Source organism: Tessaracoccus lapidicaptus (genome assembly GCF_001693815.1).
In the GTDB taxonomy this organism is placed as follows: domain Bacteria; phylum Actinomycetota; class Actinomycetes; order Propionibacteriales; family Propionibacteriaceae; genus Arachnia; species Arachnia lapidicapta.
Genome location: NZ_MBQD01000020.1, coordinates 1 through 54,193, shown reverse-complemented (window position 1 = coordinate 54,193; position 54,193 = coordinate 1). Strand labels below are relative to the sequence as shown.

Below are 54,193 nucleotides of genomic sequence, written 5' to 3'. Positions count from 1 at the left end.
CTGGTGGGAGGGCGAACTGGCACGCCTCGACAACGTCGCCGTCCACCTCGGCCACGAGATCACGGCGGACTCACCCGAGCTGGCCACCGCAGGCGAGATCATCGTCGCCACCGGCTCCACGCCACTGATCCCGCCCATCCCAGGCATCGACAAGCCGCACGTCATGGAGGTCATCGAGGCCCACGCCGGAGGCCGACCCGGTCACCGGGTGGTCGTCTGCGGAGGCGGGCTGTCCGGCGCGGATCTCGCCTTGGAGCTGGCCGAGGACGGGCACGAGGTGACTCTCGTCGAGATGGTCGACGAGATCGCGCGCGACATGTTGTTCCTCAACCGGATCTCCCTGCTGCGCTCCCTCGCCGAGAACCGGGTCCGGGTCCTCACCGGTTACACCGTCCGGGAGGTCACCGACGACGGGGTGCGCGCGGCCGGCCCTGACGGCGACGTCGTCCTCGAATGCGACACCGTCGTGACGGCGTTCGGCGTCCGGCCGGCGACGTCACTGCCCTCCGCTCTCACTGCCGCCCTGGGGGCGAAGGTGCACGCGGTCGGCGACTGCGTGTCGCCGCGGAAGGTCGGCGACGCCATCAACGACGCCTACGTGCTGGCGTACTCGATCTGATCCCGACCGCTGTCGCGGCGCCGGTCACCCCGCTGCCGCGACCAGCGCCAGCAGGGCCTCGGCGTAGGCCTCGGCGGCGTCCGAGGCGATGAAGGCCCGCGGCGGCTGCCCGGGGATCTCCACGACCACGGAGAACTCCCCCGACGCAGCCCGCGACATCGACCGGAAGGTGCCGCCGAGCAGCTCGCGCAGCTGATCCTCACGGGGCAGCCACAGCGCCTTGCTGGCGGGGAGCGAGTCGAGCGCCCACTCCGTCGTGCCGTTGAAGGCAAGCAGCGTCCCCGACGGGTATTCGCGGGCCTCGACGACCATGTTGGCCAGCGTGAACACCTCATCGGCCAGGTCGGCGGCACGCACCACGAACCGGTCCCCCTCTCCCGGGTGCCAGGCGACACCCGCCCGGTCGAGGCGTTCGGCGGTCGCAACCGAGATCATCTGGCTCCTCGTCGATGTCAGTGGGTGGTGCTGCCATTGTGCCCAGCGGCGGCAAACGCCGGGGCGGACAGCGAGGGCGCCGGCCCTGAGGCCGACGCCCTCGCGTCACGGTGTCCCGGTGGACCCGGCTACCGGATCAGCTGCAGCCGCTGGTGGAGCCACAGCCCTCGCAGACGTAGCACGAGCCGCTGGGGCGCATCTTCGTGCCGCACGTCATGCACAGCGGGGCGTCGACCTCACGCCCGGTCAACGACTCCATCAGCTCCGCCGTCGTGCGGGCGGTGCCGAACTCGGCCGGGGCTGGGGCGTCGATGAGTGAGGGCTGGCGGGCGCCGTCGACCTTGAAGTCGTCTCCGGCGTCGTTGCGCAGGGACACGGCCTCCGGCATCGCGGCCTCGTCCTCCTCCGACAGGTAGGAGCCGGTCTCCACGTACCGGGCGCGCTCCGAGGCGGTGTAGATGCCCAGTTCGGCGCGGTCGTCGAAGCTGAGGTAGTCCAGCGCCAGGCGGCGGAAGATGTAGTCCATGAAGGACTGCGCGATCCGGATGTCCGGGTCGTCGGTCATGCCGGCCGGCTCGAACTTCAGGTTGGTGAACTTCTGGACGAAGCTCTCCAGCGGCACGCCGTACTGCAGGCCGATCGACACCGCGATGGAGAACGCGTCCATGACGCCGGCGAGGGTCGAGCCCTGCTTGCCGAGCTTGAGGAACACCTCACCGATCCGGCCGTCCTCGTAGGCGCTGGAGGTCATGTAGCCCTCGGCGCCGCTGACGGAGAAGCTCGTAGTGCGCGAGGCGCGCGACTTGGGCAGCCGCGCCCGCTTCGGGCGGTACTCGATGCGCACCTCGGGCTCGGCCTTCTTCTCCTCCTTGGTCTCCTTCTTCCCGTCGGAGAGCGGCTGGCCGACCTTGCAGTTGTCGCGGTAGACGGCCAACGCCTTGAGGCCCAGCTTCCAGCCCTGCAGGTAGACGTCCTCGATCTCCTCAACCGTCGCCGTCTCCGGCAGGTTGACGGTCTTGGAGATGGCGCCCGACAGGAACGGCTGCACCGCGGCCATCATCCGGACGTGCCCCATCGGCTTGATGGCGCGGGCGCCCATGGCGGTGTCGAACACCTCGTAGTGCTCCGCGGCCAGGCCGGGAGCCCCGATGACGTGTCCGTTGGCGGAGATGAACTCGACGATGCCGTCGATCTCCTCCGAGCTGTAGCCGAGCCGCTTCAGGGCGCGCGGGATGGTCTGGTTGACGATCTGCATGGAGCCGCCGCCGACGAGCTTCTTGAACTTCACCAGCGAGAAGTCCGGCTCCACGCCGGTGGTGTCGCAGTCCATCATGAAGCCGATGGTGCCGGTGGGCGCCAGGACCGACGCCTGGGCGTTGCGGAAGCCGTTGCGGGCGCCGAGCTGCACCACGTGATCCCATTCGCGGGAGGCCACGGCATGCATCTGCCGGTCGTCGGGCAGCACACGCAGGTCGTCGTTGGCGGCCTGGTGCTTGCGCATGACCCGCTGGTGCGCCTCCGCGTTCTCCGCGTACCCGTTGTAGGTACCGACGATGCCCGCCAGCTCGGCGGAACGACGGTAGGAGGTGCCGGTCATGATGGACGTGATCGCCGCGGCGGTCGAGCGGCCGCCGTCGGTGTCGTAGCCCTTGCCCATGGCCATGAGCAGCGCGCCGAGGTTGGCGTAGCCGATGCCCAGCTGGCGGAAGTTGCGCGTGGTCTCGCCGATCGACTCGGTCGGGAAGTCCGCGAAGCAGATCGAGATGTCCATCGCGGTGATGATGAGCTCGACGGCCTTGACGAAGAGCTCGGCGTCGAAGGTGCCGTCGGCGCTCAGGAACTTCAGCAGGTTGAGCGAGGCCAGGTTGCACGACGAGTTGTCCAGGCTCATGTACTCCGAGCACGGGTTGGAGGCCGTGATGGGGCCGGTGACCGGGTTGGTGTGCCAGTCGTTGATGGTGTCGTGGTACTGGATGCCGGGATCGGCGCACTCCCAGGCCGCCTGCGCGATCTTGCGGAACAGGCCCTTGGCGTCGACCTCCTCGATCACCCGGCCGTCCATGCGGGCGCGCAGCCCGAACTTGTCGCCCGCCTCCACGGCGTTCATGAACTCGTCGCTGACGCGCACAGAGTTGTTGGCGTTCTGGTACTGGACGCTCGTGATGTCCTTGCCGCCGAGGTCCATGTCGAAGCCGGCGTCGCGGAGCGCGCGGATCTTGTCCTCCTCGCGGGCCTTGGTCTCGACGAACTCCTCGATGTCCGGGTGGTCGACGTCCAGCACGACCATCTTCGCCGCGCGGCGGGTGGCGCCGCCCGACTTGATGGTGCCCGCGGACGCGTCGGCGCCGCGCATGAACGACACCGGCCCGGAGGCGGTGCCGCCCGAGCTCAGGAGCTCCTTCGACGAGCGGATCCGCGACAGGTTCAGCCCGGCGCCGGAGCCGCCCTTGAAGATGAAGCCCTCCTCCTTGTACCAGTTGAGGATCGAGTCCATCGAGTCGTCGACGCTGAGGATGAAGCACGCGCTGACCTGCTGGGGCGAGGGGGTGCCCACGTTGAACCAGACCGGCGAGTTGAAGGAGAAGTACTGGTTGAGCAGCATCCAGGTGATCTCGTGCTCGAAGATCTCGGCGTCATCCTCCGAAGCGAAGTAGCCGTACTCCTGGCCCGCCTTGCGGTAGGTGCGCACAACACGGTCGATGAGGGTCTTGAGGCTGTCCTCGCGCTGCGCGGTGCCGAGCGCGCCCCGGAAGTACTTCGTGGTGACGATGGTGGAGGCGTTGACGCTCCACGACGACGGGAACTCGACGCCCCGCTGCTCGAAGACGGTCTCGCCCGTCTTCCAGTTGGTCTGGACGACGTCGCGCCGGTCCCACTCCACCTCGTCGTACGGGTGGACGCCGGGCTTGGTGAAGACGCGCTCGATGACAAGGCCCTTCCCCTCGCCCGTGGCCTTGCGGCGGGTGGCGCGTGCAGCTGTCGCGGTCATGATCTTCCCCTCGTTGTTACCTGGATGTGGTGATGAATGGCGAACCGAGCCGTGCGGCTCAGCTGATGAGTGGCTCCTGGGCCGACGCGACCTCGATGGCGGCGACCTCACGTCTGAGTTCCTTCTCCGCCGCGCTGATCTTCAGCGCGTCGATCTCCCGCTGGAAGTCGTCGACGGAGTCGTAGTTCTTGTAGACGCTGGCGAAACGCAGGTAGGCCACCTCGTCGAGCTCCTCGAGCGGACCGAGGATGGCGACCCCGATCTGCTCGGCCGGGATCTCGGCCTGGCCGGAGGACCGCAGCGACTCCTCCACGCGCTGGGCCAGCGCGGCCAGTTGCGCGGCCGTCACCGGCCGGCCCTTGCATGCCTTCGACACGCCCCGGATGACCTTGTCCCGGTTGAACGACTCGACGACGCCCGAGCGCTTCACGACCGTGAGCACGATCTGCTCGACGGTGGTGAACTTCCGCTCGCACGCGGGGCACACCCGCCGCCGGCGGATGGCCGAGCCATCCTCGGTGGCCCGCGAATCCGACACCTTGGTGTCGAGATGGCGGCAGAACGGGCAGTGCATTGGCGAGCGGACCTTCCCTGTGTGCGACGGGGGCCCTACCTTGCCACTGTGTGGCCTTAACCACAACTTGTAGGGGAATCCCACCGCTGGAACTACTAGATATAGGGAAGCCTAGGACGCGGCGCCACCACATACAAGCGCGAAACGCCCACGACTTTCGGCCAGATCGTCGTGGGCGCGGCGTGCTGCAGGGGCCGTCAGGGCTGGGACACGTGCGCCCAGGCGGGGTCTCCCGCCACGTAGCCCGTGGGGGCCTCCGCCGACGCCATCTCGGCGAACTGCAGACCCGCCACGGCCATCCCCACCGCCGTGAGAATGCCGACGCCGGCGACCTTGAGCGCCATCCATCCGGACACCGGACGAGTCACGCGACAGGAGGAGGCGGTGCGGACCCGGCCCGGCAGCGCGGGGCGGGCGGCTCGTGCGACGGGGCCACCCAGCTCTGGGCGCCCGGCGGGCGACACGGTGACCAGCCGACGGTGGCCGGCGTCGATCACCTGGTAACGGACTGCGGCGGACGCGGTCATGTCAACCTCCTAGAACGTCTGTTCGATTGAACTGTAGCGAATCCGACGCGCCGATTCAAACACCTGTGCGAACCCGTCCGATCCGGTGCCCGCGATCGGGCACGGGATGAGTCCACCGGGGACCACTGACATTTTTCGCGCATGTGCTCGACACGGGGTGTCTTATCGAACACATGTACCGGCACTGGGTAGGCTGGGGTCATGGCTGATGAGACGAAACGTCCCCGTCGCGGGCGCCCCACCAACGCCGCCATCGAGGCTGAGCTCGGATCGATGGCGCCGTTCCCGGACGGGCCGGTCGACGCCCATGGACTGACGCGGCGGCAAATGGCCATCCTGCGTGTCGTCAAGCAGTCGATCGACGAGGTCGGCTATCCGCCCAGCATCCGGGAGGTCGCCACGCGGGCCGGCCTCGCGTCCACGTCGAGCGTGACCTACCAGCTCAACGTCCTCGAGGAGAAGGGCTTCATCCGCCGGGATCCGAACCGCCCCCGTGCCGTGGTGGTGACGCTGCCGGGCGACGAGGGCATGGACTCGGCGCAGACGTTCGATGCCGCTCCCACCTCGGTCGCGGCCCCGCTCATCGGCCGCATCGCGGCCGGCGGCCCGATCCTGGCTCAGGAACAGGTCGAGGACGTCTTCGCGCTGCCGCGCCAACTGGTCGGCGACGGGCAGGTGTTCCTGCTCGAGGTCCGGGGCGACTCGATGATCGACGCCGCCATCTGCAACGGCGACTGGGTGGTGGTCCGGCAGCAGTCGGACGCGCACAACGGTGACATCGTCGCCGCCCTCCTCGATGACGAGGCGACGGTCAAGACCTTCAAGCGGCAGGACGGGAAGGTCTGGCTGATGCCGCACAACCCGGACTACTCCCCCATCGATGGGACGCACGCCACCATCATGGGCAAGGTCGTCGCCGTCCTCCGCAAGCTCTGAGCCGCCGCTGCGCCGCTACTCCGCTCCGCGGAGGCGGCGCAGCGCCTGGACCGCGATGTCGCCGTCGGTGGTCGTCCAGAAGCCGGGCAGCGAGGACTTGAGGTACTCCCCGTAGCGGGCGGTCACCAGCCGCGGATCGAGCATCGCCACGACCCCGCGGTCCTCGGAGCGCCGGATCAGGCGCCCCGCGCCCTGGGCCAGCAGGAGCGCCGCGTGCGTCGCGGCCACCCGCATGAACCCGTTGCCCCCGGCGTCGTCCACGGCCTTCTTGCGGGCCTGCATGAGCGGGTCGTCCGGGCGCGGGAACGGGATCTTGTCGATGATGACCAGCTGACACGTCTCCCCCGGCACGTCCACGCCCTGCCACAGCGACATGGTGCCGAACAGCGACGCCGACGGGTCCGCGATGAAGGTGCGGGTGAGCTCGGACAACTGTGCGTCACCCTGGCAGAGGATCCGCAGGTCGGGCAGCTCGCGGCGGCAGTACTCGGCCGCCTGCTCCGCCGCCCGGCGCGACGCGAACAACCCCAGGGTCCGCCCCTCCGCCGCCCAGATGAGCTGCGCGATCTCCGCGAGCGTCTGCTCGCTCATCCCGTCGCGGCCGGGTGGTGGCAGGCGTCGGGCCACGTAGAGGATGCCCTGCCTCCGGTAGTCGAACGGGGACCCCACGTCGATCCCCCGCCAGGCGAACTGGTCCTGGGGTTCCTGGCCGTCCTCCAGCCGATCCCCGTAGGACAGCCCCACGGCGCTGGCGGCGGCCTCGAACGACCCGCCGAGCTCCAGGGTGGCCGACGTCAGCACCGTCGGGGTCTCGGCGAAGATCTGGTTGCGCAGCAGGCCGGCGACGTTGAGCGGCGCCACGTAGGCCGACCGGCCGAACACCTCCGACTCCGTCACCCACACCACGTCCGCCTCCGAGAGCTTCGCGATCCGCTCCGCGATGTCGAAGACCTCCTTCACGGCCGACGCGGCCTGGGTCCGCTCAGCGTCGTCGGTGGCCTTGCCCAGCGCGCTCACGACCTTGCGCGCGACGTCGCGCAGCTGGGCCGCGGCGTAGACCAGCGGCGCGGACCCGGCGGTGATGCGCGCCAGCTCCGACTCGGCCAGGGCCTGGCGCAACACGTCCGCCTGGTCGAGGAAGTCGACGCCGAGGTCGTCGTCGACCCAGGTCAGGACCCGCCGGGCGGTCCGCTCGACCAGGCCGGGCGTGAGCTCGTCGGTGGCGGCGGTGGTGATCCGGCTGACCAGTTCGTGGGCCTCGTCGATGATCAGCGCCTCATGCTCGGGCAGCGCCGTGCCGCCGTGCATGGCGTTGATGGCCAGCAGCGCATGGTTGGTTACCACCAGTTGCGCGTTGCGGGCCTCCTCGCGCGACGCCTCGACGAAGCACTCGGCGCCGAAGGGGCAGTTCGCGACGCCCAGGCACTCCCGGGTGGGGATCGACACCTGGGCCCAGGCCCGGGCCGTGTGCGTGGGCGCGTCGTCGCGGTCTGCGAGCCCCTTCCGTTCGGCCTCCTCCTCGACCCACTCACGCAGGGCGAGCACCTCGGCTCCCAGCCGCGACACGTCATCGGCGCTCGGGGACACGGCCTCCGCCAGGGCGGAGCTGCCCACGAGGCTGTCCTGTTCCGCGGGCCCACCGGAGCGAGCACGGTAGAGGCAGGCGTAGTTGGTGCGGCCCTTGAGAATGGCCGCCTTGGGGCGCGTCCCGGTGACCGCCTCGACGGCGTCCAGCGCGGTGGGGATGTCCTTGCTCGCGAGCTGCGCCTGAAGGGCGAGGGTCGCCGTCGCGACGACGATGCGCTCCTCCCGGTCCACGCAGCGGGCCAGCACCGGGGCCAGGTAGCCCAAGGACTTGCCCGTGCCCGTGCCCGCCTGCATGAGTAGGTGCACGCCGTCGTCCAACGCGCGCGCCACGGAGTCCGCCATCACCTGCTGCCCCGGCCTTGCCTGACCGTGGATCTCGCCGACGGCGGCGGCCAGGATGGCGGCGTGGTCAGTCACGGGCGAAGGCCGCCAACTCGTCGGCCAGAGCCGGCATCACGCGGGCGCTCACCAAAGTACCGTCCGCCGTGTGCTCGAGCGAGTCGATCACCGCGGTCTTGTGGATCCGGTCCACGAGGTCCCCCCGCTCGTAGGGGACGAGGGCAGTGATGCGGACCTCCGGCTGCGGGAGGCGCTGTTCGATGATGGCGCGCAGCTCGTCCAGCCCGGCTCCCGTCCGGGCGGAGACCACAACGGCGTCCGGGTGGTTGGCCCGCAGCGCCAGGATGGTGGTCTCGTCGGCCGCGTCGGCCTTGTTGAGCACCAGCAGCTCGGGCACCTGTGCGGCGCCGATCTCGGCGAGCACTGTGCGGACGGCGCCGATCTGTCCCTCCGGGTCCGGGTCCGACGCATCGACCACGTGGACCAGCAGGTCCGCCTGGGACGATTCCTCCAGCGTGGACCGGAACGCCTCCACGAGGTCGTGCGGCAGGTGCCGGACGAAGCCGACGGTGTCGGTGAGGGTGTAGACGCGGCCGTCAGCGGTCTCGCTGCGCCGGGTGGTGGGATCGAGAGTCGCGAACAGCGCGTCCTCCACGAGCACCCCCGCCCCGGTCAGCCGGTTCAGCAGCGACGACTTGCCCGCGTTGGTGTAGCCGACGATGGCGACCGACGGCACCTGGTTGCGCCGCCGCTCGGCGCGCTTACCCTCGCGCGTGGCGTCCATCTCGCGGAGCTTGCGGCGCAGCTGCGCGATCCGGGTGTGGATGCGCCGGCGGTCCGTCTCGATCTTCGTCTCGCCAGGGCCGCGGCCGCCGATGCCGGCGCCGCCCGCCGCGCGGCCACCCGCCTGGCGCGACAGGTTGCCACCCCAGCCGCGGAGCCGCTGCTTGAGGTACTGCAGCTGCGCCAGCTCGACCTGGGCCTTGCCCTCGGCGCTCTTGGCGTGCTGCGCGAAGATGTCGAGGATCAGCGCGGTGCGGTCCACCACCTTGACCTTGACGCGGTCCTCCAGGTTGCGCAGCTGCGCGGGCTCGAGTTCGCCGTCGCAGATGACGGTGTCGGCGCCGGTGGCGCGGACCATGTCCGCGACCTCCTCGACCTTGCCGCGGCCGATGTAGGTGGCCGGGTCCACGTGGCTGCGCCGCTGGACCAGGCCCGCGAGCACCTCGGAGCCGGCCGTCTCGGCCAGCAGCTTCAGCTCGGCCATGGCGTTGTCCGCGTCCTCCTGAGTGCCGCTGGTCCACACGCTGACCAGCACGACCCGCTCGAGGCGCAGCTGGCGGTACTCGACCTCCGTGACGTCCTCGAGCTCGGTGCGCATGCCCGCGACGCGTCGCAGCGAGCGGCGGGCCGCCAGGTCCTCCTGACCGCCGTCGTAGTCGGGTTCGTCGTAGTCGTCCTGGGGGTAGTCACCGGCGTCGCCGTCGAGGTCCGGCATGAGGTCGTCGACGTTCTCGTCGAGGGAATGATCTGTCATCGTGCCGCCCATTGTCCCAGCCCGCGGCCGGTTACCCAAGCGCGGAGGTCGCGCCTGTGGATAACGCTAGATCCAGAACTCGCCCCGGCCGATGACGACGGCGGGTCCGGTCAGCCGCGCCTCGTCGCCGGTGAACTGGACCGACAGCTCTCCACCCGGGACGCGCACCGTCACGGGCCCCTCGTGTCCGCCGCGCGCCCGGTGGGCAGCGGCGACCGCCACGACCCCGGTGCCGCAGCTCAGGGTCTCCCCCACGCCCCGCTCGTGCACGCGCATGGTCAGCGCGTCGGGGGCGTCGACCCGCACGAACTCGACGTTGACGCCCTGCGGGTACGCCTCCGCCGGGGACCAGCGGGGCGCGCGGTGCAGGTCAAGATCCTCCAGGACGTCGGAGTCGGTCAGGAACACGACGGCGTGGGGGTTGCCGACGTCGACCTTCACCACGGGCCAAGACCGGTCCTCCAGGGTCACGGTGACGTCGTCGGGCAGCACCAGAGCGCGGCCGATGTCGGTACTGATGAGGCCGTGGCGGGCGACCTCCACGTGCTTGACGCCCGCGCGGGTGGCGACGTCGAACGCGCCCGCGTCGACCAGCTGCTCGTTGATGAGGTGGCGTGCGAACACCCTCAGGCCGTTGCCGCACATCTCCGCGACGGAGCCGTCGGCGTTGTAGTAATCCATGAACCACAGATGCGGGTCGCCCGTCCAGTCGCGGATGCTGCCCGCGCGCACCACACGGATGACGCCGTCGGCGCCGATCCCGGCGTGCCGGTCACACACCGCCCGGATGAACTCGGGATGCATGTCGTGCATGCCGTAGGAGTCGTCCAGGATGATGAAGTCATTCCGGGTCCCGTGGCCCTTGTGGAAGCTGAAACGCCGCATGCCGACCTCCTTGCGCCTGGTCGTCCGATCGTAGCGCGGCGACGATGCGGCCCACGTTCATCGGGTCACCTGCGGGGAGCCACGTGATGCGGGGGTCTCGCCGGTACCAGCCGAGCTGTTTGCGGAAGAACTGGCGCGTGGCTCGCTTGACGGCCTCCCGGGCTTCGTCCTCGCTGCAGGCGCCGTCGAGGAAGTCGACGACCTGACGGTAGCCGATGGCGCGCACGGCCGTCTGACCGTCGCGGAGTCCGGCGCTCACCAGGCCGCGCACCTCGTCGACCAGCCCCGCGCGCCACATGGCGTCGACGCGCTCCTCGATGCGGCGGTCCAGGTCCGCCCGGTCCATGGTGAGCCCGAACTGGTGCACCCCCGGCAGCTCGTAGGTCCACTGGGGCAGCTCCGCGCGATGACCGCCGGTGAGCTCGGCGATCTCCAGGGCCCGCACGATCCGCCGGCCGTTGCCGGGTTCGATCTGGGTCGCGGACTCCGGGCTCAGCTGAGCGAGCCTCGCATGCAGCGCGTGCGGACCGCCCGCCGCGAGCTCGGCCTCCCAGTGGGCCCGCACCTCCGGGTCCGAGCCGGGGAAGTCGAACCGGTCGACGATGGCCCGGGTGTACAGCGCCGATCCGCCGACCATGACCGGAATGACGCCGGCCCCGCGCAGCCGCGCGATCGTCTCCCGCGCCAGCAGCTGGAACTCGGCCACGGAGGCGCGCACCGTGACGTCCCAGATGTCGATGAGGTGATGCGGCACCCCGCGCCGTTCGGCCCTGGTCGGCTTGGCCGTGCCGATGTCCATGCCGCGGTAGACGAGCATGGAGTCCGCGTTGACGATCTCGGCGGGCCGGCCGGCCGCGGCCAGCTCGAGTGCCAGGTCGACGGCGAGGCCCGACTTGCCGGTGGCGGTGGGGCCCACGAGGACGACGAGGGGGACGTTCACGCCTGCCAGTGTGCCATCGCCCGCCCCAGACCCTTGGCCGCGACCCCCGACCGGGGCATCATGGGGCCATCCGCTACAAGAGAGGAACCGTCATGGGACTGTTCGACAACCTGGGTGACCTGGCCAAGCAGCACGAGGAGCAGGTCGAGGGCGGCATCGAGAAGGCCGGCGATGTCCTCGACGCACGCACCGGCGGCCGGTACGCCGAGCACGTGGACCGGGCGCAGGACCTGGCCAACGAGCACCTGGACCGGATGAACGACGACGCCGACCAGGATCCGCCGCAGCGCTGACTCAGCCGCAGCCGGTGGCGGCGGGCAGCGGGTCGGGCCGACCTACCGTCGGCAGTCCCAGCCCGACGCCCACCGGGCGGGGGCCCAGCGTCGCGGCCTCCCACGCGTCACCGCCCCGCGTGCGGCGCAGGTTGCGCGGCAGCTCATCCGAATTGAGGTGGTGCGGCGCGGCGTGGGTGACCCGCACGGTGGCGATGTCGCCCGGCCGGGGGCGAAGCGCCGGATCTTCCGGCACCGCGACGTGCACCAGGCGGTTGTCCCTGGCCCTGCCGCTCATCCTATTGGTCTCGGCGTCCTTGCGCCCCTCGCCGGTGGCGAACATCACCTCGACGTCCTGCCCGGCGAAGCGCCGGTTCTCTTCCCAGGCCACCTCGTTGACGAGGTCCACCAGCCGCTCATAGCGCTCCTGCGTGACCGCCTTGGGCACCTGATCGGGCATCGTCGCCGCAGGGGTGCCGGGCCGGATCGAGTACTGGAACGTGAACGCCGCCGAGAAGCGTGCGCGGCGGACGACGTCCATGGTGGCCAGGAAGTCCTCTTCCGTCTCGCCGGGGAAGCCGACGATGATGTCGGTGGTGATGGCCGCCTCGGGCATCGCGAGGCGCACCCGGTCGAGGATGCCGAGGAACCGCTCGGACCGATAGGACCGCCGCATCGCCTTGAGGATGCGGTCCGACCCCGACTGCAGCGGCATGTGCAGCTGCGGCATGACGTTGGGGGTGTCGGCCATGGCGTCGATGACGTCGTCGGTGAAGTCCTTGGGATGCGGCGAGGTGAACCGGACGCGCTCCAGCCCGTCGATCGTGCCGCAGGCGCGCAACAGCTTCGCGAACGCCTGCCGGTCCCCGAACTCGACCCCGTACGCGTTGACGTTCTGGCCCAGCAGCGTGATCTCCTGCACGCCCTGGTCCACCAGCATCTCGATCTCGGCGAGGATGTCGCCGGGCCGACGGTCTGCCTCGCGGCCACGCAGCGCCGGGACGATGCAGAACGTGCAGGTGTTGTTGCAGCCCACCGAGATCGACACCCACGCCGAGTACGGCGATTCGCGCCGGCTGGGCAGGTTGCTCGGGAACGTCTCGAGCGCCTCCTTGATCTCGATCTGCGCCTCGCGCTCGACCCGCGCCCGTTCCAGGAGGGTCGGCAGGGAGCCTACGTTGTGGGTGCCGAACACCACGTCGACCCACGGCGCCTTGCGCAGGATGACGTCCCGATCCTTCTGCGCCATGCAGCCGCCGACGGCGATCTGCAGGCCCGGATGCTCGGCCTTGATCCGGGCCATGTGGCCGAGGTTGCCGTAGAGCCGGTTGTCCGCGTTCTCGCGCACCGCACACGTGTTGAACACCACGACGTCGGCGCCGGCGCCCAGCGCCTCGGAGCGTCCCTCGGCCCGCGCGAGGCCGGCCTCCTCCAGGAGCCCGCTGATGCGCTCGGAGTCGTGGACGTTCATCTGACACCCGTAGGTGATGACGTGGTACGTGCGTGGGTCTGCCATGGTCCCACCATGCTAAACGCGGTGGTGGGGGGCGGCCGAATCACGGCTGTCGTAGGCTCTGGCCATGACGTTGAACCCCACCGGCACGCAGTACTCCATCAGCCACGGCCGCTACGGCGCCGTCGTCACCGAGGTCGGCGCCACGCTGCGCTCCCTGACGCTCGACGGCGAGGAGGTGCTGTGGACGTTCGCGGCCGACGAGGCCCCCTCGGGTTCGATGGGCCGCCAGCTGCTCCCCTGGCCCAACCGCATCCGCGACGGCCGCTACACCTTCGACGGCGCGCAGTACCAGCTGCCGATCACGGAGGTTCCCCGCACGACGGCGCTGCACGGTCTCAACGAGGGCGTCGCGTGGCAGCTCGTCTCCCACACCGACGACGAGGTGGTCCTCACGTCGCGCTACTACCCGCAGCGCGGCTGGAACGCGGTCCTGGAGGCGACGATCGGGCACCGCGTGGGCGAGGACGGGCTGACGGTCACGGTCGAGGTCACGAACGTCGGCGCCACCCGCGCCCCGTACGGCTACGGCGCGCATCCGTACCTGAAGGCGGACGTCGCGACCGCCGAACTCAGTCTCCCGTTCGCCAAGGAACTGCTCGTCGACCCCGAGCGCCTGCTGCCGATCGAGGTCGCGGACGTGACCCCGGAGCACGACTTCCGCAGCGCGCGCCCCGTCGGCGACACCGAGTTCGACACCGCGCTCACCGGCGCCGACGGCGCCTGGGAACTCTCGGTGACCACCGGCGGCAGGACCGTGACCCTGTGGGCGGACGAGTCGCTGCCGTGGGGCCAGGTGTTCACGCACCCGGACCGCGTGGCACTGGCGGTGGAGCCGATGACCTGCGGTCCGGACGCCTTCAACGAGGGTCCCACGCACGACGGTCTCATCGTGCTGGAGCCGGGCCAGGGCTCGCGTTCGGTGTGGGGCTTCCGGGTCTCCTGACCCGTCAGTGGGCGGTCTCCGTGGCGCGCGACTCGCGCACCACGGTGATCCGGATCTGCCCGGGGTAGCTGAGGTTGCGCTCGACCTCCGCGGCGATGTCGCGGGCCAGCGCGTGCGCGCCGGCGTCGTCGACCTGGTCGGGCGCCACCATGATCCGCACCTCGCGGCCGGCCTGCATGGCGTAGGCCCGCAGCACGCCCTCGTGGGCCAGGGCGATGCCCTCCAGGTTCTCCATGCGCTCGACGTACGCCTCGAGCGACTCCCGACGGGCTCCCGGCCGTGACCCGGAGATGGCGTCGGCCGCCTGGGTGAGGACGGCCTCGACGGTGCGGGGCTCGACCTCGTTGTGGTGGGCCTCGACGGCGTGGACGATGTCTTCATGCTCGCCGTGCTTGCGCAGCAGTTCGGCTCCGATGAGCGCGTGCGGCCCCTCGACCTCGTGGGTGAGCGCCTTGCCGATGTCGTGCAGGAAGGCGGCCCGCTTGCACGTAGCGACGTCGAGGCCGAGTTCGGCGGCCATGACCCCGGCCAGGTGCGCGCACTCGACCAGGTGCCGCAGCACGTTCTGGCCGTAGGACGTCCGGTAGGCCAGCGACCCCAGGATGGGCACGAGGTCGGGATGGAGGTCGACGATGCCCACCTCGGTGAGCGCGTCCTCGGCCTCGCGTTCGATCCGCTCGTGGATGCGCCGCTCGGCCCGCTCGTAGACCTCCTCGATGCGGGCGGGGTGGATCCGCCCGTCGGCGACGAGGTCGGTGAGCGTGAGGCGGGCGATCTCGCGGCGGACCGGGTCGAAGCTGCTGAGCAGCACCGACTCGGGGGTGTCGTCGATGAGCACGTTGACGCCGGTGATCTGCTCGAAGGCGCGGATGTTGCGGCCCTCGCGGCCGATGATGCGGCCCTTCATGTCGTCGCTGGGGAGATCGACGGTGGAGACGACGGACTCGCTGGTCTGTTCGGAGGCGACGCGCTGGATGGCCGTGACGATGATGGAGCGGGCCAGCTTGTCGGCCTCCCGCTTCGCCGCGCCCTCGATGTCGCGGGCCAGGGCGGTGGCCGTCAGCTTGGCCTGCCGCTCCGCCTCGGCGAGCACCTCGGCCTTCGCCTCGGCGACGGTGAGCCCGGCCACGCGCTCGAGTTCCGCGTGCACCTGGTCGCGCTCGAGGCGCAGGGCCTCGCGCTGCTCCTTCAACTGCGTGCGCTGGGCCTCGAGCCGCTGCGCCCTGGACTCCAGGCCCTCGGCCTCAGCCGACACCCGGTCCTCGCGCTCATGCAGACGCGACTCGCGCCGCTCCTGCGTGGCCCGGACCTCGCGCAGCTCGGCGCGCTGGGCGGTGAGGGAGGCCTCCATCTCGCCGCGCCGCCGCTCCACGTCGTCGAGGGCCTCGCGGGCCCGCTCCTGCGCCTGGGCGAGCAGCCGCTCGGCGTCGGCGCGGATGGTCTCCGCGGCCGCCTGGGCCGACTCGCGGATCGAGGCCATGTCCGCGCGGGACCGGCGTTCCCACGAGTCCCGCTCGAGCCGGTTGCGGACGGTGGCCCGCCACAGCAGCCACGCCAGAACGGCGGCGGCGACCACGACCACGCCTGCGACGATCCATCCGAGCTCGGGCACGGCGCCTCCTGTTGTCTGCGAACCTCCCGGTCCCGCGCACGCCGCACACACCGGTCAGCAGACGACCGACCTTCGGGGTCGGCGAGACGCGGCGGCAGCGCCGCCACGCACGGAGTCAGACAGCGGCCGAGGCCGCTGGTGAGTGTCGTTTCACTGTGCCCGGCGATCCGGGCGGGTTTATGCGGGGTCCGTGGACCTTGGCGTCGAGCCTATTCCTGACCTGTGGAAAACTCAACAGCCGTGGTCGGCGTCGGTCCACCGGCCGAGGACCTCGTCGGTCACCGAGGAGACCATGTTGCCGGGGAATCCGCGGCGCGCCAGGATTCCCATCAACCGCCGGCGGGCCACGTGCGGCTCCAGGCCGGACAGCGACCGGGCGCGACGTTCAGCGAGCGCGAGCGCCGCAGCCCGCTCGTCCTCGGGGGGCAGCGACGCCAGGGCCTCGTCCGCCAGCTCGCGGCTGACGCCCTTGGCCTGGAGCTCCTGCCGGATGCGACGGCGCCCGCGGAGGGAGTACTCGGACCGGGAGGCCGTCAAGGCCGCTGCGAACGCGGCGTCGTTGATGAGGCCCACGTCCTGGAACCGCTCGAGGATCTCCTCGGCGACGTCCTCGGGGACGTTGCGCTTCGCCATGGCCCGCCGCAGCTCCTCCGCGGAGCGTTGGCGGACGGACAGGAGATCAAGCGCGATCTTGCGGGCCACCTCGACCTGGGTGGCCCGTTCGGACTCAGAAGTCAACTTCGCCGGTGGCCGGATCCACGCCCTCCGGGACCGCCTCCTTATCCACGCCCAGGTGGAGCCGGATGCGGCGCTCGATCTCCGCCGCCACGTCCGGGTTGTTCTTGAGGAACGTGCGGGCGTTCTCCTTGCCTTGGCCCAGCTGATCGGACTCGTAGGTGAACCAGGCGCCCGCCTTGCGGATGATGCCGGCGTCCACGCCCATGTCGATGAGGCTGCCCTCGCGGGAGATGCCCTCGCCGTAGATGATGTCGAACTCGGCCTGCTTGAACGGCGGGGCCACCTTGTTCTTGACCACCTTCACGCGGGTGCGGTTGCCCACCATCTCCGTGCCGTCCTTGAGCGTCTCGATGCGACGCACGTCCATGCGGACCGACGAGTAGAACTTCAGCGCCCGGCCACCGGTGGTGGTCTCGGGGCTGCCGAACATGACGCCGATCTTCTCGCGGAGCTGGTTGATGAAGATGGCGGACGTGTTGGTGGACTTCAGGGCTCCGGTCATCTTGCGCAGCGCCTGCGACATGAGCCGCGCCTGCAGGCCCACGTGCGAGTCCCCCATCTCCCCCTCGATCTCGGCACGCGGCGTCAGCGCGGCCACGGAGTCGATGACGATGAGCGACAGGGCGCCCGAACGCACCAGCGTGTCGGCGATCTCGAGCGCCTGCTCGCCGTTGTCCGGCTGGGACACGAGCAGTTCGTCGGTGTTGACGCCGAGCTTCTGGGCGTAGTCCGGGTCCAGCGCGTGCTCCGCGTCGATGAACGCGCAGATGCCGCCGCCGCGCTGCGCGTTGGCGATGGCATGCAGGGCCACCGTCGTCTTACCGCTCGACTCCGGGCCGTAGATCTCCACGATGCGGCCACGCGGCAGCCCGCCGATGCCGAGCGCGACGTCCAGCGCCACGGACCCGGTGGGGATGATGTCGATCGGCTGGCGCGTGTCCTCGCCGAGGCGCATGACGGAGCCCTTGCCGTGGGCCTTCTCGATCTGGGCCAGGGCTGCCTCGAGCGCCTTGGTACGGTCCGCAACGGCCATGGGGTGTCCTCTCTGACTGGACCGGGGTGTTCGGCCAGGTGTAACGATGTCGACCCTCACACTAGGAAGGGCCACCGACAATTTCCCGTCCGCGCCGTCTCCTGTGGAGAACTGAGGCACAGCCTACCCGAACACCCGTTCGATTGGCGCGTCGCCACGGCGGCGTGTCGGCGGGTCAGCGCAGGCGGTCGGGGAGCTTGAGCTGCCGCCACACCGCGCGCCAGATGCGCTTGCACGGCACGGCGGCCGCGAGCGCCTCGCGGACGGTCCGCCCGCCGAGATCGGCCAGCACGACCTGGTCGGCCCACACGGAGGCGTAACCGCCGGGCAGCACCTCGCCCATCCGCTGCCACAGCTCGACCTCACGCACGCCGCCACCGTACCCGCCCCGTCAACCGGTCGCCGACTGTGCTCAATCGTCGCGCGAACGCGCACAATCCGTTGTACGCTCGCGCATGGCAAGTGAGCACGGCGGACACCCGCCCGACGCAGAGGAGCAGTCGCGCATGAACGCACCAGGGGTCCCGTCGCACAAGCGCTCGGACCGCATGGTCGCGCTGTTGGCCATGCTCAACGACCGCGGCCCGCTCCCCCTGTCCCTGCTCGCGCAGGAACTCGGGGCGTCGGCGGCCACCATCCGCCGCGACGTCGCGGTGCTCGCGGCGCAGGGACTCCTCGACCGGACGCATGGGGGGGCCCGGCCGGCCAAGGGCAACCGCGAGTTGCCCGTGCGGCTCCGCGACGGGCGCAACCAGGAGGCCAAACGGCGGATCGCCCGCGCGGTCGCCGAGCTCATCCCCCACGGCAAGCACGCCATCGGGCTGACGGGCGGCACGACGACGGCCGAGGTCCTGCGCGCGCTGCACGACCGCAACGACCTCACGATCATCACCAACTCGATCAGCATCGGCCTGGAGGCCGCCGAGCAGGGCCAGGCGAGAGTCCTCATCGCGGGCGGCGTGCTGCGGTCGAGTTCGTTGGAGCTCGTCGGCTCCCTCGCGGAGCAGACCATGAAGATGGTCAACGTCGGCACGGCCGTCGTCGGGGTCGACGGGCTCACGGCCGCCGAGGGCCTGACGACCCACGACGAGATCGAGGCTCGGACGAACTACGCGATGATCGAGCGCTCGCAGCGGGTGATCGTCGCCGTCGACTCGTCGAAGGTCGGCAGGCCGACGTTGGCGAAGATGGCCGACATCTCGGAGGTCCACGTGGTGGTCACCGACTCGGGGGCCCCGGCCGACGAACTGCAGCGGCTACGCGACGCGGGCGTCGAGGTGCACGTGGTGGACGCGCCGAGCTGACGTCAGGCGGCGACCGCCACGCGCGGCACACGGGCCGCCTCGAGCGCCGCGAGCTTGCCGCTGATCGCGATCATCAGCTCGGACAGGGACACGTCGAGCGCGGACGCGATGGCGAACAGCACCTCGCTCGACGCCTCCTTGTGGCCGCGTTCGATCTCGGAGAGGTAGCCCAGCGAGACCATGCTGGCCATGGAGACCTCTCGCAGGGTCATGCCGGCGCCCATCCGGAGCTCCCGGAGAGTTTCGCCCATCACCTTACGAATCAGAATCGTCTTCACGGCTTCCATATCCCAACCGGCGAGCTGTGTGCCCGCCCTCGACACACTGCAACCGCTGGCCGGGGCCGTTTGTTCCCGACCTCTGGGAGAAATTCCTGGCGAGCGCTCCCGTGCGGTCAGAGGACGCGCAGCAGCATCTCGAACACGTGCTCGGTGGCCGCCGCTCGGACGGTCTCCCGGTCTCCCTCGAAGTGCTTGAGTTCGGTGTACTGCGGGGGCGGCGACATCCCGACCCGCGGACCCACGACGGCGAACCACACCGTGCCGACCTTCACGCCGTCCGCCTCGGTCGGGCCCGCGACACCTGTGGTGGCCACCCCCCAGTCCGCGTCGCACCGCGACTGGGCGCCGACGGCCATCTGCAGGGCCGTGAGTTCGTTGACCACGCCCTCGGCCTGGATCAGTTCAGGGTCAACCCCCGCCAGCCGGCTCTTGAGGTCCCTGGCGTAGGTGATGAGGCCGCCGCGGTAGACGGCCGACGCCCCGGGCACCGAGGTGAGCGCCGCACCGACGCCACCTCCGGTCAGCGACTCGCACGTGGCCAGCGTCACGGAACGATGGGTCATCTTCGCGATCACGTCGGCGGCCAACGTCATGGGAGTCTCCTCGTCGAGTGCGGTCCCGTCAGCCTACCCGCCCCGCCCGGGCGTCAGCGCGGATCTTCCAGGCGTGCCGTAGGTAGTCAAGGCCGGTGACGACGGTGAGGATGAGGGCTGCCCACGCCAGGATCCACGCCACCACCTGGATCCATCCGGGAAGGAACTGCAGCCCCAGGCTGAACAGGATCAGCGCCAGCGACTGCGTCAGCGTCTTGGCCTTACCGCCCTTGTTGGCCGCCATGATGCCGTACTTGGCGATCGCGGCCCGCACCCAGGTGATCCCCCACTCGCGCACGAGGATGATGATGGTGAAGAACCACGGGAGCCCGACCTGGCCGGGGAACGCCTCGAGGATGCTGAGCGACACGAAGGCCGCGCCGGTCAGCGCCTTGTCGGCGATGGGGTCCCACAGCTTGCCGAAGTCGGTGATGAGGTTGCGACTGCGTGCGATGTGACCGTCGGCCAGGTCGGTCAGCATCGCGACGACGAACACCGCCGTGGCGGCGATCCGCCAGCCGAGGTCGTCCGGCGCCGCGAACAGCAGCACGACGTAGACGGGGACGAGGATGATCCTGACCACCGTCAGGGCGTTGGGGACGTTCCAGTTGCTCGGCCGGTCCGTCGCCCGTCGGGGTTCGCTCACGTCGCCTCCGCCATCAGATCGATTCCGATCGAGTCCACCACTGTCGCCGTCACCAGGTCGCCGACGGCCGCCTCACGGTCGAGCGTGACCACACCGTCGGTCTCGGGGCCCTGGTGCATCGCGCGGCCGACGATCTGCTCGTCGACACTCTCGACGAGCACGACGATATCCTCTCCGACCCGGTCCGCGGCGCGCGCCTCGCAGACCTGCAGCGCCAGATCGGCCAGCGACGCGCGCCGGTCCTCGATCTCGTCGTCGCTCAGGTGCCCCGGCAGGGTGACGCCCTCCGTGCCCTCCTCGTCGGAGTACCCGAAGACGCCCATGACGTCGAGCTCGGCTGCGACGATGAAGTCCCGCAGGATCTGCACGTCGGCGTCGGTCTCGCCGGGGAAGCCGGCGATGACGTTGCTGCGGATCCCAGCGGCGGGTGCGGCCGCGCGGATGCGCCCGATGAGGTCGAGGAAGCTGTCCGCGTCGCCGAACCGGCGCATGGCGCGCAGCACCGAGCGGGAGGCGTGCTGGAAGCTGAGGTCGAAGTAGGGCACGACCTTGTCCGTACCGAGCATCGCGTCCAGCATCCCGGGACGGATCTCGGCGGGCTGCAGGTACGACACGCGGATCCAGTCGAGGCCGTCGATGCGCGACAGGCGCGGCAGCAGGGTCTCCAGGCGGTGGTCGGCGCCGAGGTCCTTGCCGTAGGACGAGGTGTTCTCCGACACAAGGAAGACCTCCCGCACGCCCTGCTCCACGAGCCAGCGCGCCTCGGCCTCCACCTCCTCGACGGGCCGCGACAGGTAGGAGCCGCGGAACGCCGGGATGGCGCAGAACGCGCAGCGCCGGTCACAGCCCGAGGCGATCTTCAGCGACGCTGAGGGACCGCCGGCGAGCCGACGGCGCAGCGCGCGCGGCCCGGTGGCGGGGGCGAGCCCGTCGGGCAGCGGGGTGTGGCCCGGCACCGCGACACCGCGGGCGGCGGCGGGCCTGGCCGCGGGGGTCAGCGGCAGCAGGTGCCGGCGGTCCCTGGGGACGTGCGAGATGTGGCGTTCGCCGTCGAGGATGCCGCGCAGGCGGTCGGCGATGTCGACGTAGTCGTCGAACCCGAGCACGGCGTCGGCCTCCGGGAGCGCCTCGGCGAGCTGGACGCCGTAGCGTTCCGCCATGCAGCCGACGGCCACCACCGAGCGGACCTGCCCGCCCGACTTGAGGTCGGCGGCCTCCAGGAGCGTGTTGATGGAGTCCTGCTTGGCCTGCTCGACGAAGCCGCAGGTGTTGACCACCACGGTCTCGGCGCTCTCCGGGTCGTCGACGAGGAGGAAGCCGCCCATCTCGAGACGGGCGGCGAGCTCCTCGGAGTCGACGTCGTTGCGCGCGCAGCCGAGGGAGGCGATGTGGACCGAGTGTGGGGCAGTCATGGTGGACGCCATTATCCCTATCCCGCGGCGAGGTTGGCCAACACCTCGTCCAGGTCCTCGGGCTTGACGAGCACCTCGCGGGCCTTGGAGCCCTCGGAGGGGCCGACGACGCCGCGGCTCTCGAGGATGTCCATGAGCCGGCCGGCCTTCGCGAAACCGACGCGCAGCTTGCGCTGCAGCATCGACGTCGAGCCCAGCTGCAGCTCCACGACGAGGCGGCAGGCGTCCAGCACGAGCTCCATGTCGTCGCCGATGTCGTCGACGACCTTCTTCTCCGTGGCGGCGCCCGTCGTGACGTCGTCGCGGTAGTTGGGCTGCAGCTGCGTGGAGACGAAGGTGACGACGTCGCGGATCTCGGACTCGTTGACCCAGGCGCCCTGCACGCGGATGGGCTTGCCGGCGCCCATGGGCAGGAAGAGCCCGTCGCCCTTGCCGACGAGCTTCTCAGCGCCCGGCTGGTCGAGGATGACGCGCGAGTCCGTCATCGACGACGTCGCGAACGCCAGCCGCGACGGCACGTTGGCCTTGATGAGGCCGGTCACGACGTCGGTGGACGGGCGCTGGGTGGCCAGCACGAGGTGGATGCCGGCGGCGCGCGCCAGCTGCGTGATCCGGACCACGGACTCCTCGACGTCGCGGGGGGCCACCATCATGAGGTCGGCGAGCTCGTCGACGACGATGAGCAGGTACGGATAGGGCGCCAGGACCCGCTCGGAGCCCTCGGGGACCTTGACCTGCCCGGCGCGGACCGCCTTGTTGAAGTCGTCGACGTGCCGGAAGCCGAAGGCGGCCAGGTCGTCGTAGCGCATGTCCATCTCGCGCACGGCCCAGGCCAGCGCCTCCGCGGCCTTCTTAGGCGACGTGATGATGGGGGTCACCAGGTGCGGGATGCCCTCGTAGTGGTTGAGCTCCACCCGCTTCGGGTCGACCAGCAGTAGCCGGACTTCGTCCGGGGTGGCCCGCATCATGATCGACGTGATGAGCGAGTTGATGAAGCTCGACTTGCCCGAGCCGGTCGCGCCGGCGACGAGGAGGTGCGGCATCTTGGCCATGTTGGCCACGACGTAGCCGCCCTCGACGTCCTTGCCCAGGCCGACGGTGAGCGGGTGGTGGTCGTTCTTCGCCTTCGTCGAGCGCAGGACGTCGCCGAGGGAGACGACCTCCTTGTCGACGTTGGGGATCTCGATGCCGATGGCCGACTTGCCCGGGATGGGCGTGAGGATGCGGATCTCGTTGGAGCCGACGGCGTAGGCGATGTTGTCCGCCAGGCCCGTGACCTTGCTCACCTTGATGGCGGAGCCGAGCTCCACCTCGTAGCGCGTGACCGTCGGGCCGCGCGTGTAGCCGGTGACGCGGGCGTCGATCTCGAACTCGCGCAGCACGTCGCCCAGCTGACGGACGACCTTGTCGGAGGCCTCCGTGCGGGCCTTGGGCTTGCTGCCGGGTGCGAGCACGCGGTCCTCGGGCAGGGCGTAGACGATGTCGCCGCTGAGCTGCAGCTGCTCAGCCCGGGCGGGCGGCGGAGTGTGCGGCGGGGGCTCGAGGTCGCGGGGGGCGTCGGCCTTGGGCCGGCCCGGGATCTGCCGCGGCTCGGCGGCCGCGGCAGGCATCAGGTACTCGTCGTCCTGGGCGTCGACGTCGAAGACGTCGTCCGCGGAGTCCTCGGCGGGGTCCTCGATCAACGGCGTGTCGTAGGGCACGTCGACGCCGAGCTTCAGCTTCTCGGGGCGGTCGCGCTGGTCGTCGTGCTCGACGAGGGCGCCGAACGCGTTGCGGGCGCCGGCGGCGAGTTCGTGCAGGGGGCGGCCGATGACGAGCAGGGTGCCGAACAGCGTGACGATGGACAGGAGCGGCACCGCGACCCAGACCGTCAGCAGGTCGACCAGCAGGCTGGAGGCCACGTGGCCCAGCACTCCCCCGGCCTCGCGGAGCGCCGGCATGTCGGCGGGGGCGGGCATGCCGCGGTTGATGTGGATGAGCCCCAGCACGCCCATGGTGATGAGCACCCAGCCGAGGCCGGTGCGGGGGGCGGCGTCCACGTCGCGGGGGTGGCGCAGCACGCGCCAGGAGCCGTACAGCAGCACGGCCGGGATCAGGATCGCGACGGAGCCGAAGACGGTGGAGATGCCGTCGCCGAGCGCCTGGCCGACGGGGCCGGGCAGCGCGAACCAGAAGCGGGCCGCCACGACGATGCCGAGGGCCAGCAGCACGAGGCCCCAGCCGTCGCGGCGGAGCTTGGGGTCGACGTCCTGCGCGGCGCCGCCGAAGCTGCGCGCCACCCAGCCGACGCCGGCCGCCAGCCCGCGGAACATCGCGCCGATGCCGCGCAGCAGCGCGCCCACGGCGCGCGAGAATCCGCCCGGCTGCCGGGCGGCGGGCTTCTTGGCCGGTGGACGGCGCGACGACGCCCCGGACCGGGCGGAGCCGGACCGGCTGGTGCTCGTCGACTTCCGGGGGGCCGGGGTCGTGCGGGAACGCGCAGCACCGGAGGATTTGCTCGCGGTGCCGGCGTTCCGCGTGGGGGAAGAACCGCGGGACGCCATGGGGTCCAACCTAGCCGAGGGCGCGGCGAAGCCCGGTATTTCCCCCGGCGCTGCTGTGGATGGCCCGCTCAGCGCTGGGCGAAGTGGTCCCAGCCGAGGCTGCCGTCGAAGGGGGCGCCGTCGACGACGATCCCGGAGCCGTCCCGGACCGAGCCGACGCGCCGCCAGCCCTCAGGGAGCGCGCCGTCGGCGGGGAAGGTGGCGGCGAGCGCGTGGTCCTCGCCGCCGGCCAGCACGAAGCCCAGCGCTGGCCGGCCGGTGGCGGCCGCGACGCGCTGCACGGCGTCGGGGACCTCCAGGAGCATGGAGTCGACGTCGATGAGGACGTGGCTGCGTTCGGCGATGTGGCCGAGGTCGGCCAGGAGCCCGTCGGACACGTCGAGCATGGCGGTGGCGCCGGCCCGGGCAGCCACGACGCCCTGGCCGTAGGGGACGCTCGGGGTGAGCTGCTCGGCGACGACCTCCTTCGGCGACCCGAACCCGCGCTGCAGTGCCGCGAGCCCGGCGCCGGCCCAGCCGAGGCGGCCGCACACCGCGACGATGTCGCCCACGCGGGCCCCGGCGCGCGTGACGGCGGCCCTGCCGTCGAGGTCGCCGATGGCGGTGACCGTGATCGCGATGTGGGCCGACGACGACAGGTCGCCGCCGACGAGGCTCACCCCCGCCCGGCGGCACTCCTCGACGGCGCCGGCCTCGAACTCAGCCACCCAGTCCTGGTCGAGGTCCTTCGGGAACGCCAGCGCGACCACCACGGCGCTGGGTCGGGCGCCCATGGCCTCGACGTCGGACACGTTGACGGCGACCGCCTTGCGGCCGATGGCGCGGGCCGGCGACCAGGCGCGCCGGAAGTGGACGTTCTCGATCAGCATGTCCGTGGTGACGACGATGTTGCCCGACGGCGCCAGCACGGCCGCGTCGTCGCCCACGCCGAGGACCACGTCGTCGCCGACGGTCAGCCCCTCGGTGATGCGGTCGATGAGCTCGAACTCGCCCGCCACGTCAGCGCAGCCCGAGGGGGCGTTCCATGGCGAGGTCGATGAGGCGGCCGACCAACTCGGGGTACGTCATGCCGGCCTCCTGCCACAGCGTGGGGTACATGGAGATCTGCGTGAAGCCGGGCATGGTGTTGACCTCGTTGATCCAGGCGCCGTCGTCGGTGACGAAGAAGTCCGCCCGGACCAGGCCCTCGGCGCCGACCGCCTCGTAGGAGCGCCGGGCCAGGTCCTGGAGCCGCGCGGTCAGCTCGGGCGTCACGTCGGCGGGGGCGTCGAGGGCGGCGCCGTTCTCGTCGATGTACTTGGCGTGGAAGTCGTAGAAGCCGTCCTCGGCGTGCACGCGGATCTCGCCGACGGCCGACGCCAGGCACCCATCCGGCGATCCGGGCGCCCCCAGCACCGCGACCTCGAGCTCGCGCGCACCGACGAAGCCCTGCTCCACCACGATCTTCGGGTCGAAGCGCTGCGCCTCGTCGATCGCGGCGTCCAGCTGGGCGGGATCGGTGACCCGCACGATGCCCAGCGACGACCCGCCGCGGGCCGGCTTGACGTACAGCGGGTAGGCGAGCCGCTCGTTGATCTCGGCGACGACGGCGGCGCGGTGATGCCGGAGCCGGTGCGCGGAGGCCGCGACGTAGGGCCAGACCGGCAGCCCGGCGGCCTCGAACGCCACCTTCATGAAGTGCTTGTCCATGCCGATCGCGGACGCCGCGACGCCGCTGCCGACGTAGCGGATGCCCATGAGCTCGAACATGCCCTGGATGGTGCCGTCCTCGCCGAACGGCCCGTGCAGCAGGGCGAACGCGACGTCGACGCCGTTGATGTCGACCAGCGTCTCCCCCGCCCGGGTGGCCACCTCGCAGCCGTGCTCGCCGACCATCCACACCGCGTCGTGCCGCGGCTCCGCGACCTCGGGGACCACACCGTCGACGATCCGGTAGTCGCGGATGGTCTCCAGCGGGATCTGGGTCCAGCGCCCGGTGCGCGTGATGCCGACGCCGACGACGTCGTACCGGTCGCGGTCGATCGCCTTGAGCACGCTCGCGGCCGTCAGGCACGAGATGCCGTGTTCCGACGACTGGCCGCCGAAGATCAGCGCGACGCGCGTCCGGTCACTCACGGGTCCTCCTTGGGGTGGGGCGTGCGTGAGTCTACTGGTCGGCGCGGGGCTCCCTCGGCACGCGCATGCCCTTGCGGATGTCGTAGCGCCCCTCCGGCGGCTGCTCGCCGCGCAGCTCCGCGACCATGCCGGTGATGACGTCGAGGAACAGGTCTGTGACCTCGTCGAGGAGCGCAGGGTTGCGTGGGCGGCCCTGGAACGGGGTGAGGTCGATCGGCGGGCCCGCCATGACCGCGACGTCGCGGCGGCGCCCGAACAACTTGCGGAACTCGAGGCTCTTCTGGCCGAGGATGAGGTGCGCGCCGGTCTGGGCGACGGGGATCACCGGCGCCCCGGAGTCGAGGGCCAGCCGGGCCGCACCCCGGCGCCCGCTCATGGGCCACACGTCCGGGTCCCCGGTGATGGTGCCCTCCGGATAGATGGCGACGAGCTTGCCCCTCTTGAGCGCCTCGTGGGCGTGGACGAGGGAGTCGGCGGCGCGCGTCGTGCCGCGGTGCACGGGGATCTGGTCCGCCTGCCGGGCGATCCAGCCCAGCACGGGGACCTTCCAGATGTCGGCCTTGCCGAGGAACCGCGGCCAACGGCCGCTCCAAATGAGGAACTCGCCCATCACGATGGGGTCGAAGTTGGAGATGTGGTTCGCCACGACGATGACCGGCCCCTCCTTGGGCACGTTCTCCATCCCCACCCAGCGGCGCCGGGCCACCATGGGCACCACGGTCTGCGCAAACCGCGCGATGAGGTGGTAGATCCACGGCGCGCGCTCGTGGTTGACCTGGCGCAGAGGTCGTCGCCAGGGCGGGGTCGCTGGGTCAGGGACGGTCATAGGCCAATCATGGCAGGGTGCGCGCGGTCAACCGTCCTGATGCAGCACGAAACCCCGCAGCCAGTAGCCGGCGATGAGGTCGTCCCAGCCCAGCTCCGGGGTGCGGACGATGCGCGGGCGGCGGCGCAGCAGCCGCAGGAGGAGGACGTCGGACTCGAGAATCGCGAGCGGCTGACCCGGGCACTTGTGGGCGCCGTCGCCGAACGCCAATCCGGTCTCGTTGACGCCGGAGGCGGTGTCGCGGCCGGGGCACAGGTGCAGCGGATCCTCGCCCACGGCGTCGGGGTCCGCGTTGGCGGGGCGGACGAACACGTCGACGAGGTCGCCGGGTTCGAGCGTGTGGCTCTCGCCGCGGTCGGTGACCTCGATGGCCTCCTGCACGCGGCGATAGAGGTGGCCGACGACGGGCTCGAGCCGGATGATCTCGGCCAGGATCGCGTGTCGCTCCCGCTGGCCGGCGACGAGGTAGCGCTCGCGCAGCGCGTCGTCGCCGAGGAGGTGGAGGGCGGCCATGCAGATGAACTCGCGCGTGGTGACCATGCCGGCGGTGCCGTAGGTGACGCACTCGACGAGGATGTCGAGGTCGGTGTAGCCCTCGGCGATGAGGTGGCTGATGATGTCGTCCTGCGGCGCCTTGCGGCGGGTGCGGATGGCCGGGCGGGCGTCGAGGACGTGGAACTTCAGGATGGGGGCCAGGCCGTTGAACGCGGCCTGCATCCACTGCCGGTTGGTGCGGCCGAGGCCGGGCTTGGTGATGTCGAACGGCGGCTGGTTGAAGAAGGTCACGAGCCGGGCCGCCATCTTCTTCGGCGGCGACGCGGTGAGGCCCACCACCTCGGCCGTGACCTCGACGGTGTAGTGGAGGGCCAGTTCGTCGAGCGTGATCTCGGGGCCCGCCTCGTCGAGGAGGCGTTCGGCGCACTCCTCCATGCGGGTCTCGTAGCGCTTGGCCACGACGGCGGGGGCGAAGAACCGCGCGACCTTCCTGCGCTGCTCGTCATGCAGGGGACCGTCCGACATGAGGATGGGGTGGTGCTTGAGGTACCCCTTGGGGATGGCCTCGGCGGTGAAGCCGGCCTGCGTCGTGGCGTGCCGGGCGCGGAGGACCTGCTGCGCGGCGGCCAGGGAACGGATCCGCCAGACGCGATCGGTGCGCTCGACGCGGGGGCCGTCGGGCTCGCCGGGGCGCTCGACCTTGCGGGGCGCGCCGCGGCTCATCGCGCGGCCCCCTGTCCGCCGGCGTCGCTGCTCGGGAGCGGGAGCGCGCTGATGTAGACCCTCACCCGCCGCTCGCCGGGGCGCGCGGCGACGTGCGCCGGGGTGGGGCCCGCCTCGTCGCGCCTGGCCTTGGCCTGCTCGGTGTGCCGCTCGACGACCGAGAGCAGTTCCTCGCTCAGGGCTTCAAGCTCGTCGCGGGTCATCCAGCCGCTGGTGGATCCGAGGACGCTGGCGTCGCGCCAGCCCTCGTCGTCGTGCTGCAGGGCGGCGAGGGCGGCGTGCAGCGTGTCGGACTGGTTGTCGATCATCCAGCGGTTCAGGGTGCGCACCGTGTGGCTGTCGGGGTCGTCCACGCGGTCGTAGGAGAAGCCGACGGCGCGCCACCAGCGTTCGCGGGCCGTTCCTTCACCGGGCACCTCCTCCACGAAGCCGAACTTCGCGAGCTGGCGCAGGTGGTAGCTGGTCTGGCCCGTGCTCTCCCCCGTCTCGCGCGCCAGGACGCTGGCGGTGGCCTGGCCCTGATCGCTCAGGAGGCGGTAGAGCTGCATGCGCAGGGGGTGCGCGAACGCCTTGATCTGCTGCGCCGTCGCCGGCCTGGAATGGGTCTTGCGCTCAGCCATGATGCAGAGGTGCCTTTGCAGAGAATTCTTTGCATAACTTCTTCTGCATCAGTCTAGTGGAGGTCCTCATGCCAGCGCGCCAGCTCGACCCACGTTCCCGCATCCATCTCTCCACGGTCGCCCTGGCCAACCTCGCCGACGGGGTCGTCGCCACCGGCGTGCCCCTCCTCGCGATCACGCTCACCCGCTCCCCCGGACTCATCGGGGTGCTCACCGCGGCCGTGTGGCTGCCATGGCTGCTGGCCGGCATCCCCGCCGGGGTGCTCGTCGACCGCTGGGACCGCCGCCGCACCATGCTCGTCGCGCTGGGGCAGCGCGCCGCGCTCCTCGCGGCCGTGGCGATGGTGGGCGCGGCCGGGGCGCTCAGCATCTGGTGGCTGATCGGTTTCGCACTGGCCTACGGGTTCACCGAGGTGTTCACCGACCTCGCCGCCCAGGCGCAGGTGCCGGCGCTCGTCGGCCGCGACGGCGTGGCGCTGCGCAGCGCGAACTCGCGCCTGCTCGCGGTCGAGCAGACCGCCGGCGGCTTCGTCGCTCCCCCGGTGGCAGGCCTGCTGGTCGCCGTCGGTGCGGCATGGGTGACCGGGGTGCCGGCCCTCATCGTCGCCGGGGCAGTGGTGGTCCTGGCCCTGGGGTTACGCGGCGGGTTCACCGCGCCCAGGGCCGCGGCCGACGTCGTGCCCGCCGCGGCCGGCGCGACCCGGCGCGGCGCCATGCGCCGCGATCTGGGGGAAGGGCTGAGCGTGCTGTGGCGACACCGCGTGCTGCGGCCGCTGCTCATCGCCGCCGGACTGTGGAACTTCGGGTCGACGGCGCTGTCGGCGGTGTTCGTGCTGTGGATGGTCGGGCCCGGCTCGGCGGCCGGTCTGACCCCACAGGCCTTCTCGCTGGTGCTGCTCGCGATGCCGGTGGGCGGGCTGCTGGGCAGCGTCGTCGCGGGGCCGGTGACGGCGCGCTGGTCCGAGATGCGGGTGCTGGTCGCCTGCTGGGGTGCCGCCGCGCTGGTCAACCTGCTGCCGTTGCTGTGGCCGGCCGCATGGTCCTTCGCACTGTTCCTCATGTGCGCGGGGGTGTTCGGCGTCGTCGGTAACGTCGTCAGCGGGTCGCTGCGGCCGCGGATGGTCGAGGAGCGCCTGCTGGGCCGCGTGCACGGAGCCGCCCGGGTCATCGGCTTCGGCGCCATGCCGCTCGGCGCCGTGGCGGGCGGGCAGGTGGCGCAGTGGTTCGGGATCCCTGCGGTGTTCCTCACGGTGGTGGTGCTGATGCTGTTGTCGACGGCGATCGTCGCGGTCCGGGTGCCTCAGTCGGTCGTCGACCGGTGGGAGCTCCGCCCGACAGACAGCGCCGCAGCCGAGCCGGACTCCGCTCCCGTCGCGGCGTAGCGGCCGGCCCGGCCGGGGCGTCGGCCGTCGGACGGACTCCGCGACTGTCAGCGGCGCGCCAGCCGCAGGCTCGGCATCCTCGATCGAGCCGGAACCTGACCCGGTCGCGGCCTGAGGCCGGCCCGCTCTCGGCCTGGCGCCTGCCCTACTCCACAACGCCTGCCCTACTTTCACGACGCCTGCCCTACTTTCACGACGCCTGCCTTACATTCACGACGCCTGCCTTACTGCGCTTCGCCTGCCCCGCGGCCCAGGGCGCCTGCCGTGATGCTCGACGCCCGTCCTAGAGGGCAGGCGACGAGAGGTAGGACAGGCGCCTCCCTCGCCGAGCGGCTCAGGCGAGGCGCGAGTCAGGGCGCCACCGACGTAGCGGGCATGTGCGCCATCGGGAGATGCGGGATCCCGGCGTCCAGGAACTCCTCCCCCATCACGCGGAAGCCGAACGTCCCATACCACCCCGCAAGATGGGACTGTGCGTCGATATCGATCCGCATGCGGGAGTGGGCGTCGATCGCCGCCTGCACAAGCACCCGCCCCAGTCCAGTCCCTCGCAAGGCAGGATGCGTGACCACACGCCCGATCCGCACGCCCTCACCCTCCTGCAAGACCCGCAGATATGAGGCGACACCCACCTCATCCACCGCACCATCCCCGGCGGGGAGCCAGAGGTGCCGGGTCTCCGGCTCGGTGTCGCGGCCATCGAGCTCCGGATAGGCACACGCCTGTTCCACGACGAACACGTCCACCCGCAGCTGCAGGATGGCGTACAGCTCGGTCGTCGTGAGCTCGGAGAAGGACTTGTCCATCAGCATGACGTTCACCGTAGCCCTCGACGACCCCCCAGCCCGCGTCTCGGCGACCGCACCACGGACCTCACGGCACCCGGCCAACCCCCAGCACGAACTCCGCGACATCGTCCAGCATCTCCACGAGGTGCTCAGGCTGGCCGGTCCAGATCTGCCGCGACGTCGGCAGTGCGGCCTGGATCATCGACGCAGTCAGGTCGTCGATCAGCATCCCGCGCGGCGCAGGGCGGGATGCGACGATGACGGCGCGCCCGCGTTGTTCGGAAGTGAGCCCCGCCCACCACGACTGCAGATTCTGCTGTGCGATCACAGGAACATTCAACCGCTCACAAGCCAGACTGTCCGAGGAGGGGTCGCCCACCACCTCCAGACGCGATGCGCGCGAGTAGCGCCCATACGCCACGTCGAACACCGCGCCTGCCATGCCTCGGTGCGCCTGCTCTCCAGGGCAGGCGTCGCTGGGGCGCCTGCCCTGTGTCGAGATGCCTGTCCTAGAGGACCGGCCGGGAGTCACCGGGCAGGCGTCGCCGGGGTAGCGATCACCCCCGACGAAGAAAGGACGGCAAGCCTTGTCAGGCCAGGGTGACGGCCTGGTCGAATTCGAGCCGCGAGCCACGGACCAATAATCCGGAGGAGGCACACGGAGGTCGTGGCCTGACGCTGCCACCGCCCCGGCGTGCCCCAAGCAGGCCGGCCGGTGCTAGCGTCGCGCCGAAGGAGGCGCCAGATGACCGATCCCACCCAGTGCCCGTGTGGCGGCGGCCCCTATGCGGGGTGCTGCGGGCCCCTGCACGCCGGTGACGCCCAGGCCACGACCGCTGAGGCTCTGATGCGGTCGCGCTACTCGGCCTTCGCGCTGGGCCTGCCTGACCATCTCTGGCGGACCTGGCACCCGCGCACCCGCCCGGAGCGGGTCACCGTCGACAGTTCCGCGTGGACCGGCCTGGAGATCGTCGATGTCGTCGACGGCGGCGAGCACGACTCGACCGGCGTCGTCGAGTTCATCGCCCACCACCGGGACGGCCGCCGCCCGGGCCGCGTGCACGAGCGGTCCCGGTTCGAGCGCCGGGCCGGACGATGGATGTATGTGGACGGCGATCTTCGCCCGTAGGCGGGCACCCCGCTGCCGGATTTCGCACGACGTGCAACGCTTGTCCCGTGCAGAACCCGTCTGATCTCTACCGCCTCGAGACCCACGTCGACCTCACGGACCCGGGCTCGGGCGTCCTCGTGGTGGCGCTGGGCGCCTTCATCGACGCCGGGCAGATCCAGCGCGCGCTGACCCAGCACCTCGTCGAGACCGGCGAGGCCGAGGTCGTCGCGACGTTCGACGTCGACCAGCTGTTCGACTACCGCGGCCGGCGTCCGGCGATGGTCTTCGACGTCAACCGGTGGGCCGAGTACGAGGCGCCGTCGATCATCCTGCAGCGGCTCACCGACCGCGACGGCCACACGTACCTGCTCCTCTCGGGAGCGGAGCCGGACTTCCAGTGGGAGCGGATGGTCGCGGCGATCCGCGAGCTGGTGGTCGCGCTCGGCGTCACTCTGGTGGTCAGCGTCCACGGCGTGCCGATGGCGGTGCCCCACACCAGGCCGGTCGGGATGACCGCCCACGCGACAGACCCCGCGCTCATCGGCGACACCCACTCCCCCTTCGGGCGCGTCCAGGTGCCGGGCTCGATCGGCGCGCTGCTCGAGCTGCGCCTCGGGGAGGCCGGGCACCGCGCCGCGGGTTTCGCGCTGCACATCCCGCACTACCTGGCCGCGTCGGAGTTCGCCGACGGCGCCCTCGCAGCCCTCAACGCGATCGTCGACCTGACGGGGCTCCACCTGCCCAACGACGGACTGGTCGAGACCGCCGAGGCCAACCGGCGCGCCATCGCCGCCGAGGTGGAGGGCAACGAGGAGGTCCAGGCCGTGGTCGCCGCCTTGGAGCAGCAGTACGACGCCTTCCTCGAAGGACAGCACCACCCCAACCTCTGGGCCCCGGAGTCGTCGCGGATCCCTTCGGCCGACCAACTCGCCGCGGAGTTCGAGAACTTCCTGCGCACGGTGACCGACGACGACGAGTGAGCCGGAACCGGCCCGCGGGCAGCGACGAGAGGGGACGTGAGATGCCGAAGGCCGTGTTCATCGACTTCGACGGGACGTACGCCGACCGCGGGCAGGTCCCAGCCGGCCACGTGGCGGCCGTGCGGGAAGCGCGACGCAACGGTCACCATGTGTTCCTGTGCACGGGCAGGCCGAAGGCGATGGTGCCCCCGCGCATCCTGGACTCGGTATTCGATGGGATGGTCGGCGCCGCGGGTGGGTACGTCGAGGTAGGCGACCGGGTCCTCGCCGACACCCGATTCCCGCGGGATCTGGCCGAGCGCGTCGTCGCCGTCCTGGCCGCCCACGACGCGACCTTCATCCTCGAGGCCCCCGACGCCTTGTACGGCCCGCCGGGGATCCAGGAGCGCATGCGCGAGATCCTGGGAGCCACGCTCGGTTCCGACGGGTCCGACGAGGGCGTCGACGACATCCTGCGTCACCTGCGCGCCGTGTCGGTCCCCGCCGCGGCCTCGTTCGGCAAGGTGACGATCTTCGCCTCCCCGGTCGCGATCAGCGAGTTGGCCCACATGGTCGGGCCCCGGGTGGGCGCACTGCCGAACTCCGTCACCGGGTTGACCGGCCACGCCGGGGAGATCCACCTGCGGGGCGTCAACAAGGCCGTCGGGATCGAGGTCGCGACCGCCCACCTCGGGGTCGAACGCGGCGACATCATCGGCATCGGCGACGGTCACAACGACCTGGAGATGCTGGCCCACGCCGGGACAGCTGTGGTGGTGGAGGGCGCGGCGCCGGAGGTGATGGCGCTGGCCGATCACGTGGTCGAGCCGCCGCACCGGTCAGGTTTGGTGCGGGGCTTCGCCGAACTCGGGCTGACCGCCGTCGCCGACCTCAGCACCTAGCCCACGCTCGTGGCCCAGCGCTCATGGTGCGGAGCCGGGCTGGAAGCCGACGGCCGCCAGAGCCTCGGCCATGGCCTTCCCGCCGGCCGCGCTGGGGTGGATCTCGTCGGCGATCAGGCCGGCTGCGCGGGCGTCTCGACGATGGTCGGGACCGTTGTAGGTGTCCAGCGAGGACACGAATGTCGCTCCGTGCGCCTCAGCCGCGCCCTGCAACGCCTCGGACATGGTCTCGAAGCTGGTCATGCACGGCTCGAAAACCCCGTGCTCCTCCCAGTCCGCGGTCAGCGGGATGTATGCGTCGGTCATCCGGATCGCGGTGGGTTTGCGGTCGCGGAGCTCCCAGATCGAGTCGACGATGTCACCGGCGAGCGCGGCGTACGGATCCCAGTCCGCCACGGTGTAGACCCCCGGATCGCCCAGGCCGTCGTGGTCGACGCAGACGTACTGGTCCATCTTCGCCCCTGAATGGGCCGGGCTCCCGAACACAACCACGATCTCGGCGTGCGCCACGACGTCGGGGTTGGCCGCGATGAGGGCGGGCACATTTCGGAGCGGGAGGCCGCCGACGCGCCAATCGACCAGTTCCACATCGACGCCGAGCTGTTCCTCGGCGATGGCGGCGTAGGCCTCGGCTGTCTCCCAGCCGCCGGAGTCGGAGATGTACAGCAGATGGACCGGGTTCTCGCCAGGGAAGGGGGTACCTGCGGGCGACGCCGTCGTCGCTGTCTGCTCGCCTGTGGTCGTGGTCGACGGCGGTGGGGCGGTTCCGCCGGCGCAGCCAGTGCCCAGCAACAGCGCACACCCCAGGACTGCGATTGTGATGGCCCGCATGATCGCCTCCGATCACGGGCCGCTCGCCCCGGTCAGGCCGTCGCGGCCCCTGCCCAGAGCCCGAACCAGACCCGTGGACCCTTCCAGTCTACGCCGGGGGTTCCTCGGCCGCGCCTGGTCCGTCGGCGACCGGGAGCCCGGCGTCGCGCCACTGCGGGTAGCCGCCCTCAAGCCGCACCGCACTGCGTCCGCTGTCTCGCAGCCGGGTGACGGCCGTGGCGGCCATGACGCAGTACGGCCCGCGACAGTAGGCGACGACGGTGGCATCGTCGGGCAGTTCGGACATCCGCACGGAGAGGTCCGCCAGCGGGATGTTGAGGGCGCCGTCGACGTGCCCGGCGGCGAACTCGCTGGCCGGCCGGACGTCGACCAGCACGACGTCGCCGGATCGGCTGAGGGTCTCCAGCTCGTCGAACGCGACCGGGCGCGTGCCGTCGGCGTCGGTGAAGAAGGCCTCTGTCAGTGAGGCGACCTCCGCGACCCGGCCCTCGGCAAGCGAGACGAGCGTCCGGTAGGCGGTCTCGACGCCCGGATCAGCGAGGCGATACACCCTGGCGGTGCCCTCGACGCGGCGGGACACGAGCCCCGCGGCGGAGAGGATCTGGAGGTGGCGGGAGGTGTTGGCCACGCTCGCGGAGATCTGTTCGGCGAGCGATTCGACGTTGCGCTCCCCCTGAGCGAGCACGTCGATGATCTCGACGCGCTTGGCGTGCCCGAAGGCGGCACCCATGCGGGCGAAGTGGCTGAACACCTCGTCCTTGAACTGTCGGCCGTCCATGCCCGCCTCCTCAACGATTCCTGCGAATAGTAGTGCAGCCCCGCGCGACGGGTGCTAGCATCCGTGTTCAAGCATATCGTTGAATAGGAGACGCAATGAGGCTCAACAACCTCGACCTCGACGTCCTCGCCGGAGTGATGGAGCGCGGCCGCAGCGACGACGCGGTCTTCCGCTTGCGCAAGCGCGTGGAAGGACGATGGAGCTTTGAGGCAGGGCAACCCGCGTTCACCGCGTCCATCCAGCACGGCAGCACCTCGACCGACCTGCAGGTCGACGTGGCCCCGGGCTTCGGTGGCCAGGGCCTCGCCCCCGACCCCCTGCAGTACATGTTGGCCGGGCTCGCCGCCTGCTACGCCGCGACCCTCGTCACCATCGCCGCCACCGAGGGTGTCGAGCTCGACGACCTCAGTGTCGTGGCCGAACAGGACGTCAACGTCGCGGCCGTGTACGACCTCGGCGACAGCCCCTTGATGGAACAGATCAGGGTGAGCGTCACGGTCGCGGCCGACGTCGACGACGTCACGCTGGGCCGCTGGCAGGACGAGGCTCGCGCCAAGTGCCCCTTCGTCTACACCGTCACCAACCCCATCCCCCTCACCACCACCGTCGAACGAATCTGACCGGACAAGGAACCCTCATGAAGACCCTCATCATCATCAACGGCTCGGCCTACGGGCTCGACTCTACCTACAACGCCATCCGGCTCGCCGCCTCCATGGCCAAGCGCGAGGGCATCGACACCACCGTCTTCCTCATGGGCGACGGCGTCACCGCGGCGATGGCGGGCCAGAAGACGCCCGACGGCTACTACAAGCTCGACCGCATGCTCGGCACGGTCACCCGCAACGGCGGCGAGATCCTGTGCTGCGGCACCTGCATGGACGCGCGGGGCATCACCGCCGAGATGCTGGTAGAGGGCGCCCGCCGCTCCACCATGGAGGAACTCACCGACAACACCCTCGCAGCGGACAAGGTGCTGGTCTTCTAGACCCATGAACGCTCCTCACCCGGCCATGGTGGGCCGCCCGGTCTACTTGGACTACAACGGCACCACGCCCGTCGACCCGGCGGTACTCGAGGCCATGCTGCCCTTCCTGTCGCGGGAGTTCGGCAACCCGTCGAGCAGCCATGCGTACGGCCAGGCGGCCCGGCAGGCCGTCGAGGTAGCGCGCATGCAGGTCAGCGACCTCATCGGCGGGCAGCACGGCCGGGTGGTGTTCACCGGCAGCGGTTCGGAGGCCGACGCGCTCGCCATCAGAGGCGCCGTTCTCGCGAACCGGCGGGAGGGCCGACGCCCGCACGTCATCACCCAGGCGACCGAACACCCCGCGGTGCTCGCGGCGTGCGCCGATTTGGCGGAGCTCCACGGTGTCGACGTCACCGTCGTCGGCGTCGACGGGGACGGCCTCGTCGACCCCGGGGCCGTCGCCGCGGCGATCACCGAATCGACCGTGATGGTCAGCGTCATGCACGCCAACAACGAGACCGGCACCATCCAGCCGATCGCCGAGATCGCGCGCGCCGCGCACTCCCGCGGCGTGCTGGTCCACTGCGACGCCGCGCAGTCGGCCGGGAAAGTCAACGTCGACGTCGCGGAGCTCGGCGTAGACCTCCTCACCGTCGTCGGACACAAGATGTATGCCCCCAAGGGGGTTGCCGCGCTGTGGGTCCGCGACGGCGTCCGACTACGCCCGCTCGTCGGCGGAGGTGGACAGGAGGGCGGACTTCGCGCGGGGACGGAGAACGTCGCCTACATCGCCGGGTTCGGGCATGCCGCGCTGCTCGCGGGCCGGTCCGTCGAGGCAGGCGAGGCTGGGCGCCTGACCAGCCTCCGCGACCACCTGCAGGCGGCCTTGGAGAGGCTCCTTCCTGGCCGGGTGCACCTCAACGGTCACCCCGTCCGGCGGCTCCCGAACACCCTCAACATCAGCATCGACGACACCCGTGCGCTCAGCGTCCTCAGCGCCGCGGCGGACATCGCGGCGTCCGCAGGCTCGGCATGTCACTCCGGACGCGACACGCCGTCTGAAGTCCTCGCCGCCATGGGGATCGAGACGGGCCGCGCGCTGAGCGCGATCAGGCTCTCCATGGGGCGCTGGACCACCCTCGCCGACGTCGACCGCGCTGCCGCCGCCGTCGCATCAGCCAGCCGGGAGTTGCGCTGACGCTGGCGGGGGCAGAATGGGCAGCGGAGGTGTGTGATCCATGGCAAAGCTTGTCTTCGGGATGAACCAGTCGCTCGACGGCTACGTCGACCACGAGGCGTTCGCGCCAGCCCCGGCGCTGTTCCGCCACTTCATCGAGGAGGCCAGGACCCAGGCGGCCTCGATCTACGGGCGCCGGATCTACGAGATCATGAGCTACTGGGACGACGACGACCCGGCCTGGGACGACGACGAGCGCGAGTTCGCCGCCGCGTACCGCGCCCAGCCCAAGTGGGTCGCCTCCCGGACGCTGACCTCGGTGGGCCCCAACGCGAGTCTCCTTGAGGGAGAGCTGGAGAGCGCCGTCCGCAGGCTGAAGTCGGAGTATGAGGGGGAGATCGCGGTCGCCGGCCCGCGCTTCGCCAAGAGCCTCACCGACCTCGGACTCATCGACGAGTACCGCATCTACCTGCATCCGGTGGTGATCGGCCGGGGCGATCCGTACTTCGCCGGTCCGCGGCCGCCACTTCGCCTGGTGAGCGCCGACCGGATGGACGACGACATCCTCAGGCTGAGCTACGTCCCGGCCTGACGCGCACCTCAGCCGTCGCCGACGTGCTGGTCCAGCCATTCCATCAGGGGTCGGTAGGCCCGCCAGTCCGCGGCCACGCGATCGATCACCTCACCCGTGGGCAGCCAGTCCGGGGCGCCGTACTGGCGTCCGGCGGTCAGCGTCCGGTGCCGCAGTAGGTCCAGGAACGGATGATCCGGGTCGACGCCACGCGGCCTGGTCTTCACACGGTCGCCGTCGATGTCGAACCCTCCGCGCCGCAGTTCGTCCACGATGCGCAGCAGCTGCGCCCCGGTCTCCTCGTCGCCGGCGGCGGCCCGGTAGCGGGCGACCTGCTCGGCGGTCGCGGCGTACCAGCCCGCCGCCGTCATCAGGCCCTCCGCGCTGATTTGCACGTACCAGCCCATGCGCGACGCCGTCGAGACGACGGCGCCCTGGTGCGTCTTGTACGGGGACTTGTCGGCCGAGAAGCGCACGTCGCGGTTCGGACGGAACACCTTGGTGGCCCCGAACTCCGCCTCCAGCGCGGCGGCGAGCGCCTCCATCGGGGCGCGCACGACGGTGTCGTAGCGGTCGCGGTTGGCGGCCCACCAGTCGCGGGAGTTGTTGACCTCCAAGTCTTCGTAGAAGTCCATTGCCTCGAACGGGATCCCCTCGAACGCACTCATGCCGCCCAGACTAGGGCCGTCGATCGGCCGCGTGGCCGGTGGCGTTCGCTCTACGGAGGGGAGACGAGCCACCCTAGCGAGTACCGGGCAACCGGCGCGTAGCCGATCACGAGTGGCCAGGCGCCGTGCACCACCAGCCACGCCGTGGTCCTCTTCCCCGATCCGGGCGAGGCCGCATCCACGCCGTGCTCGAAGGACAGCCGCAGCGGACCGCTCCTCACGCTCCAGGCCCAGGTTCGGGCCACCGCGTCGACGTCCTCGATGCGGAAGTGGGCGATCACACCCCCGACGCCCTTGACCCGCCCCGTCGTCCCCGGCCTGACGACCGGGTGCCCGTAGTAGACCTCGCGGAGATGGGGAGCCCACCGCGGCCACCATTCTGGCTGGGTGTAGCGCGCCCACACCTCCTCCACCGGTAGCGGACCGCTCGCCGCGAGCCGGAGGCTGTGCTGAGGGTTGGGCGTCATTGATCCACACCCTTATCGTCGTCGCCCGGCTCCAACCCCCATCCCGCAGTGAGGACCATCTCCGCCCCCTGCGTGTCGTCGACCAGCCGGGCCAACAGCTCAGCCGCGGTCGTCGAACACAGCAAGGCGTAGTGGTCGATCGAGCTGAGCGGCGCGATGCCCGCCACCTGCCAGATGCGCTCGTCGAGGTCCCCCGACAGTTCCACGTCCGCCGGCCACGGCAGTTCCACGAACTCGCTGCTCCTGGCGAGGGTTGCCCGCACCACCGCCTCAGCCTCGGCGAGCCTCGACGGGGTGGAGTCGTCGACCACCAGGGACGCGAGATCGCGCACCTCGGCCCGAGGGAAGGGGTCGTCCTCGAGCCACCGCACGACCTCGAATCGGGTGGTGCCCTTCGCCAGCAGGTGGATGGACCCGTCGCCCACCTCGACCGACACGATGCGCGCCACCGTGCCGACGTCGAAGCGCAGGTCTCCTCCCCCGACCTCGGAGCCTCGCTCGATCAACACCACCCCGAACTCGCGCTCGGTCCCGGCGAGCGAGGACGAGAGCATCGCCACATAGCGAGGCTCGAACACCTGCAGCTGCAGTGGCATTCCGGGCACCAACACGGAGCCGAGGGGGAACATCGCGAGCTCGCGCGTGGCGCCGGTCATGTCGGCGATCCTGCCCGACGACGCCGCGAGAAGCGAGAGACCCGCTGTGCCAGGGGGCGCCTGCCTTGGGTGGCGACGCCTGTCCTCCAGTGCAGGCGTCGCCCCGGCACCTGCCCTCCCTCGCGACGCCTGCCCTCGAGAGCAGGCGGGAAGCCCCAAGACAGGCGCCTCGGGCCTGCATCGAACGGAACTTCTGAGCGGGCCGGCCGACGGGGGTGGCCGTGAATGCTCCGGGATAGCTGGCCACCCATCAGTCGAGGCCCAGGAACCGCCGGAGTTCAGTCGCGCCGTCGACCAGAATCTCGTCTCCGCGCACGAACGTGTCCGGCGTCAGGAGCAGCCGCTGCTGCTCCGCCGGCTGCCCACGCCGCGACACCCACTGCCGCCCGCTGGGCTGATAGCCCACCTTGCGGCTCACCGCCAGGGATGCCGGGTTGTCGAGGAAGGCCGACGACGTGATGCGCTCGGCGCCGAGGTGGTCGAACGCGAACGCGCACACCGCCTGCCGCATGCGGGTGCCGATGCCGTGGCCGTGGAAGCGACGGGCGAGCCACGACCCGGTCTGGAGGGTGCGGGTCACGGGAAAGTCGTTCCCCTCCAACGCCTGGATCCCGACGACCTCGTCCCCGCGCCGGACCACCAGCTCGAGGTTGGTGGTCTCCGGTGTCTGGGCCGCGATCATGCGCCCGAAGTAGCGCATGTAGTTGGCGGGCAGCTCGTCTGCTGGCGCGTCGGTCCACGGGAACAGAAACGGCATGTGAGCCGGGTCATGGATGCCATCCAGCACGAGTCCGACGAGGTCGGGCAGGTCGCCCTCGCGGATCGCCGTCAGCTGCAGGTCGCCAGCGGTGATGCGGAGTCCGAACGGCGGCCAGATCTGCTCCAGCGGGACACGAGACATGCGCCCAGTGTGGCCCACACCGCGTGCACGCGCGACGCGCTGCGCCGTCCGGCGAGGACCTCACTTCGGGTGATGGCGGCGCAAAATCCGGGCATCTGGGGCCAGGACTCCGTGGGACGCGCGGGCGCTGAACACAACTTCCCGCGCACCTGTTCCCCATGGATCCACGGCTGCTTAACCTGTGGGCGCATTCACCCAGGAGGGATTCATGACAACCACTTCTGCCCGACGACTGGCCGTGGCCCTGGCGAGCGCAGGGCTTCTGGCGGCGTTCGCGGCGGCTCCCCCGGCCTCTGCGGCCCGGAGCGAACATATCGTCAACACCATCAGTGACGTCTCGTGCGTCTTCGAGACCGCCGAGACGGACCTCGTGTTCTTCGGGGCGTCGGCGTCGTCGGCGACGGGCGAGTCCGGATCGTTCATGTTCGTGGAGACCCTGGACTACGACACGGTCCTGGAGAGCACAAGCGGCACCGCCGAGTTCGGCGCGGACGGGTCGTTCTCGGCCGAGGTGGATCTGATCAGCGTCGCGTCGGGACAGCCGGTCGGCACGGCGACGGTCGAGGGCATCCGCACTGTCGTGGGTGATCCGGTGTTGGAGGAGGTGCGGGGTCGATCCGGCAACAGCTGGGAGGAGAAGGGCACCGTGATCACCACGGACTACCAGGTGGTGGTGACGTCGGTCACCGTGCCCGGCTACGACGTGCAGGTCGGCGCGGACGACTGCACCTCCCAGGACCTGGCCTTCGACGTCCGGACCACCAACCCCGAGGCGGTCGTCTACCGCGACAGCGGATTCGATTCCGAGATCTGCCAGCTCGCAGGCCTGGAGTTCGGCGAGGTGCGGCTGAGCGGATCCGGGCGCGACCCGATCTTCGAGGTCATCATCGACGACGGCGTCGACCCGCAGAAGGCCAGCGGCACCATCTCGCTGCGGGGCGGCTCCGGTGAGGCGACGGCGGAGCTGATCGACCTGATCACCGAGGAGGCGATCGGCGAGCTGACGATCTCCGTCGACCTGGCCAGGACCAGCACCCGGGAGCTCGAGACCGAGACGTTCGACGGCATCACGGTCCGGTCCGCTAGGACGACCTACATGAGCTCCATCACGGTGTCGATCGACGACGGCCGCAGCGGGACCGCCGAGTGCCCGGCCATGGCGTACACCGAGTCGATCATCATGCGACCCGGCTCGGGAGGCGACGACGACCACTGATCGGCTCGTCTCTCGGCGCGCGACCTCACGTGCGGTTCGCCGGTGGGACTCAAGACCCACCAGAAGGGCCAGCGGAACCTGACTCAGGCGGGACTCGAAGAGCTGGTGCGGTCGGCCGGCTTCACCGGGATCGACGGCGAACGGCTGACGGGCAGGGTGATGAGTGGCGCCTTCGTGCGGGCGGTGAAGCCCGGCGGTGAGGCCGTCGCCTAGTGCGCCCCGCCATGGGCATCCGCTACGTGACCGGCGTGCACTCCACTGGATCGGTCAAGGTACCCGCCTCGCCCTCAGCCGTCTGCGCCGCCACAGCAACGCTCACGCTGATCACCCTCGCCAGGCGCGACCCCATGAGGGGATTCAGCCTGCATCTTTCTCGCTGTGGAGCTCTTGCTGTGCATATGCACGCAAGAAGTCCCACAGCGAGAAACTTGCAGCCGCTCCCGCCCGAACGTTCGCTTCTTCGAGCCGAATCAGCGCGACCCGCCGCGCAGGATGGCGGCGAGGCGGTGATGACCGAGTGCCTCAGCGTGCTGCAGCGGCGTCACGCCGTCGCGGTCCCCGATGGTGGGGTCGGCCCCGGCGTCGAGCAGGATCTGCACGATCTCCTGGTGCCGGGGTCCCCCGTCGCCGAGAATCACCGCCTCGAGCATCGCGGTCCAGCCGAGGTTGTTGACATGGTTGATGTCCACGTTGGTCTTGACCACGCGACGCACGTACTCGACGTGCCCGCGCTCGCTGGCGGGGATCGGCGACAGCCCACCGAAGCGGTTGCGGATCGTCAGGTCGGGGTTCGCGGGAAGGAGCGCCTCGAGCATCGCCACGCTGCCGGTCACGCCCGTGACCAGCCAGGGCGTGTCGTGCCGGTCGTCGAGCGCGTCGGGATCGGCACCCATCGCGACGAGGACCTCCGCGACCGGCACATGATCAAACGTCGCGGACAGCAGCAGCGCCGTGCGGTCGCGGTCGTCGCGCGCCTCGATGTCGGCGCCGGCCCGCAGCGCGACGGCGACACCGTCGGCGTCGCCCGCCTCGGCCGCGCGGAGCAACGAGGCGTCCGGGTCGGCCGGACGATCGGCGGTCGTCACGGTCCGCAGGATCCACTCCAGCCCCGCGAAACCCCGTTCAACTGCCATCTCCACCGGCGTCAACCCAGCCGACGGCGACGCAAGGTCCATCTCGACGCCGCCCGCCGCGAGCACCCTGACGGTGGTGGCATACGTCGGGGTGTCATTGCCCAGCCAGACGGCCTCGTGGATGGCCTGGTAGCCGATCCGGTTGACGTGGTCGCGGTCGATCCCCGCCCGCAACAACTCCCCCACGACCAAGCCGTGCCCGCGTTCGGCAGCGCGGATGAGACCGGTGCCGTTCCAGCTGTCCTTGTCGTCCACCAGCGCCCCGTTGGCGAGCGTCAGGCGCAGCAGGTCGAGGTACCCCTCGCTCGCGGCGATGAGGTAGGCGGACTGCTCGGTCTCGTCCTTGGCGTTCACGTCCGCGCCCGCCTCGACGAGTCGCCGCGCAAGTTCGACGTCATTGGCCCAGGCTGCGTCCCGGAGCTGCTGGTCGAGGGTGGCTTGCTCCTGGGCGTCGACAGAGGGGTCGGGCACGGGTGGGTCCTTCCTGGGGGCTGCGCTAGCAGCAGGGCTGGGGGTCACGCTGGGTGTCGGCTCGGGCGTCAGGGTGCTGCTCGCCCGGTCTGTGGGCACGGTACTGGGGGACGCGGCGGGTTCGCCAGGCCCGCACGCGCTGAGGAGCAGCGCGAGAGGGATGGCGGCGACCGCTGTGCGGATGCAACACATCGCTTTTCACCCCCTACGCTCGCCGACCAGGCAGTCACGTTAACCCAGATGACCGCTACGTTGAGTCGCCATGGAGGGAGAATCAGCGTCTATCGCGGCCGTGAAGCGGATGAGGCTTCGCTACGCGGGCCGCTGCGCGACCTGCGGCGCCGTCCTGAGCGCCGGCGTTACCGCGGACTACCACCGCACCAGCAGAACCGTGACCTGCATGCCGTGCGCGCAGGCTCCCACGGACCAACCGGGGCCGGCCGCCCCTGATACCAGTGCCGACTCAGCCTCCACGGACAGTGTCCTCGGCCGAGCGCCCCAGACCGACGCAGAGGGTCACCCGGCCCTGGGAGTGGTCGACGGACATGGGGGCGCGTCGGCGGCGGCGGAGTACCTACGGCGCCACGATGCTCGCCGCGAGCGTGTCCTGACCAACCACCCCCGGCTAGGCCGTTTCCTGCTTGCAGTGTTCGATGATCCACAGTCCACCCGTGCCTGGTCCGTCGGCGCGGAGGGCGAACGGATGCTCAGCGAGATGCTGGCGTCCATGGCGGGCGACTCGCTGCGCGTTCTGCATGACCGGCGCATCCCGCGCACTCGGGCCAACATCGACCACGTGGTGGTCTGCCCCACCGGCGTGGTTGTGGTGGACGCCAAGCGATACCGCAACTCGCGGCCAGCGCTTCGGGTCGAGGGCGGCCTCATCCGACCTCGCGTCGAGTCGCTGACGGTCGGGGGTCGCGATCGGACCGCCTTGGTGGCTGGGATGCAGAGGCAGGTCGCCCTGATCCGGGCGGCGCTGGCTGATCGTCCCGAGGTGCCGGTGCGCGGCGTGCTGTGTTTCATTGACGCAGACTGGCCGCTCATCGGAGGCTCGTTCACCATCAACGACGTGGCGGTGGTGTGGCCCAAGAAGCTCAAGGCGATGTTGACCGAGCCCGGGCCCTTGAATGAGGCCCAGATCGCCGACTTGCAGTGGGAGCTCCACGAAGCCTTTCCCCGAGCTCGCGGGTGACTCGAGCAGCAGCACGCGAAGAGCTGGCGACGTTCGACTCAAGGTGCCTGGAGGCGGGCCGCGCAGCGAGACAGCATCTCGGAGACGGTCACGCCGAGTCCGTCGCAGACCACTTCCAGATCGGGCATGGTCCATACGGCGTTCCCAGCGCAGAGGGTTCGTGCCTTGCTGTCGCTGCAATTGAGCCAGAAGGTGATGGCTTTGGGCTTCAGTTCTTGGCGCTCAAGCTCTGCGCGCACCTCGCGAGACACCGCCATGTTCAGGCGCATCATGGTTTCGTTGATCCTCCGTCTAGACAGCCGCCATTGTGCCCGCGCAGGTGGGCAGAAGTGACGACGGGCCCGGCACCCATATTTGCATCAGCGTCTGATCGGCAGGCAGCTTTCCGAGCACGCGCCGCCGCCTCAGCGCGACGACGCCGCGAGCGGCCCCTCGAGCCATGCGCGCGCTTGCCGGTGCGACCGCAGCCGGACAATGGCCAGTTCAGGGCGCGCCCTCACCAGAGCGTCGATTCGCTCCCCTGTCCGGTGACGGGTCCTCCAGGCCCAGCGCACGATGTGGTTCGGCTCGGTGAACACCGTCCATAGCGACGGTTCGTGATTGCCGTTCCAGGGCACCTCGCGCCGCAACTGTCGGCGCACCGTCCTGACCGTGACCTGACGCATCACCGTGGCGACCGGCAAGTCGAGCCAGACCACCAGATCGGCTCGGGCCGCCAGGGCGGCGCGGGCACTGCGGTACTGCCATTCGGTCACCCACTCGTCCTCCGCCACGAGTGCAGATACATCCGCCAGGAACGACTCCCGAGGAGTCCAGTTCGGACCGTGGTAGAGAGCGTCGATCTCGACGTGAGGAATGCCCAGCTGACGTGCGATTCGAGACGCCAAGGTCGTCTTCCCCGACCCGGAGGTCCCCGCCACCAGCACGCGGCGCGGACACGCCTCAAGTGACTGATTGGAGGTGAGCACGGGCACGCCGCAAGCTTGGCACACCACCCGGCTCCCACAGCGCGCGATAGCTGCCTCCACATCCGCTGTCAGCGGCCATGACGGATGTTCGACGGGGTCCGCATGGAATGATCGGGTAGGTGGACATCCAGGTGGCGTTCTTCCGGAACATGAACCTCGGCCAGGCGCGGAGCCGGTCACCGCGCAGCGCCGAACTCCTGGATGCCTTCACCGCCGCCGGGGCGACCACCGCCGTGAACTTCCAGACCAACGGCACCGTGATCTTCACCGGCGACGACCCAGCAACACTCGCGGAGTCCGTCGTGACCCGCCTGACCGCAGTCACCGGCTACGCCGACCTTGTCGTGGTCCGCTCCGCCGCCTGGCTCGTCGACACCGTGGGACACATTGACCCCGGCCTAACCGCCGGGGAGTTCGTCCTCTTCGACGCCCCCAGCCTCCCGGACCTCGTCCTGCCGCACGTCGAACCTGCTGCTACCGGCGAGCTCGTCGTGCACGCCCTCACCCGCGACCACGCAGTCACCAGCGCCACCGGCGCGGGAATCTCCGCCGGACCGGTACTGACTCGGCTGATCGACGTCCCGGTCACGTGCCGCGGGATTCCCACGATGCGGAGACTCGTCGCGCGGCTGACAACCATCGCCGAGCTCCAACGCACGACGCAGGGGTCAGCGGGAGGCCCGGAACGCCCGAGGTGAGACCCCGTTGACGCTGGTGAACTGCCGCGAGAAGTAGAGGGGGTCGCTGTAGCCCACCAGTCGACCAATCTGCGTGACGGAGTAATTGGTGGTCATCAAGAGCTCACGGGCCTTTGCGCACCGCTGGTGCTTGATGTAATCGGTGATGCTCGTGCCAACGGCAGATCGGAACAGCGACGCGGTATGCGACGCACTCAGGTTCACGATCGACGCGAGTTCCTCAGGCGAGTAGTTCAGCCGATCACCCATCAGGGTTCTGACGGCCTCACGCGGAGCTGCGCGGGCGCGGACTGCGGCGGCCCCACCGCGCTGTGAGGGCGACGATCACGCCCACCACCAGCAGGATGAAGCTCGCCGCCAGGGCCAGCCACTTGCCGGCGGTGAAGAACGGCGCCAACTCCGCGAGCACCGGTGTCCCGGCCGGATACCGTGCCATCACCGTCGCGGCGCAGATGTTCTCGGCGTAGTCCAGCGCCACCGCGACCCCCGGCAGCAGGGCCACCCCTCGCCACCGGCTCCCAGAAACCGTCCCTCGCGCCCAGACCCACGCGAGCGCCGTCACCAGGAACGCCCCATACACCAGCGGCCAGACGACATCGAACGTCACGCGCGCGTCGACGTAGGCGGCTCGCCCCTCTCGTCCCCACGCCTCGGCCGCTGCGTACAAGTCGTCCGGGGAGTACCACAGGGATGTGTCCGGTGCGCCGTAGCGGACCGTGTAGGAAGCCGCGGCCTCAGCCTGGGCTGGCAGCACCGTCGCGGTGAACACCGCGAACAACACCAATGCCACTAGGACCATCCAGCCCCGCACCCCACGCGCCAAGCGCGCGGCTGCCCGGTCCACCACCCTCATCGCACCTCATCCCTTCTGATGCTGCGATGCTAGATGGTTCTCACGGCCGGAAGAGCGTCACGTCGAGGAAGCCGAGAATCGCTGGCGATAGGAGGTGGGCGTGGTCGCGTAGGTGGCGGTGAAGTTCTGCCTGAACGTCACGACGCTGGTGAAGCCACAGGCGGCGGCGATGCGCGTGACCGGCCACGCCGTCGTCTCCAGGAGACGCCGGGCCTCGTCGAGGCGGCGAGCCAGGACCCAGCGCGCGGGAGTGGTGCCCGTGGCCTCCGCGAACCGTCGCGTGAAGTTGCGGCGGCTCATGCGCGCGTGGGCCGCGAGGTCGTCGACCCCGAGGTCCTGGTCGAGGTGGGCCAGGGCCCAGTCGATGGTCGGTCCGAGGTGCCCCACGCCCCCGTGCTGGGGCATCGGCCGATCGATGTACTGGGCCTGGTCCCCGTCGCGGTGGGGCGCGACGACGAGGCTGCGGGCGACGGTGGCTGCGGCGGCCGAGCCCAGGTGGGATCGGACGATGTGCAGGCAGGCGTCGATGGCCGACGCCGTGCCGGCCGAGGTGAGGACGTCCCCGTGGTCGACGTAGAGCGCGGCGGGCCGGACCTCCACCTCGGGGCGACGGCGTGCGAGCTCCCCCGCTGACCCCCAGTGGGTCACGGCCCCGCGGCCGTCGAGCAGGCCGCTGTCGACCACCGGGAAGGCCCCCAGGCACAGGCCGGCGATCCGGCTTCCGCGTGCGTGCGCGGCGCGGATCCTGGCTGTGAGGGGCTCGTCGGTCATGGGCAGATCGATCGGCCAGGATGGCAGGACCACCAGGTCGGCGTCCTCCACCGCGTCTGGGCCCCTGACGTCCTCGATGCGGGGGCCTTCGGCTGTCCGGATGCCGCGACCGTCGCGGGTCCACACGACCGGACCCCACCCCGCGGCCAGGCCCTGACGGCCGACCTCACCGAAAACGAGCAAGGGGGCGGCGAGGTGGAACATCGTGATGCCGTCGAAGGCGTGAACAGCAATCCGCATGATTGGCCCGATTCCATCGACGAACGTCTTTCGTGCCACTCACGATACCCGCCGCGCCCCACGATGCTGGATCCCGTCAGTTCCCCCAATTGAAGGAGACAACCATGACCGCCCCCCGCCGAGCACTCATCGTCGTTGACGTCCAGCAGGAGTACTTCACCGGGATCCTCCAGATCCAGGCCCCGCCGCGCGACCAGACGCTCGCCAACATCGTGGCCGCCATCGAGGTCGCACAGCAGCAGGACCTGCCCGTTGTCGTCGTGCAGCACGAACTGCCGCAGGGTGCGCCCGTCTTCGCCGTCGGCAGCGAAAGCTGGTCGCTGCACCCGGAGATCGAGGAGCGCCTGAACCCGTCATGGAAGCGCGTCAGCAAGGTCAAGGGCAGTGTCTTCGCCGGCACCGACGTCGCCCAGTGGTTGGCCGAACGAGAGATCGACACCATCACGATCGTCGGCTACATGACCAACAACTGCGACATCGCCACGGCCGTGGGCGCCGAGGAGCTCGGCCTGGCGGCAGAGATCCTCTCCGACGCCACCGGCGCCATCCACCTGGCCAACGAGGCCGGCCAGGTCTCCGCGGACCAGCTCCACGAGACCCTGCTCGTACTCCTGCACTCCAACTTCGCCGCCGTCGCAACCACTCAGGCATGGACTGCGGCCGTCACCGCCGGCCACGCCCTCCCCAAGAGCGATCTGGGTACCTCCGCCACACAGGGTCGCGCTGCCTTCGGTGCCTGACCGACGGCAATGGGCAGGGGTCCCCACGCGCGTCCCAGCGCGGGGACCCCATCTCCCACATCCAACGCCGCGTGCCGGATATGACGCGTTGCGTTATAGTGGATGAGTGATCAGATCCTTCAGGGACCCGGCAACCGAACGGCTCTGGTCACGACAACGGGTCAAGAGCATCGACCCGCGAATCGAACGGGTCGCCCTGCGGAAGCTGGTGATGCTGGATGCCGCCGAGATCCTGGATGACCTCCGGATACCTCCCGGCAACCGGCTCGAGGCACTCCGCGGAGACAGGGCTGGACAGCACAGCATCCGGATCAACCAGCAATGGCGGATCTGCTTCACCTGGACCGACGCCGGACCCACTGACGTCGAAATCGTCGACTACCACTGAGGAGGTGCCACCCATGACATCAACAACAGCGATCCCACCGATCCACCCGGGCGAGATCCTGATGGACGAGTTCCTGGAGCCGCTGCAGATCAGCCAGAACCGGCTCGCCGTCGCGATCGGCGTACCCCCACGTCGGATCAACGAGATCGTGCACGGCAAGCGTCGCATCACGGCCGACACAGCGCTGCGGCTGGCTCGCTACTTCGGCACCACCGACAGGTTCTGGCTCAACCTCCAGACCCGCTTCGACCTCGAGGTCGAGAAGGACCACCTCGGCAACACCCTCGACCGGATCGAGCCGCTCAAGGCCGTCTGACTTCGTTGGAGCGGCATGAGCGCGCGTCGCTGGGGCCTCCACGGATGTCGGCATTTCTGCCATCGGGTGTCGCTGCCGGTGGATCAGATGTCACGCAGCCGTGCGGCCAGCGTGGCGAGTTCGTGATCAATGAGGTCAAGAATCAGGTCGGGATTCACTCGGAAGTACTCGTGAACAACGATGTTCCGTAGCCCCGCGATCGCAGCCCAAGGAATGTCGGGCATCCCATCTCGCGTCTCAACCGGAAGGGCTCGGACCGCCTCGCCGATCACGGCCAGATTGCGCAGAACCGCGTCGTAGGCCATAGAGGCGAACTCGTCGGTCCGGAGGTAGGGCTCGTAATCCTGGCAACGCTGAATGGCGTGGAGAATGTCGGCGAACCGCTCCTGATCAGATCGGGTCACAACGGCACCGCGTCGGCTAGAGCGCTGGACGACACGTTATCCCGCAGCAGTGACGCGGACACGACGTCGACCCTCGCCCCAAGGACCTGGCTCAACTCTTCGGCGACGCCGGAAACGCGGAGCAGGTCGTTCCCCCCGCCGGGCAGCAAGTCCACAAGCAAATCGATGTCACTGTCCCCAGTGGCGTCGCCACGGGCCACGGAGCCGAACAGTCTCGGGTTGGCCGCCCGATAGCGACGAAGGATGCCGTCCAGGGCATCACGATGCGCGACGATCGCTGCACGCAGCGACGCGCTCTCGGCCGTCACGATGCTCATGCACCGAGGGTACCCGCGACCGACCCGCTCGGCACTGCCGATCGCCCCGACAGCGGCAGATGCGGACGTCTTCAGGCCCTGGCCGGGGGTCTACTTCTTGTCTGCTGCTCGGATGCCCAGATCGCTCCGGCAGCAGGCCACGAAGTCGGCTAGTGCTTCGTCGAAACCGCTCCAGTCTGTCCGCCCTTTCCTTCGCCGCCTTCCCTTTGAGGAACCCGCCGCTCGTTCTTGTGCTCTGAGTGTTGCCTGCAGCGCTTCCGCGAGTTGCATCGTCGACTCGAGCACCTCTGGGCGCCCCACCACCGCGACGCCGAGAAAAGCATCATTAACGGCGGCCCCCATGGCCGGCAGCTGATGGAGAAGGCGGAAGCGGAGCGGCAGCGAGATGAGGGATCCCAGGAGATCAACCGGCAGCGACCACAAGATGTCCAGGACGGTCCGGATCTCGACGCACGACCGCCGAAGGCGCTCATACGCGGCAAAGCGCTGATCTGGAGTGCCACCGTCAGCTTGGTTCTTCAGTACTTTGCTCTGCAACTCTTGGCCCAATCGCAAGAACAGGGGTGTCGCCAACGTGCTGAGGGGCTTCAGGATGAGGTCGAACTCCATTACTTGGTCTCCAGATCGCGTGGGGTGAGTGCCATGAATGACTCTGGCAGCTCGATTCCACTGCGTCGCGGAAGCGGCCATCGTGTCGAGGCATCGCACGCCGCGCGGCGAGCTCCGTGAGCGCGCACTCGCGAGCCGGTCTCCCCTCGCGTGCGCGATGTGATCCCTGGGCCCATTCGCCGAACTTCGGCGCGGCCTACGATCAGTGTCCATGACCACTGAGCCATGGTTCGTACTTGACGAAGAGGGTCACTCAACGGGGAGGTTCAAGCGCGACCGTCTTGAGCACGCGAGGCGGGCTCAGCTGAAAGATCAACGCGATCTGGACGCTGCACTCACTCTGCTCGATGCCATAGGGGACTGGGTAGAGGCATGGCGCGACGGCGACACCGAGGAAGGCCGCTACATCACCGAAGACGCACTGCGCACGTTGCAAGTGATTTGCCATCGTCTCGGCATCGCAGCGGATCTCACTTCGGACCTAGATGTGAGTGGTAGTCGTCGGCGCGCCTACACGGTTTGGGAGATGCTTCGGCCAGCCCATGAACAACTACTAGCCTACGAGCGCGACCTGCTCGCTCGCGAGCTGGAGTCCACGGGGTGGCCCACTGTGGAGGTGGAGATCGAGTCGTTGCGAGCAGCGTGGCGGCGAGCCAACTCAGTTCAGGACTACAGCACTGTGGGCAACCAAGCAGTGCGCGTGCTAGAGGTGCTGAGCGATGTCGTGGGCGACGATCAGGTTCCTCGGGACCGCACGAAGAACCGCCTCATGAACTACTTGGATGACCGAGCGGGCGGCAACGCCAACGCGGACCTCAAGAAGCTCGTGGCGCGTGCCTTCGACCTGGCGCATGGAGTCAAGCACGACCGCCAGCCCAATCGGTTGAAAGCAGGGTCTGCGGCTTCAGCTGCGATTCTCATCGTAAGCATGGTGCGTACGGCGTCAGAACCAGGCTAGTCAACGTCGCCTCGCATCTCCGAACGGCGAGCGCCGAGCGAAGTGCACACGCAATACAACGGGAACTTCCAAGCAGCGGCATGTCCGGATGTTCGGTGAGTGGCTACTCGTAGTGGGTCCACATCCTCAGGATGTGGACGACGTGGCGCTCAGGGAGCACCTCATAGACAAGTCGGTGCTGGATGTTGATGCGTCTTGAGTAGCAGCCAGCGAGGGCGCCGACCAACTTCTCGTACTTGGGTGGGGTGGTGAACGGATCCTGGGCCAGAACCTCTAGCAGGTGCTGCGCCTTCGTCTTCAGCCCTGAGGAGGCCAGCTTCTTGGCGTCCTTCTGGGCTTGGCCTGAGTACACCAGAGTCCAGGGACTCACCAGTCCAGCTCGGTCGAGCCCGCGTCGACGCCCTCCGCGCGGGCGCGCCGGATGGAATCGGCCAACCCCGGTACCGACTCCAGGAACAGTGTCTCCTGGATGGCGAGCCAGTCCTCCTCGCCGATAAGCACCGCGTTGCCACGCTGGCCGGTGATGGTCAGCGGCTCGGACTCCTCGTTGACCTGGTCGATCAACCGGTACAGGTTCGCGCGGGCAGACGTTGCGCTTACAGCAGTCATGGGTACCACCTACACCAAGAAGCGTACGTTATGACGTACGTTCCTGCAAGTATGGACGGAAGAGTCAAGGTCACGCGGCAGGGGCACCGATGCGATTCGGTCTGGCCATACACCTGCCACACCGGATTCAACCGTCCCAGGAGCGGCATGATCAGACGTTAGTAGAGCGTTGCTGCAACGGATCAGGGTTCGCGAGACTGAATCGCCGTTGTGGCGAGGTTGAGGCAGGGACCGGGTAGGCGTGGCGGCACAGGCGGGTGTGTACTTCCGACATGAGTGATTTCGGGACCCGGATCCGGGAGAGTCTCTGCCGAGCGTCGCCAATCCCGGTTTCGGCGGTCCCGCTCGGTCCGGTCGACCGCGCCGCCCGACCGGGCCACCAACCTGCCGCCCCTACAGTACGGCGCTGGCTGGCGGCAGCCGTTGGCATCGTCGTGGTGGCCGGCATCGGACTGGCCGCCTCGGGCTGCAGCACGCCAGTCTCCGACGCGCCCGCGGCCCCGCCCGGCCGGACCACCGTGATGGTCGACCTTTACTCGGGACGGGAGAACCCGCAGCTCCCGCTCGACCCTGACGTTGCCGAGGAAATGTACCTGAGGATCGGCGACAGTGCGGCTGCCGGGGAGGTGATCCCTGCCGACCCGCCGGACCCCGGGCCCGGCTTCCGCGGCTTCGTCGTCACCCCCGCCGACGCGGACCTCCCGGTGCTGCGGATCCTGCCGACGGCCGTCTATCTGGACGAGTCGGGCACCCCCGGGCGCGTCGACGACCCCGGCAGCGGCTTCTACAACCGGGTGTACGACGCCGTCCGCCCGCTGCTTGACGACGCGACCCGGACCGCCCTGCCAGATTCGAACCCGGCGATCCCCGATGTCACCGCGACGATCCCGCCCCAGGTGGGCGCAGCCGCGACCTGGACTCTCGCCGACTCCGAGCGCGTGACCGCCACGTCGACGACCGTCACTATCGAGGTCACTCGCGCAGAATGCTCCAGCGGGGTGACCGGGGCGATCGCCCAGCCAGTTGTCTCACTCGGCATCGACGACATCATCATCCGGGTCGACGCCGAACCGCTCCCTGGCAACGAGCCCCAGAACTGCCAGGGCAAC

The 54,193-nt window shown here is 70.0% G+C and carries 64 protein-coding genes (1 of these 64 cut by a window edge); 22 read left to right on the top strand and 42 right to left on the bottom strand.

All coding sequences use genetic code 11. The annotated features are described in order from the left end of the window. Positions 1-619, top strand: partial view of an oxidoreductase gene (locus tag BCR15_RS05590; RefSeq protein WP_068751212.1) — the final stretch only. 1,316 nt of this gene lie to the left of the window's left edge; 619 of the gene's 1,935 nt are visible here — the last part of the coding sequence; its start codon lies off the left edge, out of view; its stop codon occupies positions 617-619. Positions 620-643: 24 nt separating this feature from the next. Here the strand turns inward: BCR15_RS05590 and BCR15_RS05585 are convergent, their stop codons facing one another. The 4 genes from BCR15_RS05585 to BCR15_RS05570 all read right to left on the bottom strand — a co-directional run bounded on the left by BCR15_RS05585 (position 644) and on the right by BCR15_RS05570 (position 5,144). Beyond that, the gene (locus BCR15_RS05585) at positions 644-1,054 is read right to left on the bottom strand and encodes a pilus assembly protein CpaE (protein WP_068751211.1); all 411 of its coding nucleotides are present in this window, start codon (positions 1,052-1,054) and stop codon (positions 644-646) included. Between the two features lie 136 nt (positions 1,055-1,190). Beyond that, a complete protein-coding gene (locus BCR15_RS05580; RefSeq protein WP_068751210.1) occupies positions 1,191-4,043 on the bottom strand; it encodes a vitamin B12-dependent ribonucleotide reductase in 2,853 nt (950 codons plus the stop codon). Positions 4,044-4,101: 58 nt separating this feature from the next. Then, positions 4,102-4,617 (bottom strand): transcriptional regulator NrdR, encoded by a 516-nt coding sequence (gene nrdR / locus BCR15_RS05575; RefSeq protein ID WP_068751209.1) that lies wholly within the window; start codon positions 4,615-4,617, stop codon positions 4,102-4,104. 197 nt (positions 4,618-4,814) lie between these two features. Beyond that, complete coding sequence (locus tag BCR15_RS05570; RefSeq protein WP_068751208.1) at positions 4,815-5,144, bottom strand: hypothetical protein; 330 nt, start codon at positions 5,142-5,144, stop codon at positions 4,815-4,817. A gap of 201 nt (positions 5,145-5,345) precedes the next feature. Here BCR15_RS05570 and lexA point away from each other — a divergent pair, with 201 nt between their 5' ends. After that, positions 5,346-6,080 carry a transcriptional repressor LexA gene (lexA, locus tag BCR15_RS05565; RefSeq protein ID WP_068751207.1) on the top strand — a complete coding sequence of 245 codons (735 nt, stop codon included), beginning with the start codon at positions 5,346-5,348 and terminating at the stop codon, positions 6,078-6,080. Positions 6,081-6,095: 15 nt separating this feature from the next. Here lexA and BCR15_RS05560 read toward each other — a convergent pair whose 3' ends face one another. From BCR15_RS05560 to miaA, 4 genes are all read right to left on the bottom strand, one after another. Then, positions 6,096-8,009 (bottom strand): ATP-dependent DNA helicase, encoded by a 1,914-nt coding sequence (locus tag BCR15_RS05560; protein ID WP_078920390.1) that lies wholly within the window; start codon positions 8,007-8,009, stop codon positions 6,096-6,098. 67 nt (positions 8,010-8,076) lie between these two features. Next, positions 8,077-9,543 carry a GTPase HflX gene (hflX, locus tag BCR15_RS05555; protein WP_068751469.1) on the bottom strand — a complete coding sequence of 489 codons (1,467 nt, stop codon included), beginning with the start codon at positions 9,541-9,543 and terminating at the stop codon, positions 8,077-8,079. Between the two features lie 66 nt (positions 9,544-9,609). Further along, positions 9,610-10,428 (bottom strand): diaminopimelate epimerase, encoded by an 819-nt coding sequence (gene dapF / locus BCR15_RS05550; protein ID WP_068751205.1) that lies wholly within the window; start codon positions 10,426-10,428, stop codon positions 9,610-9,612. Continuing rightward, a complete protein-coding gene (miaA, locus tag BCR15_RS05545) occupies positions 10,385-11,368 on the bottom strand; it encodes a tRNA (adenosine(37)-N6)-dimethylallyltransferase MiaA (protein ID WP_068751204.1) in 984 nt (327 codons plus the stop codon). The genes dapF and miaA overlap by 44 nt, the downstream gene beginning before the upstream one ends. 92 nt (positions 11,369-11,460) lie before the next feature. Here miaA and BCR15_RS05540 point away from each other — a divergent pair, with 92 nt between their 5' ends. Continuing rightward, the gene (locus BCR15_RS05540; RefSeq protein WP_068751203.1) at positions 11,461-11,661 is read left to right on the top strand and encodes an antitoxin; all 201 of its coding nucleotides are present in this window, start codon (positions 11,461-11,463) and stop codon (positions 11,659-11,661) included. Between the two features lies 1 nt (position 11,662). Here BCR15_RS05540 and miaB read toward each other — a convergent pair whose 3' ends face one another. Next, positions 11,663-13,156 (bottom strand): tRNA (N6-isopentenyl adenosine(37)-C2)-methylthiotransferase MiaB, encoded by a 1,494-nt coding sequence (gene miaB, locus BCR15_RS05535; RefSeq protein ID WP_068751202.1) that lies wholly within the window; start codon positions 13,154-13,156, stop codon positions 11,663-11,665. Positions 13,157-13,220: 64 nt separating this feature from the next. On the opposite strand from miaB, the gene BCR15_RS05530 reads away from it, so the two are divergent. Beyond that, positions 13,221-14,099 (top strand): aldose 1-epimerase family protein, encoded by an 879-nt coding sequence (locus BCR15_RS05530; RefSeq protein WP_068751201.1) that lies wholly within the window; start codon positions 13,221-13,223, stop codon positions 14,097-14,099. Positions 14,100-14,103: 4 nt separating this feature from the next. Here BCR15_RS05530 and rny read toward each other — a convergent pair whose 3' ends face one another. The 4 genes from rny to BCR15_RS05510 all read right to left on the bottom strand — a co-directional run bounded on the left by rny (position 14,104) and on the right by BCR15_RS05510 (position 17,852). Further along, on the bottom strand, positions 14,104-15,711 hold the full coding sequence (gene rny / locus BCR15_RS05525) for a ribonuclease Y (protein ID WP_068751200.1): 1,608 nt from the start codon (positions 15,709-15,711) through the stop codon (positions 14,104-14,106). Positions 15,712-15,942: 231 nt separating this feature from the next. Further along, positions 15,943-16,413: a regulatory protein RecX gene (locus tag BCR15_RS05520; protein WP_083196581.1), complete on the bottom strand. Its 471-nt coding sequence runs from the start codon at positions 16,411-16,413 to the stop codon at positions 15,943-15,945. Between the two features lie 25 nt (positions 16,414-16,438). Further along, positions 16,439-17,482 (bottom strand): recombinase RecA, encoded by a 1,044-nt coding sequence (gene recA, locus BCR15_RS05515; protein WP_068751198.1) that lies wholly within the window; start codon positions 17,480-17,482, stop codon positions 16,439-16,441. 175 nt (positions 17,483-17,657) lie between these two features. Then, a complete protein-coding gene (locus BCR15_RS05510; RefSeq protein ID WP_068751197.1) occupies positions 17,658-17,852 on the bottom strand; it encodes a DUF3046 domain-containing protein in 195 nt (64 codons plus the stop codon). Positions 17,853-18,030: 178 nt separating this feature from the next. Between BCR15_RS05510 and BCR15_RS05505 the strand changes: the two genes are divergently transcribed. Continuing rightward, positions 18,031-18,786 (top strand): DeoR/GlpR family DNA-binding transcription regulator, encoded by a 756-nt coding sequence (locus tag BCR15_RS05505; RefSeq protein ID WP_068751468.1) that lies wholly within the window; start codon positions 18,031-18,033, stop codon positions 18,784-18,786. Between the two features lie 2 nt (positions 18,787-18,788). On the opposite strand, the gene BCR15_RS05500 is transcribed toward BCR15_RS05505, so the two are convergent. From BCR15_RS05500 to BCR15_RS05455, 10 genes are all read right to left on the bottom strand, one after another. Beyond that, the gene (locus tag BCR15_RS05500; RefSeq protein ID WP_068751467.1) at positions 18,789-19,064 is read right to left on the bottom strand and encodes a helix-turn-helix domain-containing protein; all 276 of its coding nucleotides are present in this window, start codon (positions 19,062-19,064) and stop codon (positions 18,789-18,791) included. A gap of 116 nt (positions 19,065-19,180) precedes the next feature. Further along, positions 19,181-19,660, bottom strand: coding sequence for a CinA family protein (locus BCR15_RS05495; RefSeq protein WP_068751196.1), 480 nt, complete (start codon positions 19,658-19,660; stop codon positions 19,181-19,183). A 28-nt stretch (positions 19,661-19,688) separates the two neighbouring features. Next, entirely contained in the window at positions 19,689-20,306 is a 618-nt protein-coding gene (gene pgsA / locus BCR15_RS05490; RefSeq protein WP_068751195.1) for a CDP-diacylglycerol--glycerol-3-phosphate 3-phosphatidyltransferase, read from the bottom strand. Next, positions 20,303-21,718, bottom strand: a complete 1,416-nt coding sequence (gene rimO, locus BCR15_RS05485) for a 30S ribosomal protein S12 methylthiotransferase RimO (protein WP_068751466.1) — start codon at positions 21,716-21,718, stop codon at positions 20,303-20,305. The genes pgsA and rimO overlap by 4 nt, the downstream gene beginning before the upstream one ends. A gap of 17 nt (positions 21,719-21,735) precedes the next feature. After that, complete coding sequence (locus BCR15_RS05480; protein WP_176715189.1) at positions 21,736-24,261, bottom strand: FtsK/SpoIIIE family DNA translocase; 2,526 nt, start codon at positions 24,259-24,261, stop codon at positions 21,736-21,738. Positions 24,262-24,329: 68 nt separating this feature from the next. Beyond that, positions 24,330-25,259 carry a thiamine-phosphate kinase gene (locus BCR15_RS05475; protein ID WP_068751194.1) on the bottom strand — a complete coding sequence of 310 codons (930 nt, stop codon included), beginning with the start codon at positions 25,257-25,259 and terminating at the stop codon, positions 24,330-24,332. Position 25,260: 1 nt separating this feature from the next. Beyond that, the gene (locus BCR15_RS05470) at positions 25,261-26,376 is read right to left on the bottom strand and encodes a D-alanine--D-alanine ligase family protein (RefSeq protein ID WP_068751193.1); all 1,116 of its coding nucleotides are present in this window, start codon (positions 26,374-26,376) and stop codon (positions 25,261-25,263) included. A gap of 31 nt (positions 26,377-26,407) precedes the next feature. Continuing rightward, positions 26,408-27,202 (bottom strand): lysophospholipid acyltransferase family protein, encoded by a 795-nt coding sequence (locus BCR15_RS05465; protein WP_078919593.1) that lies wholly within the window; start codon positions 27,200-27,202, stop codon positions 26,408-26,410. A gap of 27 nt (positions 27,203-27,229) precedes the next feature. Beyond that, positions 27,230-28,420 carry a cytochrome P450 gene (locus BCR15_RS05460; protein WP_068751192.1) on the bottom strand — a complete coding sequence of 397 codons (1,191 nt, stop codon included), beginning with the start codon at positions 28,418-28,420 and terminating at the stop codon, positions 27,230-27,232. Further along, complete coding sequence (locus BCR15_RS05455; protein WP_068751191.1) at positions 28,417-29,040, bottom strand: winged helix-turn-helix domain-containing protein; 624 nt, start codon at positions 29,038-29,040, stop codon at positions 28,417-28,419. The genes BCR15_RS05460 and BCR15_RS05455 overlap by 4 nt, the downstream gene beginning before the upstream one ends. A gap of 68 nt (positions 29,041-29,108) precedes the next feature. On the opposite strand from BCR15_RS05455, the gene BCR15_RS05450 reads away from it, so the two are divergent. Next, positions 29,109-30,422: an MFS transporter gene (locus BCR15_RS05450; RefSeq protein ID WP_068751463.1), complete on the top strand. Its 1,314-nt coding sequence runs from the start codon at positions 29,109-29,111 to the stop codon at positions 30,420-30,422. Between the two features lie 350 nt (positions 30,423-30,772). Here the strand turns inward: BCR15_RS05450 and BCR15_RS05445 are convergent, their stop codons facing one another. Next, entirely contained in the window at positions 30,773-31,234 is a 462-nt protein-coding gene (locus tag BCR15_RS05445) for a GNAT family N-acetyltransferase (RefSeq protein ID WP_068751190.1), read from the bottom strand. 61 nt (positions 31,235-31,295) lie between these two features. Continuing rightward, a complete protein-coding gene (locus tag BCR15_RS05440; protein ID WP_141680046.1) occupies positions 31,296-31,652 on the bottom strand; it encodes a hypothetical protein in 357 nt (118 codons plus the stop codon). Between the two features lie 303 nt (positions 31,653-31,955). On the opposite strand from BCR15_RS05440, the gene BCR15_RS05435 reads away from it, so the two are divergent. Genes BCR15_RS05435 through BCR15_RS05425 form a run of 3 tightly spaced genes read left to right on the top strand, consistent with a single transcriptional unit; the run spans position 31,956 to position 34,182 of the window. After that, positions 31,956-32,339 carry a YchJ family protein gene (locus BCR15_RS05435; protein WP_068751188.1) on the top strand — a complete coding sequence of 128 codons (384 nt, stop codon included), beginning with the start codon at positions 31,956-31,958 and terminating at the stop codon, positions 32,337-32,339. A 47-nt stretch (positions 32,340-32,386) separates the two neighbouring features. Beyond that, positions 32,387-33,301, top strand: a complete 915-nt coding sequence (locus BCR15_RS05430) for a proteasome assembly chaperone family protein (RefSeq protein ID WP_068751187.1) — start codon at positions 32,387-32,389, stop codon at positions 33,299-33,301. A gap of 41 nt (positions 33,302-33,342) precedes the next feature. Further along, positions 33,343-34,182, top strand: a complete 840-nt coding sequence (locus tag BCR15_RS05425; RefSeq protein ID WP_068751186.1) for an HAD hydrolase family protein — start codon at positions 33,343-33,345, stop codon at positions 34,180-34,182. Between the two features lie 21 nt (positions 34,183-34,203). Here the strand turns inward: BCR15_RS05425 and BCR15_RS05420 are convergent, their stop codons facing one another. Beyond that, positions 34,204-35,013: an SGNH/GDSL hydrolase family protein gene (locus BCR15_RS05420; protein ID WP_068751185.1), complete on the bottom strand. Its 810-nt coding sequence runs from the start codon at positions 35,011-35,013 to the stop codon at positions 34,204-34,206. Positions 35,014-35,101: 88 nt separating this feature from the next. Then, complete coding sequence (locus BCR15_RS05415; RefSeq protein ID WP_068751184.1) at positions 35,102-35,791, bottom strand: metalloregulator ArsR/SmtB family transcription factor; 690 nt, start codon at positions 35,789-35,791, stop codon at positions 35,102-35,104. Between the two features lie 95 nt (positions 35,792-35,886). On the opposite strand from BCR15_RS05415, the gene BCR15_RS05410 reads away from it, so the two are divergent. The 4 genes from BCR15_RS05410 to BCR15_RS05395 are packed head-to-tail and all read left to right on the top strand — an operon-like array spanning position 35,887 to position 38,527. Beyond that, the gene (locus tag BCR15_RS05410) at positions 35,887-36,411 is read left to right on the top strand and encodes an OsmC family protein (RefSeq protein ID WP_068751183.1); all 525 of its coding nucleotides are present in this window, start codon (positions 35,887-35,889) and stop codon (positions 36,409-36,411) included. Between the two features lie 17 nt (positions 36,412-36,428). After that, positions 36,429-36,779: a DsrE/DsrF/TusD sulfur relay family protein gene (locus BCR15_RS05405; protein WP_068751182.1), complete on the top strand. Its 351-nt coding sequence runs from the start codon at positions 36,429-36,431 to the stop codon at positions 36,777-36,779. A gap of 4 nt (positions 36,780-36,783) precedes the next feature. Then, a complete protein-coding gene (locus tag BCR15_RS05400; RefSeq protein ID WP_068751181.1) occupies positions 36,784-37,956 on the top strand; it encodes a cysteine desulfurase family protein in 1,173 nt (390 codons plus the stop codon). A gap of 40 nt (positions 37,957-37,996) precedes the next feature. After that, positions 37,997-38,527: a dihydrofolate reductase family protein gene (locus tag BCR15_RS05395; RefSeq protein WP_068751180.1), complete on the top strand. Its 531-nt coding sequence runs from the start codon at positions 37,997-37,999 to the stop codon at positions 38,525-38,527. A gap of 8 nt (positions 38,528-38,535) precedes the next feature. Here the strand turns inward: BCR15_RS05395 and BCR15_RS05390 are convergent, their stop codons facing one another. From BCR15_RS05390 to BCR15_RS05375, 4 genes are all read right to left on the bottom strand, one after another. After that, a complete protein-coding gene (locus tag BCR15_RS05390; protein WP_068751179.1) occupies positions 38,536-39,174 on the bottom strand; it encodes a DUF2461 domain-containing protein in 639 nt (212 codons plus the stop codon). 50 nt (positions 39,175-39,224) lie between these two features. Beyond that, complete coding sequence (locus BCR15_RS05385) at positions 39,225-39,641, bottom strand: SRPBCC family protein (protein WP_068751178.1); 417 nt, start codon at positions 39,639-39,641, stop codon at positions 39,225-39,227. Further along, the gene (locus tag BCR15_RS05380) at positions 39,638-40,297 is read right to left on the bottom strand and encodes an LON peptidase substrate-binding domain-containing protein (protein WP_197971680.1); all 660 of its coding nucleotides are present in this window, start codon (positions 40,295-40,297) and stop codon (positions 39,638-39,640) included. Before BCR15_RS05380 ends, BCR15_RS05385 begins: the two co-directional genes overlap by 4 nt. Positions 40,298-40,547: 250 nt before the next feature. Beyond that, entirely contained in the window at positions 40,548-41,198 is a 651-nt protein-coding gene (locus BCR15_RS05375; RefSeq protein WP_078919594.1) for a GNAT family N-acetyltransferase, read from the bottom strand. Positions 41,199-41,406: 208 nt separating this feature from the next. On the opposite strand from BCR15_RS05375, the gene BCR15_RS05370 reads away from it, so the two are divergent. Further along, positions 41,407-42,414 (top strand): hypothetical protein, encoded by a 1,008-nt coding sequence (locus BCR15_RS05370; RefSeq protein ID WP_141680044.1) that lies wholly within the window; start codon positions 41,407-41,409, stop codon positions 42,412-42,414. 42 nt (positions 42,415-42,456) lie between these two features. Next, the gene (locus tag BCR15_RS14905; RefSeq protein ID WP_153302359.1) at positions 42,457-42,627 is read left to right on the top strand and encodes a hypothetical protein; all 171 of its coding nucleotides are present in this window, start codon (positions 42,457-42,459) and stop codon (positions 42,625-42,627) included. A gap of 257 nt (positions 42,628-42,884) precedes the next feature. Here the strand turns inward: BCR15_RS14905 and BCR15_RS05365 are convergent, their stop codons facing one another. Continuing rightward, positions 42,885-44,018, bottom strand: coding sequence for an ankyrin repeat domain-containing protein (locus BCR15_RS05365; RefSeq protein WP_068751176.1), 1,134 nt, complete (start codon positions 44,016-44,018; stop codon positions 42,885-42,887). A gap of 646 nt (positions 44,019-44,664) precedes the next feature. Between BCR15_RS05365 and BCR15_RS14900 the strand changes: the two genes are divergently transcribed. Further along, positions 44,665-45,213, top strand: coding sequence for an NERD domain-containing protein (locus tag BCR15_RS14900; protein ID WP_176715187.1), 549 nt, complete (start codon positions 44,665-44,667; stop codon positions 45,211-45,213). A gap of 38 nt (positions 45,214-45,251) precedes the next feature. On the opposite strand, the gene BCR15_RS05355 is transcribed toward BCR15_RS14900, so the two are convergent. Beyond that, positions 45,252-45,485, bottom strand: a complete 234-nt coding sequence (locus BCR15_RS05355; protein ID WP_068751174.1) for a hypothetical protein — start codon at positions 45,483-45,485, stop codon at positions 45,252-45,254. 132 nt (positions 45,486-45,617) lie between these two features. Next, complete coding sequence (locus BCR15_RS05350; protein ID WP_228383420.1) at positions 45,618-46,187, bottom strand: AAA family ATPase; 570 nt, start codon at positions 46,185-46,187, stop codon at positions 45,618-45,620. Positions 46,188-46,300: 113 nt separating this feature from the next. Here BCR15_RS05350 and BCR15_RS05345 point away from each other — a divergent pair, with 113 nt between their 5' ends. After that, on the top strand, positions 46,301-46,879 hold the full coding sequence (locus BCR15_RS05345) for a DUF1697 domain-containing protein (protein WP_068751173.1): 579 nt from the start codon (positions 46,301-46,303) through the stop codon (positions 46,877-46,879). On the opposite strand, the gene BCR15_RS05340 is transcribed toward BCR15_RS05345, so the two are convergent. The 3 genes from BCR15_RS05340 to BCR15_RS05330 form a co-directional block, all read right to left on the bottom strand. After that, positions 46,850-47,128 (bottom strand): helix-turn-helix domain-containing protein, encoded by a 279-nt coding sequence (locus tag BCR15_RS05340; RefSeq protein ID WP_068751172.1) that lies wholly within the window; start codon positions 47,126-47,128, stop codon positions 46,850-46,852. The two genes, BCR15_RS05345 and BCR15_RS05340, sit on opposite strands and share 30 nt — an antisense overlap. 16 nt (positions 47,129-47,144) lie before the next feature. After that, positions 47,145-47,669 carry a hypothetical protein gene (locus tag BCR15_RS05335; RefSeq protein ID WP_141680043.1) on the bottom strand — a complete coding sequence of 175 codons (525 nt, stop codon included), beginning with the start codon at positions 47,667-47,669 and terminating at the stop codon, positions 47,145-47,147. Positions 47,670-47,789: 120 nt separating this feature from the next. Next, positions 47,790-48,743: a GlxA family transcriptional regulator gene (locus tag BCR15_RS05330; RefSeq protein ID WP_068751170.1), complete on the bottom strand. Its 954-nt coding sequence runs from the start codon at positions 48,741-48,743 to the stop codon at positions 47,790-47,792. 104 nt (positions 48,744-48,847) lie between these two features. On the opposite strand from BCR15_RS05330, the gene BCR15_RS05325 reads away from it, so the two are divergent. From BCR15_RS05325 to BCR15_RS05315, 3 genes are all read left to right on the top strand, one after another. Beyond that, positions 48,848-49,483, top strand: a complete 636-nt coding sequence (locus tag BCR15_RS05325) for an isochorismatase family protein (RefSeq protein WP_068751169.1) — start codon at positions 48,848-48,850, stop codon at positions 49,481-49,483. Between the two features lie 106 nt (positions 49,484-49,589). Further along, positions 49,590-49,871: a type II toxin-antitoxin system RelE/ParE family toxin gene (locus BCR15_RS05320; protein WP_068751168.1), complete on the top strand. Its 282-nt coding sequence runs from the start codon at positions 49,590-49,592 to the stop codon at positions 49,869-49,871. 13 nt (positions 49,872-49,884) lie between these two features. Further along, the gene (locus tag BCR15_RS05315; RefSeq protein ID WP_068751167.1) at positions 49,885-50,187 is read left to right on the top strand and encodes a HigA family addiction module antitoxin; all 303 of its coding nucleotides are present in this window, start codon (positions 49,885-49,887) and stop codon (positions 50,185-50,187) included. Positions 50,188-50,270: 83 nt separating this feature from the next. On the opposite strand, the gene BCR15_RS05310 is transcribed toward BCR15_RS05315, so the two are convergent. The 3 genes from BCR15_RS05310 to BCR15_RS05300 all read right to left on the bottom strand — a co-directional run bounded on the left by BCR15_RS05310 (position 50,271) and on the right by BCR15_RS05300 (position 51,517). Next, complete coding sequence (locus BCR15_RS05310; protein ID WP_068751166.1) at positions 50,271-50,591, bottom strand: HepT-like ribonuclease domain-containing protein; 321 nt, start codon at positions 50,589-50,591, stop codon at positions 50,271-50,273. After that, positions 50,588-50,908, bottom strand: coding sequence for a nucleotidyltransferase family protein (locus tag BCR15_RS05305; protein WP_068751165.1), 321 nt, complete (start codon positions 50,906-50,908; stop codon positions 50,588-50,590). The genes BCR15_RS05310 and BCR15_RS05305 overlap by 4 nt, the downstream gene beginning before the upstream one ends. Before the next feature lie 90 nt (positions 50,909-50,998). Continuing rightward, complete coding sequence (locus BCR15_RS05300; protein WP_068751164.1) at positions 50,999-51,517, bottom strand: hypothetical protein; 519 nt, start codon at positions 51,515-51,517, stop codon at positions 50,999-51,001. A gap of 211 nt (positions 51,518-51,728) precedes the next feature. Here BCR15_RS05300 and BCR15_RS05295 point away from each other — a divergent pair, with 211 nt between their 5' ends. Further along, positions 51,729-52,475: a hypothetical protein gene (locus BCR15_RS05295; protein ID WP_068751163.1), complete on the top strand. Its 747-nt coding sequence runs from the start codon at positions 51,729-51,731 to the stop codon at positions 52,473-52,475. A 103-nt stretch (positions 52,476-52,578) separates the two neighbouring features. Here BCR15_RS05295 and BCR15_RS05290 read toward each other — a convergent pair whose 3' ends face one another. Continuing rightward, positions 52,579-52,845, bottom strand: a complete 267-nt coding sequence (locus BCR15_RS05290; protein WP_068751162.1) for a Txe/YoeB family addiction module toxin — start codon at positions 52,843-52,845, stop codon at positions 52,579-52,581. Beyond that, complete coding sequence (locus BCR15_RS05285; RefSeq protein WP_068751161.1) at positions 52,842-53,084, bottom strand: type II toxin-antitoxin system Phd/YefM family antitoxin; 243 nt, start codon at positions 53,082-53,084, stop codon at positions 52,842-52,844. The genes BCR15_RS05290 and BCR15_RS05285 overlap by 4 nt, the downstream gene beginning before the upstream one ends. Positions 53,085-53,521: 437 nt before the next feature. On the opposite strand from BCR15_RS05285, the gene BCR15_RS05280 reads away from it, so the two are divergent. Then, positions 53,522-54,193, top strand: a 672-nt coding sequence (locus BCR15_RS05280; RefSeq protein WP_141680042.1) for a hypothetical protein, incomplete at its 3' end; no start/stop codon positions are given.

Coding starts and splice junctions, on each gene's coding strand:
- BCR15_RS05585 (WP_068751211.1), bottom strand. CDS start 1,054: ATGATCTCGGTTGCGACCGCCGAACGCCTCGACCGGGCGGGTGTCGCC.
- BCR15_RS05580 (WP_068751210.1), bottom strand. CDS start 4,043: ATGACCGCGACAGCTGCACGCGCCACCCGCCGCAAGGCCACGGGCGAG.
- nrdR (WP_068751209.1), bottom strand. CDS start 4,617: ATGCACTGCCCGTTCTGCCGCCATCTCGACACCAAGGTGTCGGATTCG.
- BCR15_RS05570 (WP_068751208.1), bottom strand. CDS start 5,144: ATGACCGCGTCCGCCGCAGTCCGTTACCAGGTGATCGACGCCGGCCAC.
- lexA (WP_068751207.1), top strand. CDS start 5,346: ATGGCTGATGAGACGAAACGTCCCCGTCGCGGGCGCCCCACCAACGCC.
- BCR15_RS05560 (WP_078920390.1), bottom strand. CDS start 8,009: ATGGCGGACTCCGTGGCGCGCGCGTTGGACGACGGCGTGCACCTACTC.
- hflX (WP_068751469.1), bottom strand. CDS start 9,543: ATGACAGATCATTCCCTCGACGAGAACGTCGACGACCTCATGCCGGAC.
- dapF (WP_068751205.1), bottom strand. CDS start 10,428: ATGCGGCGTTTCAGCTTCCACAAGGGCCACGGGACCCGGAATGACTTC.
- BCR15_RS05540 (WP_068751203.1), top strand. CDS start 11,461: ATGGGACTGTTCGACAACCTGGGTGACCTGGCCAAGCAGCACGAGGAG.
- miaB (WP_068751202.1), bottom strand. CDS start 13,156: ATGGCAGACCCACGCACGTACCACGTCATCACCTACGGGTGTCAGATG.
- BCR15_RS05530 (WP_068751201.1), top strand. CDS start 13,221: ATGACGTTGAACCCCACCGGCACGCAGTACTCCATCAGCCACGGCCGC.
- recA (WP_068751198.1), bottom strand. CDS start 17,482: ATGGCCGTTGCGGACCGTACCAAGGCGCTCGAGGCAGCCCTGGCCCAG.
- BCR15_RS05505 (WP_068751468.1), top strand. CDS start 18,031: ATGGTCGCGCTGTTGGCCATGCTCAACGACCGCGGCCCGCTCCCCCTG.
- BCR15_RS05495 (WP_068751196.1), bottom strand. CDS start 19,660: ATGACGTTGGCCGCCGACGTGATCGCGAAGATGACCCATCGTTCCGTG.
- rimO (WP_068751466.1), bottom strand. CDS start 21,718: ATGACTGCCCCACACTCGGTCCACATCGCCTCCCTCGGCTGCGCGCGC.
- BCR15_RS05480 (WP_176715189.1), bottom strand. CDS start 24,261: ATGGCGTCCCGCGGTTCTTCCCCCACGCGGAACGCCGGCACCGCGAGC.
- BCR15_RS05465 (WP_078919593.1), bottom strand. CDS start 27,202: ATGACCGTCCCTGACCCAGCGACCCCGCCCTGGCGACGACCTCTGCGC.
- BCR15_RS05460 (WP_068751192.1), bottom strand. CDS start 28,420: ATGAGCCGCGGCGCGCCCCGCAAGGTCGAGCGCCCCGGCGAGCCCGAC.
- BCR15_RS05455 (WP_068751191.1), bottom strand. CDS start 29,040: ATGGCTGAGCGCAAGACCCATTCCAGGCCGGCGACGGCGCAGCAGATC.
- BCR15_RS05450 (WP_068751463.1), top strand. CDS start 29,109: ATGCCAGCGCGCCAGCTCGACCCACGTTCCCGCATCCATCTCTCCACG.
- BCR15_RS05445 (WP_068751190.1), bottom strand. CDS start 31,234: ATGCTGATGGACAAGTCCTTCTCCGAGCTCACGACGACCGAGCTGTAC.
- BCR15_RS05440 (WP_141680046.1), bottom strand. CDS start 31,652: ATGGCAGGCGCGGTGTTCGACGTGGCGTATGGGCGCTACTCGCGCGCA.
- BCR15_RS05435 (WP_068751188.1), top strand. CDS start 31,956: ATGACCGATCCCACCCAGTGCCCGTGTGGCGGCGGCCCCTATGCGGGG.
- BCR15_RS05425 (WP_068751186.1), top strand. CDS start 33,343: ATGCCGAAGGCCGTGTTCATCGACTTCGACGGGACGTACGCCGACCGC.
- BCR15_RS05420 (WP_068751185.1), bottom strand. CDS start 35,013: ATGCGGGCCATCACAATCGCAGTCCTGGGGTGTGCGCTGTTGCTGGGC.
- BCR15_RS05415 (WP_068751184.1), bottom strand. CDS start 35,791: ATGGACGGCCGACAGTTCAAGGACGAGGTGTTCAGCCACTTCGCCCGC.
- BCR15_RS05410 (WP_068751183.1), top strand. CDS start 35,887: ATGAGGCTCAACAACCTCGACCTCGACGTCCTCGCCGGAGTGATGGAG.
- BCR15_RS05405 (WP_068751182.1), top strand. CDS start 36,429: ATGAAGACCCTCATCATCATCAACGGCTCGGCCTACGGGCTCGACTCT.
- BCR15_RS05400 (WP_068751181.1), top strand. CDS start 36,784: ATGAACGCTCCTCACCCGGCCATGGTGGGCCGCCCGGTCTACTTGGAC.
- BCR15_RS05395 (WP_068751180.1), top strand. CDS start 37,997: ATGGCAAAGCTTGTCTTCGGGATGAACCAGTCGCTCGACGGCTACGTC.
- BCR15_RS05390 (WP_068751179.1), bottom strand. CDS start 39,174: ATGAGTGCGTTCGAGGGGATCCCGTTCGAGGCAATGGACTTCTACGAA.
- BCR15_RS05385 (WP_068751178.1), bottom strand. CDS start 39,641: ATGACGCCCAACCCTCAGCACAGCCTCCGGCTCGCGGCGAGCGGTCCG.
- BCR15_RS05380 (WP_197971680.1), bottom strand. CDS start 40,297: ATGACCGGCGCCACGCGCGAGCTCGCGATGTTCCCCCTCGGCTCCGTG.
- BCR15_RS05375 (WP_078919594.1), bottom strand. CDS start 41,198: ATGTCTCGTGTCCCGCTGGAGCAGATCTGGCCGCCGTTCGGACTCCGC.
- BCR15_RS05370 (WP_141680044.1), top strand. CDS start 41,407: ATGACAACCACTTCTGCCCGACGACTGGCCGTGGCCCTGGCGAGCGCA.
- BCR15_RS05355 (WP_068751174.1), bottom strand. CDS start 45,485: ATGATGCGCCTGAACATGGCGGTGTCTCGCGAGGTGCGCGCAGAGCTT.
- BCR15_RS05340 (WP_068751172.1), bottom strand. CDS start 47,128: ATGGGTGATCGGCTGAACTACTCGCCTGAGGAACTCGCGTCGATCGTG.
- BCR15_RS05330 (WP_068751170.1), bottom strand. CDS start 48,743: ATGCGGATTGCTGTTCACGCCTTCGACGGCATCACGATGTTCCACCTC.
- BCR15_RS05325 (WP_068751169.1), top strand. CDS start 48,848: ATGACCGCCCCCCGCCGAGCACTCATCGTCGTTGACGTCCAGCAGGAG.
- BCR15_RS05315 (WP_068751167.1), top strand. CDS start 49,885: ATGACATCAACAACAGCGATCCCACCGATCCACCCGGGCGAGATCCTG.
- BCR15_RS05305 (WP_068751165.1), bottom strand. CDS start 50,908: ATGAGCATCGTGACGGCCGAGAGCGCGTCGCTGCGTGCAGCGATCGTC.
- BCR15_RS05300 (WP_068751164.1), bottom strand. CDS start 51,517: ATGGAGTTCGACCTCATCCTGAAGCCCCTCAGCACGTTGGCGACACCC.
- BCR15_RS05295 (WP_068751163.1), top strand. CDS start 51,729: ATGACCACTGAGCCATGGTTCGTACTTGACGAAGAGGGTCACTCAACG.
- BCR15_RS05285 (WP_068751161.1), bottom strand. CDS start 53,084: ATGACTGCTGTAAGCGCAACGTCTGCCCGCGCGAACCTGTACCGGTTG.